This is a genomic window from Burkholderia sp. BCC1208, assembly GCF_902833095.1.
Classification (GTDB): Bacteria; Pseudomonadota; Gammaproteobacteria; order Burkholderiales; family Burkholderiaceae; genus Burkholderia.
This window is the reverse complement of the sequence record NZ_CADFDY010000004.1, coordinates 320,683-376,761: the sequence shown is the minus strand read 5'-3', so window position 1 is coordinate 376,761 and position 56,079 is coordinate 320,683. Positions and strand designations below refer to the sequence as shown.

The 56,079-nt window shown below is 63.4% G+C and carries 57 protein-coding genes, 5 tRNA genes and 3 rRNA genes (2 of these 65 cut by a window edge); 5 read left to right on the top strand and 60 right to left on the bottom strand.

Annotated elements, in window-relative coordinates; translation table 11 throughout:
- Positions 1-4,613: the 5' portion of a glutamate synthase-related protein gene (locus HWX09_RS12040; protein WP_027783330.1), read on the bottom strand. 91 nt of this gene lie to the left of the window's left edge; the window shows 4,613 of its 4,704 coding nt (coding positions 1-4,613); its start codon is at positions 4,611-4,613; the stop codon falls past the left edge of the window.
- A gap of 289 nt (positions 4,614-4,902) precedes the next feature.
- Complete coding sequence (locus tag HWX09_RS12035; protein WP_027783329.1) at positions 4,903-5,616, bottom strand: transposase; 714 nt, start codon at positions 5,614-5,616, stop codon at positions 4,903-4,905.
- Positions 5,617-5,809: 193 nt separating this feature from the next.
- Here HWX09_RS12035 and HWX09_RS12030 point away from each other — a divergent pair, with 193 nt between their 5' ends.
- Positions 5,810-6,541: an OmpW family outer membrane protein gene (locus tag HWX09_RS12030; protein WP_027783328.1), complete on the top strand. Its 732-nt coding sequence runs from the start codon at positions 5,810-5,812 to the stop codon at positions 6,539-6,541.
- A gap of 176 nt (positions 6,542-6,717) precedes the next feature.
- Here HWX09_RS12030 and ugpQ read toward each other — a convergent pair whose 3' ends face one another.
- From ugpQ to HWX09_RS11970, 12 genes are all read right to left on the bottom strand, one after another.
- Positions 6,718-7,488, bottom strand: a complete 771-nt coding sequence (gene ugpQ / locus HWX09_RS12025) for a glycerophosphodiester phosphodiesterase (RefSeq protein ID WP_027783327.1) — start codon at positions 7,486-7,488, stop codon at positions 6,718-6,720.
- Positions 7,489-7,515: 27 nt separating this feature from the next.
- On the bottom strand, positions 7,516-8,601 hold the full coding sequence (locus tag HWX09_RS12020; RefSeq protein WP_027783326.1) for a sn-glycerol-3-phosphate import ATP-binding protein UgpC: 1,086 nt from the start codon (positions 8,599-8,601) through the stop codon (positions 7,516-7,518).
- A gap of 32 nt (positions 8,602-8,633) precedes the next feature.
- The gene (gene ugpE, locus HWX09_RS12015) at positions 8,634-9,479 is read right to left on the bottom strand and encodes a sn-glycerol-3-phosphate ABC transporter permease UgpE (protein ID WP_027783325.1); all 846 of its coding nucleotides are present in this window, start codon (positions 9,477-9,479) and stop codon (positions 8,634-8,636) included.
- Positions 9,476-10,360, bottom strand: coding sequence for a sn-glycerol-3-phosphate ABC transporter permease UgpA (gene ugpA / locus HWX09_RS12010; protein ID WP_027783324.1), 885 nt, complete (start codon positions 10,358-10,360; stop codon positions 9,476-9,478). The genes ugpE and ugpA overlap by 4 nt, the downstream gene beginning before the upstream one ends.
- Positions 10,361-10,457: 97 nt before the next feature.
- Positions 10,458-11,792, bottom strand: coding sequence for a sn-glycerol-3-phosphate ABC transporter substrate-binding protein UgpB (ugpB, locus tag HWX09_RS12005; protein WP_027783323.1), 1,335 nt, complete (start codon positions 11,790-11,792; stop codon positions 10,458-10,460).
- A gap of 88 nt (positions 11,793-11,880) precedes the next feature.
- Positions 11,881-13,065, bottom strand: a complete 1,185-nt coding sequence (locus HWX09_RS12000) for a deoxyguanosinetriphosphate triphosphohydrolase (RefSeq protein WP_230469140.1) — start codon at positions 13,063-13,065, stop codon at positions 11,881-11,883.
- A 65-nt stretch (positions 13,066-13,130) separates the two neighbouring features.
- Positions 13,131-14,210, bottom strand: a complete 1,080-nt coding sequence (aroB, locus tag HWX09_RS11995; RefSeq protein WP_027783321.1) for a 3-dehydroquinate synthase — start codon at positions 14,208-14,210, stop codon at positions 13,131-13,133.
- Positions 14,207-14,761 (bottom strand): shikimate kinase, encoded by a 555-nt coding sequence (locus HWX09_RS11990; protein ID WP_027783320.1) that lies wholly within the window; start codon positions 14,759-14,761, stop codon positions 14,207-14,209. Before HWX09_RS11990 ends, aroB begins: the two co-directional genes overlap by 4 nt.
- 40 nt (positions 14,762-14,801) lie before the next feature.
- The gene (gene pilQ, locus HWX09_RS11985; protein WP_027783319.1) at positions 14,802-16,433 is read right to left on the bottom strand and encodes a type IV pilus secretin PilQ; all 1,632 of its coding nucleotides are present in this window, start codon (positions 16,431-16,433) and stop codon (positions 14,802-14,804) included.
- Positions 16,430-17,305: a hypothetical protein gene (locus HWX09_RS11980; protein ID WP_027783318.1), complete on the bottom strand. Its 876-nt coding sequence runs from the start codon at positions 17,303-17,305 to the stop codon at positions 16,430-16,432. Before HWX09_RS11980 ends, pilQ begins: the two co-directional genes overlap by 4 nt.
- Complete coding sequence (locus HWX09_RS11975; protein WP_027783317.1) at positions 17,302-17,958, bottom strand: hypothetical protein; 657 nt, start codon at positions 17,956-17,958, stop codon at positions 17,302-17,304. The genes HWX09_RS11980 and HWX09_RS11975 overlap by 4 nt, the downstream gene beginning before the upstream one ends.
- The gene (locus HWX09_RS11970; protein ID WP_027783316.1) at positions 17,955-18,878 is read right to left on the bottom strand and encodes a competence protein ComA; all 924 of its coding nucleotides are present in this window, start codon (positions 18,876-18,878) and stop codon (positions 17,955-17,957) included. Before HWX09_RS11970 ends, HWX09_RS11975 begins: the two co-directional genes overlap by 4 nt.
- A 220-nt stretch (positions 18,879-19,098) precedes the next feature.
- Between HWX09_RS11970 and HWX09_RS11965 the strand changes: the two genes are divergently transcribed.
- Positions 19,099-21,492: a penicillin-binding protein 1A gene (locus HWX09_RS11965; protein WP_027783315.1), complete on the top strand. Its 2,394-nt coding sequence runs from the start codon at positions 19,099-19,101 to the stop codon at positions 21,490-21,492.
- Positions 21,493-21,571: 79 nt separating this feature from the next.
- On the opposite strand, the gene cyaY is transcribed toward HWX09_RS11965, so the two are convergent.
- Positions 21,572-21,898: an iron donor protein CyaY gene (gene cyaY, locus HWX09_RS11960; RefSeq protein ID WP_027783314.1), complete on the bottom strand. Its 327-nt coding sequence runs from the start codon at positions 21,896-21,898 to the stop codon at positions 21,572-21,574.
- A gap of 36 nt (positions 21,899-21,934) precedes the next feature.
- On the opposite strand from cyaY, the gene HWX09_RS11955 reads away from it, so the two are divergent.
- On the top strand, positions 21,935-22,213 hold the full coding sequence (locus HWX09_RS11955) for a lipoprotein (protein WP_027783313.1): 279 nt from the start codon (positions 21,935-21,937) through the stop codon (positions 22,211-22,213).
- 81 nt (positions 22,214-22,294) lie between these two features.
- Here HWX09_RS11955 and msrQ read toward each other — a convergent pair whose 3' ends face one another.
- The 5 genes from msrQ to HWX09_RS11930 form a co-directional block, all read right to left on the bottom strand.
- On the bottom strand, positions 22,295-22,981 hold the full coding sequence (gene msrQ / locus HWX09_RS11950; protein WP_027783312.1) for a protein-methionine-sulfoxide reductase heme-binding subunit MsrQ: 687 nt from the start codon (positions 22,979-22,981) through the stop codon (positions 22,295-22,297).
- A 20-nt stretch (positions 22,982-23,001) separates the two neighbouring features.
- Positions 23,002-23,997, bottom strand: coding sequence for a protein-methionine-sulfoxide reductase catalytic subunit MsrP (gene msrP / locus HWX09_RS11945; RefSeq protein WP_027783311.1), 996 nt, complete (start codon positions 23,995-23,997; stop codon positions 23,002-23,004).
- A 159-nt stretch (positions 23,998-24,156) separates the two neighbouring features.
- Positions 24,157-25,347: a c-type cytochrome biogenesis protein CcsB gene (ccsB, locus tag HWX09_RS11940; RefSeq protein WP_027783310.1), complete on the bottom strand. Its 1,191-nt coding sequence runs from the start codon at positions 25,345-25,347 to the stop codon at positions 24,157-24,159.
- A gap of 4 nt (positions 25,348-25,351) precedes the next feature.
- Positions 25,352-27,565, bottom strand: coding sequence for a cytochrome c biogenesis protein ResB (locus tag HWX09_RS11935; RefSeq protein WP_027783309.1), 2,214 nt, complete (start codon positions 27,563-27,565; stop codon positions 25,352-25,354).
- Between the two features lie 218 nt (positions 27,566-27,783).
- Positions 27,784-28,437 carry a c-type cytochrome gene (locus tag HWX09_RS11930; RefSeq protein ID WP_027783308.1) on the bottom strand — a complete coding sequence of 218 codons (654 nt, stop codon included), beginning with the start codon at positions 28,435-28,437 and terminating at the stop codon, positions 27,784-27,786.
- Between the two features lie 214 nt (positions 28,438-28,651).
- On the opposite strand from HWX09_RS11930, the gene yihA reads away from it, so the two are divergent.
- The gene (gene yihA, locus HWX09_RS11925) at positions 28,652-29,311 is read left to right on the top strand and encodes a ribosome biogenesis GTP-binding protein YihA/YsxC (protein ID WP_006477171.1); all 660 of its coding nucleotides are present in this window, start codon (positions 28,652-28,654) and stop codon (positions 29,309-29,311) included.
- A gap of 253 nt (positions 29,312-29,564) precedes the next feature.
- The gene (hemB, locus tag HWX09_RS11920) at positions 29,565-30,563 is read left to right on the top strand and encodes a porphobilinogen synthase (RefSeq protein WP_027783307.1); all 999 of its coding nucleotides are present in this window, start codon (positions 29,565-29,567) and stop codon (positions 30,561-30,563) included.
- 130 nt (positions 30,564-30,693) lie between these two features.
- Here the strand turns inward: hemB and dsbD are convergent, their stop codons facing one another.
- The 40 genes from dsbD to HWX09_RS11720 form a co-directional block, all read right to left on the bottom strand.
- Positions 30,694-32,541 carry a protein-disulfide reductase DsbD gene (dsbD, locus tag HWX09_RS11915; RefSeq protein WP_027783306.1) on the bottom strand — a complete coding sequence of 616 codons (1,848 nt, stop codon included), beginning with the start codon at positions 32,539-32,541 and terminating at the stop codon, positions 30,694-30,696.
- The gene (cutA, locus tag HWX09_RS11910) at positions 32,534-32,860 is read right to left on the bottom strand and encodes a divalent-cation tolerance protein CutA (protein WP_027783305.1); all 327 of its coding nucleotides are present in this window, start codon (positions 32,858-32,860) and stop codon (positions 32,534-32,536) included. Before cutA ends, dsbD begins: the two co-directional genes overlap by 8 nt.
- Before the next feature lie 201 nt (positions 32,861-33,061).
- On the bottom strand, positions 33,062-33,457 hold the full coding sequence (rplQ, locus tag HWX09_RS11905) for a 50S ribosomal protein L17 (RefSeq protein ID WP_006477175.1): 396 nt from the start codon (positions 33,455-33,457) through the stop codon (positions 33,062-33,064).
- Between the two features lie 149 nt (positions 33,458-33,606).
- The gene (rpoA, locus tag HWX09_RS11900; RefSeq protein WP_006477176.1) at positions 33,607-34,584 is read right to left on the bottom strand and encodes a DNA-directed RNA polymerase subunit alpha; all 978 of its coding nucleotides are present in this window, start codon (positions 34,582-34,584) and stop codon (positions 33,607-33,609) included.
- Positions 34,585-34,708: 124 nt separating this feature from the next.
- The gene (rpsD, locus tag HWX09_RS11895; protein ID WP_006477177.1) at positions 34,709-35,332 is read right to left on the bottom strand and encodes a 30S ribosomal protein S4; all 624 of its coding nucleotides are present in this window, start codon (positions 35,330-35,332) and stop codon (positions 34,709-34,711) included.
- Positions 35,333-35,486: 154 nt separating this feature from the next.
- Entirely contained in the window at positions 35,487-35,888 is a 402-nt protein-coding gene (gene rpsK / locus HWX09_RS11890) for a 30S ribosomal protein S11 (RefSeq protein ID WP_004197937.1), read from the bottom strand.
- 28 nt (positions 35,889-35,916) lie between these two features.
- A complete protein-coding gene (gene rpsM, locus HWX09_RS11885) occupies positions 35,917-36,282 on the bottom strand; it encodes a 30S ribosomal protein S13 (protein ID WP_006477178.1) in 366 nt (121 codons plus the stop codon).
- 38 nt (positions 36,283-36,320) lie between these two features.
- Complete coding sequence (gene rpmJ / locus HWX09_RS11880) at positions 36,321-36,437, bottom strand: 50S ribosomal protein L36 (RefSeq protein ID WP_004199844.1); 117 nt, start codon at positions 36,435-36,437, stop codon at positions 36,321-36,323.
- A 20-nt stretch (positions 36,438-36,457) separates the two neighbouring features.
- Positions 36,458-36,676, bottom strand: coding sequence for a translation initiation factor IF-1 (gene infA / locus HWX09_RS11875; RefSeq protein WP_004521905.1), 219 nt, complete (start codon positions 36,674-36,676; stop codon positions 36,458-36,460).
- Between the two features lie 7 nt (positions 36,677-36,683).
- Positions 36,684-38,033: a preprotein translocase subunit SecY gene (gene secY, locus HWX09_RS11870; protein ID WP_011655761.1), complete on the bottom strand. Its 1,350-nt coding sequence runs from the start codon at positions 38,031-38,033 to the stop codon at positions 36,684-36,686.
- Between the two features lie 42 nt (positions 38,034-38,075).
- Positions 38,076-38,510 carry a 50S ribosomal protein L15 gene (gene rplO / locus HWX09_RS11865; RefSeq protein WP_006477180.1) on the bottom strand — a complete coding sequence of 145 codons (435 nt, stop codon included), beginning with the start codon at positions 38,508-38,510 and terminating at the stop codon, positions 38,076-38,078.
- A 26-nt stretch (positions 38,511-38,536) separates the two neighbouring features.
- Positions 38,537-38,719, bottom strand: coding sequence for a 50S ribosomal protein L30 (gene rpmD, locus HWX09_RS11860; RefSeq protein WP_006400644.1), 183 nt, complete (start codon positions 38,717-38,719; stop codon positions 38,537-38,539).
- A 15-nt stretch (positions 38,720-38,734) separates the two neighbouring features.
- Positions 38,735-39,253: a 30S ribosomal protein S5 gene (rpsE, locus tag HWX09_RS11855; protein ID WP_006752931.1), complete on the bottom strand. Its 519-nt coding sequence runs from the start codon at positions 39,251-39,253 to the stop codon at positions 38,735-38,737.
- A 14-nt stretch (positions 39,254-39,267) separates the two neighbouring features.
- Positions 39,268-39,633, bottom strand: coding sequence for a 50S ribosomal protein L18 (gene rplR / locus HWX09_RS11850; protein ID WP_006477183.1), 366 nt, complete (start codon positions 39,631-39,633; stop codon positions 39,268-39,270).
- A 12-nt stretch (positions 39,634-39,645) separates the two neighbouring features.
- Complete coding sequence (gene rplF / locus HWX09_RS11845) at positions 39,646-40,176, bottom strand: 50S ribosomal protein L6 (RefSeq protein ID WP_027783304.1); 531 nt, start codon at positions 40,174-40,176, stop codon at positions 39,646-39,648.
- Between the two features lie 18 nt (positions 40,177-40,194).
- A complete protein-coding gene (gene rpsH, locus HWX09_RS11840) occupies positions 40,195-40,590 on the bottom strand; it encodes a 30S ribosomal protein S8 (protein ID WP_006477185.1) in 396 nt (131 codons plus the stop codon).
- A gap of 14 nt (positions 40,591-40,604) precedes the next feature.
- The gene (rpsN, locus tag HWX09_RS11835; protein ID WP_006482884.1) at positions 40,605-40,910 is read right to left on the bottom strand and encodes a 30S ribosomal protein S14; all 306 of its coding nucleotides are present in this window, start codon (positions 40,908-40,910) and stop codon (positions 40,605-40,607) included.
- A 7-nt stretch (positions 40,911-40,917) separates the two neighbouring features.
- Complete coding sequence (gene rplE, locus HWX09_RS11830; protein WP_006482882.1) at positions 40,918-41,457, bottom strand: 50S ribosomal protein L5; 540 nt, start codon at positions 41,455-41,457, stop codon at positions 40,918-40,920.
- 16 nt (positions 41,458-41,473) lie between these two features.
- Positions 41,474-41,782: a 50S ribosomal protein L24 gene (rplX, locus tag HWX09_RS11825; RefSeq protein WP_006477187.1), complete on the bottom strand. Its 309-nt coding sequence runs from the start codon at positions 41,780-41,782 to the stop codon at positions 41,474-41,476.
- Positions 41,783-41,791: 9 nt separating this feature from the next.
- Positions 41,792-42,160, bottom strand: a complete 369-nt coding sequence (rplN, locus tag HWX09_RS11820; protein ID WP_006482918.1) for a 50S ribosomal protein L14 — start codon at positions 42,158-42,160, stop codon at positions 41,792-41,794.
- Between the two features lie 309 nt (positions 42,161-42,469).
- Positions 42,470-42,742, bottom strand: a complete 273-nt coding sequence (gene rpsQ, locus HWX09_RS11815) for a 30S ribosomal protein S17 (RefSeq protein WP_006477189.1) — start codon at positions 42,740-42,742, stop codon at positions 42,470-42,472.
- Positions 42,739-42,933: a 50S ribosomal protein L29 gene (gene rpmC, locus HWX09_RS11810; protein WP_006400652.1), complete on the bottom strand. Its 195-nt coding sequence runs from the start codon at positions 42,931-42,933 to the stop codon at positions 42,739-42,741. Before rpmC ends, rpsQ begins: the two co-directional genes overlap by 4 nt.
- 9 nt (positions 42,934-42,942) lie before the next feature.
- A complete protein-coding gene (gene rplP, locus HWX09_RS11805; RefSeq protein WP_006482873.1) occupies positions 42,943-43,359 on the bottom strand; it encodes a 50S ribosomal protein L16 in 417 nt (138 codons plus the stop codon).
- 2 nt (positions 43,360-43,361) lie between these two features.
- On the bottom strand, positions 43,362-44,162 hold the full coding sequence (gene rpsC, locus HWX09_RS11800) for a 30S ribosomal protein S3 (RefSeq protein WP_006482899.1): 801 nt from the start codon (positions 44,160-44,162) through the stop codon (positions 43,362-43,364).
- 11 nt (positions 44,163-44,173) lie between these two features.
- Entirely contained in the window at positions 44,174-44,503 is a 330-nt protein-coding gene (gene rplV / locus HWX09_RS11795; RefSeq protein WP_007730533.1) for a 50S ribosomal protein L22, read from the bottom strand.
- A gap of 12 nt (positions 44,504-44,515) precedes the next feature.
- Positions 44,516-44,791, bottom strand: a complete 276-nt coding sequence (rpsS, locus tag HWX09_RS11790) for a 30S ribosomal protein S19 (RefSeq protein ID WP_004199273.1) — start codon at positions 44,789-44,791, stop codon at positions 44,516-44,518.
- 10 nt (positions 44,792-44,801) lie between these two features.
- A complete protein-coding gene (rplB, locus tag HWX09_RS11785) occupies positions 44,802-45,629 on the bottom strand; it encodes a 50S ribosomal protein L2 (protein ID WP_006482900.1) in 828 nt (275 codons plus the stop codon).
- Between the two features lie 2 nt (positions 45,630-45,631).
- Positions 45,632-45,946 carry a 50S ribosomal protein L23 gene (gene rplW, locus HWX09_RS11780; protein ID WP_004199275.1) on the bottom strand — a complete coding sequence of 105 codons (315 nt, stop codon included), beginning with the start codon at positions 45,944-45,946 and terminating at the stop codon, positions 45,632-45,634.
- Positions 45,943-46,563 (bottom strand): 50S ribosomal protein L4, encoded by a 621-nt coding sequence (gene rplD / locus HWX09_RS11775; protein ID WP_006477192.1) that lies wholly within the window; start codon positions 46,561-46,563, stop codon positions 45,943-45,945. Before rplD ends, rplW begins: the two co-directional genes overlap by 4 nt.
- The gene (rplC, locus tag HWX09_RS11770) at positions 46,563-47,213 is read right to left on the bottom strand and encodes a 50S ribosomal protein L3 (protein ID WP_006482922.1); all 651 of its coding nucleotides are present in this window, start codon (positions 47,211-47,213) and stop codon (positions 46,563-46,565) included. Before rplC ends, rplD begins: the two co-directional genes overlap by 1 nt.
- 178 nt (positions 47,214-47,391) lie before the next feature.
- On the bottom strand, positions 47,392-47,703 hold the full coding sequence (rpsJ, locus tag HWX09_RS11765; RefSeq protein WP_004199280.1) for a 30S ribosomal protein S10: 312 nt from the start codon (positions 47,701-47,703) through the stop codon (positions 47,392-47,394).
- Positions 47,704-47,989: 286 nt separating this feature from the next.
- A complete protein-coding gene (gene tuf / locus HWX09_RS11760; RefSeq protein ID WP_011350666.1) occupies positions 47,990-49,180 on the bottom strand; it encodes an elongation factor Tu in 1,191 nt (396 codons plus the stop codon).
- A 66-nt stretch (positions 49,181-49,246) separates the two neighbouring features.
- A tRNA-Thr gene (locus HWX09_RS11755) sits at positions 49,247-49,321 on the bottom strand.
- A gap of 22 nt (positions 49,322-49,343) precedes the next feature.
- Positions 49,344-49,417, bottom strand: a tRNA-Gly gene (locus tag HWX09_RS11750).
- A gap of 43 nt (positions 49,418-49,460) precedes the next feature.
- Positions 49,461-49,546 (bottom strand) — tRNA-Tyr (locus HWX09_RS11745).
- 1,721 nt (positions 49,547-51,267) lie between these two features.
- Positions 51,268-51,380: ribosomal RNA gene (gene rrf, locus HWX09_RS11740) — 5S ribosomal RNA — on the bottom strand.
- Positions 51,381-51,564: 184 nt separating this feature from the next.
- Positions 51,565-54,446: ribosomal RNA gene (locus tag HWX09_RS11735) — 23S ribosomal RNA — on the bottom strand.
- Positions 54,447-54,743: 297 nt separating this feature from the next.
- Positions 54,744-54,819, bottom strand: a tRNA-Ala gene (locus tag HWX09_RS11730).
- Positions 54,820-54,858: 39 nt separating this feature from the next.
- A tRNA-Ile gene (locus HWX09_RS11725) sits at positions 54,859-54,935 on the bottom strand.
- A gap of 64 nt (positions 54,936-54,999) precedes the next feature.
- Positions 55,000-56,079 (bottom strand): 16S ribosomal RNA (locus tag HWX09_RS11720); it runs 462 nt beyond the window's last position.
- The 16S, 23S and 5S rRNA genes sit together here with 2 tRNA genes alongside, the layout of an rRNA operon.

Here is a 56,079-nt window from a genome sequence, read left to right as displayed (position 1 = left end):
CGGCGCGCCGCGTCCCAGTTTTCCAGCAGCGACTTCGCGCGCGGCGAACCCGTGAACTGGAAATGACGCTCGACGAGCCCCTTGAGCAGCGCTTCGTCCGTCGTGCCTTCGTGCCAGAGCGCGCGGTCGACCGTGCGCTCCTGCTCGGCCTGCTGCAGCACCGGATCGAGCGCGACCATCGACTTGTTGCACTTCGCCGCGAACGTGCCTTCCGGATCGTAGATGTACGCGAGACCGCCCGACATGCCGGCCGCGAAGTTGCGCCCGGTCTCGCCGAGCACGACGACCGTGCCGCCCGTCATGTATTCGCAACCGTGGTCGCCCGTGCCTTCGACGACCGCCGTCGCGCCCGAGTTGCGCACGCAGAAGCGCTCGCCCGCCACGCCGCGGAAGAAGGCTTCGCCTTCGATCGCGCCGTACATCACCGTGTTGCCGCAGATGATGTTTTCCTCGGACTTGCCGCGGAAGTCGTTGGTCGGACGGATGATGATCCGGCCGCCCGACAGGCCCTTGCCGACGTAGTCGTTGCCGTCGCCGACGAGGTCGAGCGTCACGCCCTTCGCGAGGAACGCGCCGAAGCTCTGGCCGGCCGTGCCCTTCAGCTGGATGTGCACCGCGTCGTCGGCCAGGCCGTCGTGGCCGTGCTTCTTCGCGATGATGCCTGACAACATCGCGCCGACCGTCCGGTTCACGTTGCGCACCGGCTGGATGAACGACACATGCTCGCCGTTCTCGATCGCGGCCTTCGCCTTTTCGATCAGCACGTGGTCGAGCGCGCGCTCGAGGCCGTGATCCTGCACGTCGACGTGACGCGGCGCGACGTCCTCGCACTCTTCCGGCTGGTAGAACACCCGCGAGAAATCGAGGCCCTTCGCCTTCCAGTGCTCGATGCCCTTGCGCGTATCGAGCAGGTCGGCGCGGCCGATCAGGTCGTCGAACTTCGCGATGCCGAGCTGCGCCATGATCTCGCGCACTTCCTCGGCGACGAAGAAGAAGTAGTTCACGACGTGCTCGGGCTGGCCCTTGAACTTCGCGCGCAGCACCGGATCCTGCGTCGCGACGCCGACCGGGCACGTGTTCAGGTGGCACTTGCGCATCATGATGCAGCCCTCGACGACGAGCGGCGCCGTCGCGAAGCCGAATTCGTCCGCGCCGAGCAGCGCGCCGATCACGACGTCGCGGCCCGTCTTCATCTGGCCGTCGGCCTGCACGCGGATGCGGCCGCGCAGGCGGTTCAGCACCAGCGTCTGCTGCGTTTCGGCGAGGCCGAGTTCCCACGGCGTGCCGGCGTGCTTGACCGACGACAGCGGCGACGCGCCCGTGCCGCCGTCATGACCGGCGATCACGACGTGGTCGGCCTTCGCCTTCGCGACACCGGCCGCGACCGTGCCCACGCCCACTTCCGACACGAGCTTCACGGAGATGCTCGCGCTCGGGTTCACGTTCTTCAGGTCGTGGATCAGCTGCGCCAGATCCTCGATCGAGTAGATGTCGTGGTGCGGCGGCGGCGAGATCAGGCCGACGCCCGGCACCGAGTAACGCAGCTTGCCGATGTACTCGGACACCTTGTGACCCGGCAGCTGGCCGCCTTCGCCCGGCTTCGCGCCCTGCGCCATCTTGATCTGGATCTGGTCGGCCGACGCGAGGTACTCGGCGGTGACGCCGAAGCGGCCCGATGCGACCTGCTTGATCTTCGAGCGCAGCGAGTCGCCATCCTTCAGCGGAATGTCGCTGACGATCTCGTCGCCGATCACCGACTTCATCGTCTCGCCCGACTTGATCGGAATGCCGCGCAGTTCGTTGCGGTAACGCTTCTGGTCCTCGCCGCCTTCGCCGGTGTTCGACTTGCCGCCGATCCGGTTCATCGCGACCGCGAGCGTCGCGTGCGCCTCGGTACTGATCGAACCGAGCGACATCGCGCCCGTCGCGAAGCGCGTGACGATTTCCTTTGCCGGCTCGACGTCGTCGATCGGGATCGCCTTGGTCGGCTCGACCTTGAACTCGAACAGGCCGCGGAACGTCATGTGACGCTTGGTCTGGTCGTTGATCAGGTGCGCGTATTCCTTGTACGTCTGGTACGAGTTGCTGCGCGTCGCGTGCTGCAGCTTCGCGATCGAATCCGGCGTCCACATGTGGTCTTCGCCGCGCACGCGGTACGCGTACTCGCCGCCCGCGTCGAGCATGTCGCGCAGGACCGGGCTGTCGCCGAACGCGTCGCGGTGCAGGCGGATCGCCTCTTCCGCGACTTCGAACAGGCCGATGCCGCCGACCTTCGACGCCGTGCCCTTGAAGTACTTCTCGACGAGGTCGCTCGACAGGCCGAGCGCTTCGAAGATCTGCGCGCCGGTGTACGACATGTACGTCGAGATGCCCATCTTCGACATCACCTTCTGCAGGCCCTTGCCGACCGCCTTCGTGAAGTTGTAGACGGCCTTCTCCGGCGACAGGTCGCCCGGCAGGCCTTCCGCCATCTTCGCGAGCGTTTCCATCGCGAGGTACGGGTGCACGGCTTCCGCGCCATAGCCCGCGAGCAGCGCGAAGTGGTGCGTTTCACGTGCGGAGCCCGTCTCGACGACGAGGCCCGTGCTCGTGCGCAGCCCTTGCTGGACGAGGTGCGTGTGGATCGCCGACGTGGCGAGCAGCGCGGGAATGGCGACATGCTCGGCGTCGGTCTTGCGGTCCGACACGATCAGCATGTTGTAGCCCGACTTCACCGCATCGACGGCTTCCGCGCACAGCGACGCGAGGCGTGCCTCGATGCCTTCCTTGCCCCACGCCACGGGATAGCAGATGTTCAGTTCGTACGCGCTGAACTTGCCGCCCGTGTACTGGTCGATCGCGCGGATCTTCGCGATGTCCTTGAAGTCGAGCACCGGCTGCGACACTTCCAGACGCATCGGCGGGTTGATGTTGTTCGTGTCGAGCAGGTTCGGCTTCGGGCCGACGAACGACACGAGCGACATCACCATGTTCTCGCGGATCGGGTCGATCGGCGGGTTCGTGACCTGCGCGAACAGCTGCTTGAAGTAGTGATAGAGCGTCTTGTTCTTGTTCGACATCACCGCGAGCGGCGAGTCGTTGCCCATCGAGCCGACGGCCTCCTCGCCCTGCTGCGCCATCGGCGCCATCAGGAACTTCAGGTCCTCCTGCGTATAGCCGAACGCCTGCTGGCGGTCGAGCAGCGCGGCGCCCTGCGTGCGGCCGGCCGCGACGTCCTCGGCCTTCGGCTCGATCTCGTCGAGCTTGATGCGCACGGCGTCGATCCAGCTCTTGTACGGCTTCGCGTTCGCGAGGTTGTCCTTCAGCTCCTTGTCGTCGATGATGCGGCCGTGCTCCATGTCGATCAGGAACATCTTGCCCGGCTGCAGGCGCCACTTCTTGACGATCTTCGATTCGGGGATCGGCAGCGTGCCGGCTTCCGACGCCATGATGACGAGGTCGTCGTCGGTCACGATGTAGCGCGCCGGGCGCAGGCCGTTACGGTCGAGCGTCGCGCCGATCTGGCGGCCGTCGGTGAACGCGATCGCGGCCGGGCCGTCCCACGGCTCCATCATCGCGGCGTGGTATTCGTAGAACGCGCGGCGGTTCTCGTCCATCAGCGTGTGCTGTTCCCACGCTTCCGGGATCATCATCATCACCGCGTGCACGAGCGGATAGCCGGCCATCACCAGCAGTTCGAGACAGTTGTCGAACGATGCGGTATCCGACTGGCCCGGGTAGATCAGCGGCCACAGCTTGGGGAGATCGTCGGCGAGCACGTGCGACGCGATCGCGCCGGTACGCGCGTTCAGCCAGTTCACGTTGCCCTTCACGGTGTTGATCTCGCCGTTGTGCGCAATCATCCGATACGGGTGAGCCAGCTCCCACGCCGGGAACGTGTTGGTCGAGAAGCGCTGGTGCACGAGCGCGAGCGCCGACACGACGCGCGGGTCCTGCAGGTCGCGGTAGTACACGCCGACCTGGCCCGCCAGCAGCAGCCCCTTGTAGACGACCGTGCGCGCCGACATCGACGGCACGAAGTATTCCTTGCCGTGCTTGAGCTTCAGCGCCTGGATGCGGTGGCTCGCCGTCTTGCGGATCACGTACAGCTTCCGCTCGAGCGCGTCCGTCACCATGATGTCCTTGCCGCGACCGATGAAGATCTGGCGGATCAGCGGCTCGCTCGCCTTGACCGTGGGCGAGATCGGCATCGCGTGGTCGACCGGCACGTCGCGCCAGCCCAGCACGACCTGGCCTTCGGCCTTCACCGTACGCTCGAGCTCCTGCTCGCACGCGAGACGCGACGCGTTCTCCTTCGGCAGGAAGATCATCCCGACCCCGTATTCGCCGGCCGGCGGCAGGTTCACGTCCTGCTTCGCCATTTCCTCGCGATAGAACGCGTCCGGAATCTGGATCAGGATGCCCGCGCCGTCGCCCATCAGCGGATCGGCGCCGACCGCGCCCCGGTGATCGAGGTTCTCGAGGATCTTCAGACCCTGCTGAATGATCTCGTGGCTCTTCTTGCCCTTGATGTGAGCGACGAAGCCGACGCCGCAGGCGTCGTGTTCGTTTTGCGGGTCGTACAGACCTTGTGCGGCGGGCACCGCGGCGAGCGGCTGCTGGTGGTCGTTCATGGGGACACCGTCGTAAAGGGGGCCTGGAGGCCGTTGAACCGTTTTCTTGTTGCCATCGATCCCGCTCCCGACGGGAGACGGCGCGGCCGACAGTGGTTGGGCAAAGCTTCGCCCGGGCCACCGGAATTCGGAATATACGCGACGAATCAAGGGAATAGCAACAAAAACCGCTTGATCGAACCCCAATTAAACGAATGCCTTGATGTGGTGCCTATTTATTGGGGTCGTATCGTTTTGGTGCAAAAATAAGCGGCGCCCGCAGCGCCGCTTCTGGCCCGCCTTTCCGGCCCTACTGCTGGATCGGCGGCGTGTTCTCGCGCACCTTTCTGGGGCGTCCGCGCGGCAACGGCGAAACGCGCCGGTTCGCGGTGCGCGCCGCCCACTCGCGGTAATTCTCGCCGCCGAGCACCCAGCCCTTCAGCGTCGCCTGCTGCAGCTGGTCGGCCTGCCGCTCGTCGAGCGGCTGCTCGCACAGCTCCTTGTACGCGCGCTGACGGTCGAACGGCGTGTTGCCGAGCGCCCAGTAGAGCGGATGGTCGGTGATCAGGCTGTCGACGGTGAGCCCGACGTGATGCCGGTAGCTCGACCACCGATAGGCCTCGGGCGTCGCGACGAGCTGCGAGCGCACCGGGCTCATCTCGACCACGCGGCTCGCGAGCAGGAAATAGCGCTCGCCTTCGATCACCGTCGCGCGATAGCGGCCTTCCCACAGGGTGCCGCGCCGCGAATAGCGCCGGTTGAAATGCGCGACGTAGCGACGGCCCACGGCCTGCATCGCCTTCGGCAGGCTGGCCTCGTCGCTCGGCGTCACGAGCAGTTGCACCTGGCGCGGCAGCAGCACGTAGGCATGCACCGACAGGTGATGATCGCGTGCCGCGGCCTTCAGGCAATCGATGAAGAGTTCGTAGTCCTGGTCGTCGACGAACGCGGGTTGCTGATCCAGGCCGCGCAGTATCACGTGCTGCGGCTGGTCGGGAACGTAGAGTCGTGCTAACCGTGCCATGCTGAATGTCCGTTTGAACGCGTTAGGAAATACCCGGAGGTCCGAAATTGCGCACCTGCGTAGAATGCCTGTCCCTGCGGCGCGCGTAAGCGTACGGTCGTGCGAATCCTAGGGAGAAAACTCTAACTTACGAGCTTGTTTGGTTTTAAACGCAGTCGTCATAATGAGCACGCCTTTGATCGGAGGAGACACAATGAAACGAAAACTGGCCATTACGGGGGCCGCAGCGCTCGCATTCACGTTCGCGGGCGGTACGGCACATGCACAATCCGCAGGTGATTTCTACGTCAGCACCGGCTGGCTGCACCTTTCGCCGCAGGACAGCAGCGATCCGCTGTTCGTCTACCGCGTAGGCGGCACGCCCATCAATCAATCGATTCCCAACACCGGCGCCGGCATCAACGACGCCGATACGCTGGGGCTCGCAGCGGGTTACTTCGTCACCGACCATATCTCCACCGAACTCGTGATGGGGATCCCGCCGAAGTTCGACATTACCGGCAAGGGTCAGTTCGAAAAGTTCGGCGTACTCGGCCGTGCGTACCAGTGGAGCCCCGCCGTGTTGCTTCGCTACCACTTCAACGACGCCAACGCGAAGTTCCGTCCGTATGTCGGCGTCGGCGCAACGTATATCTGGTTCACCGGCGCGAAGATCACGAACGGCGCGTTCGAGAACGGCGTGCTCGGCGGCCCGACCAGCGCCACGACCAGCAATCAGTGGGCCCCGGTGCTCAATGCCGGCTTCACGTACAACTTCACGAAGCACTGGTTCGCGGGTCTGTCGCTGTCGTACATCCCCGTCAGCGTGACCGCGACCTTCACGACGGCCCGCCGCACGCCGGTCGGTACGCTGACGGAAACGTCGAAGGCCCACATCTCGCTGAACCCGATCGTCACGTACCTGAACGTCGGCTACCGCTTCTAAGCGTAGTCGAATATTTGGGGAATGGTTAATCCTGCTGCAATTTGTAGCGGATTTTTCCTGGCGTAACGTCTCCACGATGCAAAACGCCCCGGCGGGAATCCCGTCGGGGCGTCGTTTTTTCGCGTCAGGCACGCTCCGGGCGAGAGTTTTACCGGACGCCGCGGGAGCCGCGGCCGTCAGACGACGTCGATGTCGTCCAGCGCATCAGGCGCGATCAGGTCGATGCGGTCCGTGCAGACGGCATCGACGCCCCAGCGCGCGAGTTCGCGCGCCCGTTCGAGGTCGTTCACCGTGTAAACCAGGATGCGCAGCCCGGCGGCCTTGATCGCGCGCACGAGCGGTTCGTCGAGCCGGCTGTGGTCTGCATGCAACGATACGCAGTCGAGCGCGTCGACAACCTGCGCATGCCAGTCGGCCGGCACGACTTCGTAGAGCATCCCGCGCGGCAGCGCCGGCACGCTCGCGCGCGCCTGCTGCAGTGCGTCGAACGAGAACGACGACAGCAGCGGCGCCACGGCGGCATCGCGCCAGTACGCGGCTGCGTCGGCCGCCACGCGCTGCCCGGTTTCGCGCTCGCGCCCCGGGCACGGCTTGATCTCGACGTTCGCGGCCAGCCCGTGCGCGATGCAGCGCGCCGCCGCAGCCTCGAGCGTGGGCATCCGTTCGCCCGCGAAGCGCGCATCGCGCCACGCGCCCGCGTCGAGCGCGGCCAGCGCCGCATAACGCATGCCCGCCGCGGCTCCGTGGCCGTTCGACGTCCGGTCGACCGTGTCGTCGTGCAGCAGGAACGTCACGTCGTCGGCCGACAGCTTCGCGTCGAACTCGACCATCCGGTGACCGCGCCGCGCGCCCTCGTCGAGCGCGGCAAGCGTGTTCTCCGGCGCGAGCGTGCCGCCGCCGCGATGGGCGACGACGCGCGGATAGGGCCAGTCGGTGCGGATCGTCATCGTCGGTCTCCCGGCAGTCGGACGGTTTCAGCCGGCGCGCTTGCCGGTTTCGGGATCGAAGAAATGCAGCCGGTGCGCGGGCAGCGCCGCCGCCAGCGCCGTGCCGCGCGCGGGGCGGTCCGCGTGCGGCAGGCGCACCGCAACGTCGTGATTGCCCCAGCGGCCGTGCGCGAGATTGTCCGCGCCGAGCAGCTCGCACGAATCCACCGGTAGCATCGCCTGCGCGACGCCCGGCTGCGGCGTCATGTGTTCAGGGCGTACGCCGAGCACCCAGTCGCGCCCGGCGGCGATTTCGCGGCCGATGCCCGGCGCGCCGGCGACCGGCAGCGCGGGGCCGCCGCCGGCGACCGTGAAGGTCGCGCCGTCTTCCGACAGCCGGCCGTGCATCAGGTTCATCGCCGGCGAGCCGATGAAGCCCGCGACGAACACCGTGGCGGGCTTCTCGTACACGTCGACCGGCGCGCCGATCTGCTCCGCGTAACCGCGGTTCATCACGATCACGCGCTGCGCGAGCGTCATCGCCTCGATCTGGTCGTGCGTCACGTACACGCTCGTCGTCGCGAGCCGCGCGTGCAGCCGCTGGATCTCGAGCCGCATCTGCACGCGCAGCTTCGCGTCGAGGTTCGACAACGGCTCGTCGAACAGGAACACCGCCGGCTCGCGCACGATCGCGCGCCCCATCGCGACGCGCTGCCGCTGGCCGCCCGACAATTCGCGCGGCCGCCGCGCGAGCAGCGGCTCGAGCTCGAGGATCTTCGCAGCCGCGGCCACCCGCGAATCGATCGTCGCGCGCTCGATGCCGCGAATCTTCAGCCCGTAGCCCATGTTCTGCGCGACCGTCATGTGCGGGTACAGCGCATAGTTCTGGAACACCATCGCGATGTCGCGATCCTTCGGCTCCAGCGTGTTGACGACCCGATCGCCGATCGCGATCTCGCCGTCCGTCACGGACTCGAGCCCCGCGATCATCCGCAGCAACGTCGACTTGCCGCAGCCCGACGGGCCGACCAGCACGATGAATTCGCCGTCGGCGATCTCCACGTCGATGCCATGCAGCACGTGCTGCTTGCCGTCGTAGGATTTCCTGACGCCCTTCAAGCTCAGCGCAGCCATACCTGGTCCTTCTCCCGGTTACCGTCGGTCGTTCATTTCTCGGAATCGACGAGGCCGCGCACGAACCAGCGCTGCATCGCCAGCACGACGACGAGCGGCGGGATCATCGCCAGCAGCGTCGCCGCCATCACGTATTGCCATTCGGTCGCGGCGTCGCCGCTCGCGATCATCGTCTTGATGCCGACCACCGCCGTCGACAGCGACGCTTCCGTTGTGATCAGGATCGGCCACAGATACTGGTTCCAGCCGTAGATGAACGTGATCACGAACAGCGCGGCGATGCTCGTCTTCGACAGCGGCAGCACGACGTCCCAGAAGAAGCGCAGCGGCCCTGCGCCGTCGATGCGCGCCGCATCCATCAGCTCGTCGGGCAGCGTCATGAAGAACTGACGGAACAGAAACGTCGCGGTCGCCGATGCGATCAGCGGCATCGTGAGCCCCGCATAGGTATTCGTCAGATGCAGCGTCGACACGACCTGCACGGTCGGGAAGATCCGCACTTCCACCGGCAGCATCAGCGTGACGAAGATCAGCCAGAACGCCGTGTTGCGAAACGGGAAGCGGAAATAGACGATCGCGTACGCGGACAGGATCGACACCGCGATCTTGCCGACCGCGATCCCGAGCGCCATCGCGAAGCTGTTCACGAGCAGGCGGCCGAACGGCGCCGTCGTGCCGCCGCTGCCGTGCCCCCAGATGTACGCGACGTTCTCGAACAGGTGCGTGCTCGGCACGAGCGACAGCGGCACCGTGAACACTTCCTGCGCGTTCATCGTCGCCGCGCAGAACGCGACGTAGACGGGAAACACGATCAGCACGACGCCGGCGATCAGCACCGCGTGGCAGAACAGGTCGAAGCCCTTGCGATTTTCGATCATGCGTATTGCACCCTGCGTTCGACGAAGCGGAACTGGATCACCGTGAGCCCCACGACGATGATCATCAGCACGACCGACTGCGCGCCCGAGCTGCCGATGTCGAGCCCCTGGAAGCCTTCCGCGAAGATCTTGTAGATCAGCGTCTTGGTGCTCTGCGCCGGGCCGCCGCCGGTGGCCGCGTCGATCACCGGGAAGGTATCGAAGAACGCATAGACGAGGTTCACGACCAGCAGGAAGAAACTCGTCGGCGACAGCAGCGGCAGCACGATGTTGAAGAAGCGCCGCACCGGCCCCGCGCCGTCGATCGCCGCCGCCTCGATCAGCGAGCGCGGGATCGCCTGCAGCCCCGCGTAGAAGAACAGGAAGTTGTAGCTCACCTGCTTCCATACCGACGCCAGCACGACGAGAAACATCGCCTGGCCGCCGTTCAGCGCGTGGTTCCACACGATGCCGCCCTTCGCGAGCGCATACGTGATCAGGCCGATGCTCGGATTGAACAGAAATGCCCACAGCACGGCCGCGATCGTCGGCGCGACCGCGTACGGCCAGATCAGCAGCGTGCGGTACACGCGCGCGCCGCGGATCACGCGGTCGGCGCAGGCGGCGAGCAGCAGCGACACGACGAGCCCGCTCACCGTGACGAGCGAACTGAACACGAGCGTCGTGCGGAACGAATCGAGATACAGCGGATCGGCGAACAGGTGCGTGAAGTTCGCGAAGCCGACGAATTCGCTCGACGTGCCGAACGCGTCCTGCATCTGCGTGGACTGCCACAGCGCGACGCCGGCCGGCCACAGGAAGAACACGGCGGTGATCGCGAGCTGCGGCGCGATCAGCAGGTACGGCACCGGGCTCGTACCGAAACGGGAACGGGATTGCATCGCGGGTGTCCGGTCAGGCGAAACGGAAGGGAAGCCGCGCCGCCGGACGGCACGCGCTGACGCGCGGCGCCGCCGGCGGCACGAACGCGATGCGTGCTCAGCCGCCCGACTTCTCGAAGCGGCGCAGCAGTTCGTCGCCGCGCGAGGCGGCCGAATCGAGCGCGTCCTTCGGCGACTTCTTCTGCGCCCAGACCTGTTCGAACTCCTCGTCGACGACCGTGCGGATCTGCGGCATGTTGCCCAGCCGCAGCCCCTTCGTGTACGGCAGCGGCGGCTTGTTCAGCATCTGCTTGATCGCGGTTTCGGCGCTCGGGTTCTTCGCGTAGAAGCCCTGCTGGCGCGTCAGGTCGTACGCGGCGGTCGTGACCGGCAGGTAACCGGTGTCCTGATGCCACTTCGCGGCGACGGCAGGCGTTGCCAGGTACGCGAGGAATTTCGCGACGCCCTTGTAGGTCGCCGGATCCTTGCCGGCCAGCACCCACAGGCTCGCGCCGCCGATGATCGCGTTCTGCGGCGCGCCCTTCACGTTCGCGTCGTACGGCATCATCCCCGTGCCGTAGCTGAACTTCGCGAATTTCTGCACGTTCGCGAGCGCCCCCGACGATGTCGTCAGGATCCCGCAGTCGCCGCTGTAGAACTTCGCCGACGCTTCATCCTTGCGGCCCGCGTACGTGAACGTGCCGTCCTTCGCCATCTCCTGCAGGAACGCGACATGCGCGATCTGCTGCGGCTTGTTGAACTCCAGCACGGCGTCCGTACCGTCGAAGCCGTTGTTGCGGCTCGCGAACGGCAGCCCATGCCACGCGCTGTAGTTTTCCAGCTGGATCCAGCCCTGCCAGCCGGTCGTGAAGCCACAGGCCATCCCCGACTTGCGCAGCTTCTCGGCATCCGCCTTCACGTCGGCCCACGTCTTCGGCGGCTGGTTCGGGTCGAGGCCCGCCTTCTTGAACGCGTCCTTGTTGTAGTACAGCACCGGCGTCGAGCTGTTGAACGGCATCGAGACCAGGTGGCCCGTCTTCGCGTCGCTGTAGTAGCTCGCGATGGTCGGCACGAACGCCTTTTCGTCGAGCGTCACGCCGGCCTGCTTGAACACGTCGTGGACCGGCACGACCGCCTTCTTCGCCTGCATCATCGTCGCCGTGCCGACTTCATACACCTGCAGGATCGCCGGCGCGTTGCCGCTGCGATAGGCCGCGATGCCGGCCGCGAGCGCCTGGTCGTAGGTGCCCTTGAAGACCGGCACGATCTTGTAGTCGCTTTGCGACGCGTTGAACTGATCGGCGATCGCATTGACCCGCTCGCCGAGCGCGGCCTCCATCGCATGCCAGAACTGGATTTCCGTCGCGGCGAGCGCGACGTGCTGCACCCCGAACATCAGCGCGCCACCGAGCGCGATCGACCGGACCAGTGTCCCCGCAGGCTTCTTCTTCATCGACCTCTCCTATGAAAACGTTACCAACAGCGTGTGCAACATCCCCGTCGCCATTGAACCGGCGAAGTCTAGTGATCGTTTGTGACAGTCAGTTGTCGTTGATGACGAACAGGCGCTGGTATTCCTTCAGCGCGAAGCGGTCGGTCATGCCGGCGATGTAGTGCGCGACGAGACGCGGTTGCTGCGCCGTGTCGTCGGACTGGTACGGCGGCGGCAGCAGGCGCGGATCCTCGATGAACGCGTCGAACAACCCCGTGACGACGCGTTGCGCCTTGCTCGCCATGCGCATCACCTTGTAGTGGCGATACAGGTTCTTGAAGAGGAAGCGCTTGAGGGCCGCTGCCTGCGCAGCAACCTCGGGGCTGTGCGACACGAGCGGCGGTGCGTCGCGCACGTCGTCGAGCGAGGCGGGCGCGGCGCGCACGAGATTGCGCGTCGTCTCGTCGATCAGGTCGACGATCAGCGTGTTGATGATCCGGCGCACCGTCTCGTGCACGAGACGGCGGCCTTCGAGGTGCGGAAATTCGGCGAGCGCCGCTTCGTAGTGACGCTGCCACAGCTCGACTTCCGCGAGCTGTTCGATCGTGATCAGGCCGGAGCGCAGGCCGTCGTCGACGTCGTGGTTGTTGTAGGCGATCTCGTCCGCGATGTTCGCGAGCTGCGCTTCGAGCGACGGCTGGCGGCCCTGCAGGAAGCGCTCGCCGAGCGCGCCGAGCTTGCGCGCATTCTCGCGCGAGCAGTGCTTCAGAATGCCTTCGCGCGTCTCGAAGCACAGGTTCAATCCGTTGAACGCGCCGTAGTGCTCCTCGAGCTCGTCGACCACGGCGAGGCTCTGCAGGTTGTGCTCGAAGCCGCCGTGCTCGCGCATGCACGCATTCAGCGCGTCCTGCCCGGCATGGCCGAACGGCGTATGGCCGAGATCGTGCGCGAGCGAGATCGCTTCGACGAGATCCTCGTTCAGGCGCAGGTTGCGCGCGACCGAGCGTGCGATCTGCGCGACTTCGAGGCTGTGCGTGAGGCGTGTGCGGAACAGGTCGCCTTCGTGATTGACGAAGACCTGCGTCTTGTATTCGAGCCGGCGAAACGCGGTCGAATGGACGATGCGGTCGCGATCGCGCTGGAATTCGGTGCGCGCCGCCGGCGGGGTTTCCGGATGGCGGCGGCCGCGCGAGCGCGACGCGTGCGCGGCATACGGAGCGAGATGGGCTTCCAGCGCCGCCAGCGTCGGCGGCTCGGCCACCGGCGCGGTGGATGCGCGGCCGGCTTCGGGCAGTGTGCTGCTGGATGTCTCGCTCACGTCTCCTCCATGTCAGGGGCGCCGGGGCATCCGGGTCGCCGTTAGCGGGTCGTCTGCGCCAGTGTAGCGAATACCGCTTCGTCCGGCGCCTGCGTGATCAGCGTATCGCCGAATCGCTTCAGCAGGATGAACTTGATCGCGCCGGCCTCGGCCTTCTTGTCGACGCGCATCAGATCCATGTAGCGCGCGTCGCCGAGCGCGGGCCCGCGGGTCGGCAGATGCGCGGCCGCGATCACCGCATCGAGGCGCTGCCGCGACGCTTCGTCGAAGAGACCGAGCCGCACCGACAGGTCGCCGGCCATCACCATCCCGCAGCCGACCGCCTCGCCGTGCAGCCATTCGCCGTAGCCGAGCCCGGCCTCGATCGCATGGCCGAACGTGTGGCCGAAATTCAGGATCGCGCGCAGGCCGCCTTCGCGCTCGTCGGCCGCGACGACACTCGCCTTGATCTCGCACGAACGCTTCACCGCATGCGCGAGCGCAGCCGGCTCGCGACGGTTCAGCGCATCGACGTTCGCCTCGATCCAGTCGAAGAATTCGGCATCGGCGATCGCGCCCGTCTTGATGACTTCGGCGACGCCCGCCGCCAGTTCGCGATCGGGCAGCGTCGTCAGCGCGCCGATGTCCGCGATCACGGCCTGCGGCTGGTAGAACGCGCCGATCATGTTCTTGCCGAGCGGGTGATTGATGCCCGTCTTGCCGCCGACCGACGAATCGACCTGCGACAGCAATGTGGTCGGTACCTGGATGAACGGCACGCCGCGCATGTAGCACGCGGCGGCAAAGCCCGTCATGTCGCCGACCACGCCGCCGCCGAGCGCGACGAGCGTCGTCTTGCGATCCGCGTGATCCGTGAGCAGACCGTCGAAGATCAGGTTCAGCGTTTCCCAGTTCTTGTACGCCTCGCCGTCCGGCAGCACCACCGTCGACACGCGCTTGCCAAGCGGTGCGAGCGCCGCGCGCAGCGCGTCGCCGTAGAGCGGATCGACCGTCGTGTTGGTGACGATCGTGACGGACGAACCCTTGATGTGGGGAGCGAACAGCTCGGTGCGGCCAATCAGGCCGGCGCCAATATGAATCGGATAGGCGCGGTCGCCCAGATCGACGTTGACGGTAATCATGCTTGTAGCGGCTTGGCGATGACGCCGGCCAGTTCGAGTTGCATCAGCACCATGTTGACGAGACCGTTGACTGATGGACGGCCGGTCTCGATGACGAAATCCGCGCATTCGCGGTACAACGGGTCGCGCACTTCGTACAGCGCTTCGAGACGCCCCTTCGGATCTTCCGTCTGCAACAGCGGGCGGTTCTTGTCCTTGCGCGTGCGCAGCCACAGATCGTGCGGATTGGCGCGCAGATAGACGACGATGCCGTTGGTTTTCAGGCTGTCGCGATTTTCCGGGCGCAGCACCGCGCCGCCACCCGTTGCGAGTACGATGTTCTCGCGCTGCGCGAGATCGGCGATTACCTGCGTTTCGCGATCGCGAAACCCGGCCTCGCCCTCCAGCTCGAAGATCACCGGAATGCGCGCGCCCGTACGGGCCTCGATTTCGTGATCGGAGTCGAAGAACGTCCTGTCGAGACGACGCGCGACCGCACGGCCCACGGTGGTCTTACCCGCTCCCATAAGGCCGACGAAAAATACGTTTGCATGTGGGTCCCGCGCTTGCAACGGCTTCCTCTGCTTCAATCTTGCTGGTGTGTGGCGCAGCTTACTGGCAAAGCGGCTGCCTTGTCGAGCCTGCGCCGGCGGCTTCCGGCCCCGTTTTCTCGGCGCCTACGTCGCTCGTGTCGGGTGCACTGCAACGCGCATCGACGACGGTCGGCGTGATGAAGACGACCAGTTCGTTGCGCTGGTCGCGCTGCGCGCGGTGCCGGAAAAGCGCGCCCAGAAACGGTATTTTGCCCAAGAGCGGCACGCCCGTCACATCGTTCCGGTTCAGTTGTTCATAGATGCCGCCGATCGCGACCGTCCCGCCATTCTCGACCTCGACGCGCGTCTGCACATGCTTCGTATGGATGGCGGGGCCGGCCGCGGTCGGCTCGCCGACGCTGTCCTTGGTTACGTCCAGATCGAGCACCACGCGCCCGTCCGGCGTGATCTGCGGCTCGACCTCCAGCTTGAGCGTCGCGCGACGGAACTGCACACCGCTCATGCCATTGCCGACCTTCGCCTGGTACGGCAGCTCGGAACCCTGTTCGACGATGGCCTTGACCCGGTCGGCCGTCACCACCCGCGGACGCGAAACGATCTGGCCCCGACCCTGCGCCTCGAGCGCACTCAGCTCGATATCGAGTACGCGGCTGAGCGGCGCGGCGAACAGCGTGAAGCCGGCGGTCGCCGCGTCGAAACCGCCGAGCGGCCGCCCGGCGAGATCCAGCGCGTTGCGCGCGTCCGCCGTGAATGAAGCGCCCTCGGCCGACGACGGCCGCCCCTGCGCACGCAGCGCGACGCGTGCGCCAAGGTTGCGCGAGAAACCCTGCTCCCCCTCGACGATGCGGGCCTCGATGCGGACCTGCCGCGACGGCCGGTCGATCGCGTCGATCAGGCCCGCGATTTGGCTGATGCGCGGCTCGAGATCGGTCACGAACAGCAGGTTCGTGCGCGGATCGGCCGCCGCGGCGCCGCGCTTCGACAGCAGGCGCTGGCCGGTCGCGCCGGCCAGCAGCCGTTGCACGTCCTGCGCGCGCGGATAGTGCAGCGCGAACGTACGGCTCGCGAGCGGCTCCAGATCGGCGGCCCGCGCATGCATTTCGAAGCGCTCGCGTTCGCGTGCAGCCAATTCGGCTGCCGGTGTCACCCAGATCACGTTGCCGCGGCGGGACATCGCGAGCCCGTGCGTGTCGAGCAGCGTGTCGAACGCTTCGCGCCAGCGGACATTGTTCAGACGTAACGTCACCGTGCCGCGTACCTGCTCGCCGACGACGATATTGAGCCCCGTGAACCGCGCGATCGCATCGAACGCCGCCGCGAGCCCGGTGCCGTGCAGATTCAACGAGATCCGCCGCGCGTCGTCTGCATCGCCGGGTTGCCGCGCCGCGGCATCGCTCATCCGGACTGGCGGCGCCAGCGGGATCGGCGGCCCCTCCAGCGTGAGGGCCGGCGCGGCGGTTTCCGTCTGCAGCGCCGCACGCGCCGGCTGATCGAACGGCGATGGGCCGGTGTCCTCCGCTACGGCGCTGTCCACGCCGTCAGCCACGCGCAGCGGCTGCGGCAAACCCGGCGCCGACACATCCGTCGACCCGGCTGGCCAGACCGCCGGCAGCGGCGGCAACGACGCGTTTGCGTCAGCCGCCGTCACGCCGGCCCAGATGATAAACACCCAATAGCCGTGTTTCGTCATGGCCGGCCTCCGTCGTCCAGGACGAGCCGCTGCGAGCCGTCCACCGTCGCGAGCGTCACGGCGGCGCGATCGACGCGCACCACGCGCGCGGCCCCCAGCACCTCGCCAGGTGCAACGGCCGTGAACGCGCCGTCGCCGTCGTCGAACAACGCGAGACCGGTACGCGCATCGCGAATCGTGCCGGCAAGGCGGGCCGCGCGCCCCGCTGCTTCGGTCGGGCCAGCCTCGCCGAACGGATCGGCGTCGGACGCAGCGGCACGAACCGGCGTGTTGGCCGACGCGGCCCCCGCGGCCGTTGTCGCCGGCAGCGCCGGAAACACGTCGACGGACATATCCACCCGCGCCGCCGACATGCCACGCTCGATACGCAGCGCCGACGGTACGGCCAACACCGGGAAGCGCGCCAGCCCGCCGACCATCTGCTCCAGCGCGCGCAAACCGCCATCCGCGACGAGGTGCACGGTGCGCCGGTCATCCGGTACCGCGCCATCGGCGCGCTGCGGCTCGATCGACACGCCGTGCAGCCCGCTCGACGCAGCGAGATCGGCCAGTTCCAGCATCAGCGCTGCCCATTCCGGCGCATGCGGCAAGCGCTCGTCGCGCGCCGACGCACGATGTCCGTCGCGCCGTTGTCCGGCGGAGGCAAGCACGCGTTGCGCGTCGCCCGCACGCGCCTGCGCCGCGGCGAGCAACGCGCGGCTGTGTGCCAGCCCGCTCCAGTCGGCTGCATTCGCCAGATGAATGCCGCCTGCCAGCACGGCAACGAATGCCAGCACGCAACCCGCAGCATGCATGGCCGCCGGCGACACGCGCGGCATGCGGTCCAGCCCCGCGCCTGCGCGCAGTGCCGGCCAATGCACGAGCGCCGTCATGCACCACCTCCCGACACCGTCCGCGACGACATCGCGTCGTGCCAGCGCAACTGCACCGAGAACCGGAACGGCATCCCGGCCGCGGAAGCCGGCGCATCCGAGGCAGGCTTCAACGTCTCGATATCGATCCGCCAGTCGCGCTGCTCGCGCGCCATCGCGGCGAGCCACCGCGCAGCCGCCCGGTAACTCGCGGCGCGCGCATCGAGCGCGGCGCCGGTCGTCGTCATGCGCAACGCGTCGAGCCGGATATGATCGGCGCGCACTTGCTTCAGGGTCGCCAGCAACCCTGCCACGCGCCGGTAAGGCGCGGCCAGCGCAGCCGCCTGTGCGTCGCGCCGCACGATCGCGGCGGCGGCATTGGCGGCGCGCGTCGCAGCAGCCACCTGTGGCTGCAACTGCCGCAGCCGTGCCTCCACGCCGGCGCGCTCTGCGTCCACCCGCCATCGCGACAACACGGCAGCGCCCGTCCACAGGCCGGCGCCGAGCACGCCGAGCAGAATCGCCACACCGCACTGCGCGACCCGGCGACGCCGCAACGCCTGCGCCAATCGCTCGCGATACGGCAGCAGGTTGAAGTCGCCGAATACCGCCCGTACCGCCTCCTCGGCCGCCTCCGCCGCGCCCCCGTTTGCCGCCACGTGACCGGTGATCATTCCCACACCCCGCGCAACGCCAGCCCGAATGCGACCGCAAACGCCGGGCCGCCCGGCATGCCGGCGCGCGCGCACGGCTGGCCGTCCCAGCCCGTGCAGTCGAACGGGACCACCGCCGTGCCGAGCACATCGCCAATCTCGGCGATGGACGTATCGAAGCGCGCGATACATCGCTCGTCCCCGGCGACGAGTACGCAACGCACGGCCCCGAGCACGCGCCGGCGCAATGCATCGGGCAGTGCCTCCGGCAACGTGCCGGACAGTGTGAGCACCGGGACGATCGACGGGCCGTCGATTCGCCAGCCGTGCACGCCCGCGTCGCAGAACCAGAGCACGGCGTAGGCGCCCTGCGCGTCGAGTTCGAACTGCGCGGCATAGCGCAGCGCGCGCAGCACGGCGGCCGACTCGCCGTCGATCACCGTCAGGTCGATACCGGCCTGGGCGGCCACGTCGATCCGCCGCTCGAGCAGCGCCAGCGGCGCCACCGCCACCGCGATCTCGCCGGACCGCGCGCCGCCGTAGTGCCGCCAGTCGAACGCGAGACTGTCCGGCGCCAGCCCCGAGATGCGTTCGGCCGCCTGCCGCGCGGCGTCCGGAATGTCGCCGCGCCCGGCCAGATCGAGCGTCGCGGTACGCATCTCGTCGTCGTGCAGCGCCATCACGCCGCGCGCGTCGCACCGCACATCGGACGCCGACAGCCGCGACACGGCTGCCGCCAGCGACCGCGCGACCGCCGCCCACCTCGCGTCTTCCGGCCCGCCCGCCAAGCCGACCGGTTCCCGCTCGAGCCCCTCGACGCGCACGTCCGCGTCCCTGCCGCGCCGGCTCAGCACGGCCACCCTCACTTCGTGCGCACCGACGTCGATTCCCGTCGACCGGTGCCTGCCCTGTGCAAACCGCGCCACCCATCGTCCTGCCATCCCAGCCTCCCGAGATCGTCGCGGCCCACGCCGCGTTTCCGAGACCTGATTCTGCAAAGCGACGCATGCGGCCGACAGTCGGCCAAACGGCCAGCATCCGCTCGCGACGGCCGTGCACGGACTATGCTGACGGCACGCCGACCCGCGGCTTTCCGACGGGCGGCCCCTGCGTCAGGACCGGTCTTACCGGGCAGCTATAATCGCGGGACTGTTTTCCGGTATGCCTATGCAATCCACGACTCCTACGTCCCCGCCTCCCGCCCCGGAGCCGAAGAAGCGGCCCTGGTGGCAAAAAGTCCTGCTCGGCTTCGCCGCGATGTGCGTGGCCGTCGTCGTGGCCGGCGGCCTCGTGCTCGGCTACGCGCTCGTCGTGGCGTGGCCGAACATGCCGTCGCTCGACGCACTGACCGACTATCGGCCGAAGGTGCCGCTGCGCATCTATACGTCCGATCACGTGCTGATCGGCGAATTCGGCGAGGAGCGCCGCGACGTCGTCCATTTCAAGGACGTACCCGACTCGCTGAAGAAGGCGATCCTCGCGATCGAGGACGCGCGCTTCTACGATCACGGCGGCGTCGACCTCACCGGCATCATCCGCGCGGGCTTCGTCGCGCTGACGAACGGCCACGCGTCGCAGGGCGCGAGCACGATCACGATGCAGGTCGCGCGCAACTTCTTCCTGTCAAGCGAGAAGACCTACACGCGCAAGATCTACGAGATGCTGCTCGCGTACCGGATCGAGCGCGCGCTGACGAAGGATCAGATTCTCGAGGTCTACATGAATCAGATCTATCTCGGCCAGCGCGCGTACGGCTTCGCGAGCGCGGCGCGGGTCTATTTCGGCAAGGACCTGAAGGACATCACGCTCGCGGAAGCCGCGATGCTCGCGGGGCTGCCGAAGGCGCCGTCCGCGTACAACCCGGTCGTGAACCCGAAGCGCGCGAAGGTGCGCCAGGAATACATCCTGCAGCGGATGCTCGAGCTGAACTTCATCACGCGCGAACAGTACGACGAAGCCGCCGCGCAGCCGCTCGTCGTCAAGGGTCCGGGCCGCGATTTCAGCGTGCACGCCGAGTACGTCGCCGAAATGGTCAGACAGATGATGTACGCGCAGTATCGCGAGGAAACCTACACGCGCGGCTTCAACGTCGTCACGACGATCGATTCCGCGGACCAGCAGGTCGCGTACACCGCGCTGCGCAAGGGCATCATGGATTACGAGCGCCGCCACGGCTATCGCGGGCCGGAAGGCTTCATCGAACTGCCGGCCGGCGCCGACGATCGCGAACAGGCGATCGACGACGCACTGCTCGAGCATCCCGACAACGGCGAGCTGATCGCCGCGGTCGTGACGGCCGCGAGCCCACGCCAGATCACGGTTGCGTTCATCGACGGCAGCAATGCGACGATCGAAGGCGACAACCTGCGCTTCGCGTCGGGTGCGCTGTCCGCCAACGCGCAGCCGAACCGCCGCATCCGCCCCGGCGCGATCGTGCGCGTCGTGAAAAACGACGCCGGCAAATGGTCGATCACGCAGTTGCCGCAGGTCGAAGGCGCGTTCCTGTCGATCGTCCCGCAGGATGGAGCGATCCGCTCGCTCGTCGGCGGCTTCGACTACAACAAGAACAAGTTCAACCACGTCACGCAGGCGTGGCGGCAGCCGGGTTCGTCGTTCAAGCCGTTCATCTACTCGGCGTCGCTCGACAAGGGCCTCGGGCCGGCTACCGTGATCAACGACGGCCCGCTGTATTTCAGCGCCGCGGAAACCGGCGGCCAGCCGTGGGAGCCGAAGAACTACGGCGGCGGCTTCGAGGGCCCGATGTCGATGCGCACCGCGCTGCAGCGCTCGCGCAACCTCGTGTCGATCCGGATCCTGAACCACATCGGTACGAAATACGCGCAGCAATACATCACGCGCTTCGGCTTCGATGCCGACCGCCATCCGGCCTACCTGCCGATGGCACTCGGCGCCGGCCAGGTCACGCCGCTGCAGATGGCGGGCGCGTATTCGGTCTTCGCGAACGGCGGCTATCGCGTCAACCCGTACCTGATCGCCGAAGTCACCGATCCGAACGGCGCGATCGTCGCGCGCGCGCAGCCGCTCGTCGCCGAGCAGAACGCGCCGCGCGCGATCGACGCGCGCAACGCCTACGTGATGAACAGCCTGCTGCAAAGCGTTGCACAGCGCGGCACGGGCGCGCGAACCAACGTGCTGAAGCGCACCGATCTCGCGGGCAAGACCGGCACGACGAATGATTCGCACGACGCGTGGTTCGCCGGCTACCAGCACACCCTCGCCGCGATCGCGTGGATCGGCTACGACAATCCGCGCAGCCTCGGCGATCGCGAAACCGGCGGCGGCCTGTCGCTGCCGGTCTGGATCGACTACATGGGCGCCGCGCTGAAGGGCGTGCCGGAGTTCAAGCCGACGGCGCCCGACGGCGTCGAATCGCTCGGCGGCGAACTGTACTTCACCGAGTTCACGCCCGGCCACGGCTTCGTGTCGACGGTCGGCGTGCCGCAGGCGCCGGCCGCGCAGAACGTCGACGAGGCCGTGCCGCACGTCGACGAGCAGGAAAAGCAGGACATCATGAACCTGTTCCGCGGTCACTGACCCGCGGCCCGCCCATGAAAAAAGCGCCCCGCGGGGCGCTTTTTTCATGGGCACGGCGTTCGGGGCGCAGCCCCGGCCGTCACGCGCTGAACGTGATCGGCAGACCGGCCTGCTGGGTCGCATACTCGGTGAGCGCCGAGAAGAACTCGGTGCCCGTGCGCGTATCGCGCCATGCGCCGTCGATGAAACGGTAGTGGAATCCGCCGGCCTTCGCGGCGATCCACACTTCCTTCATCGGCGGCTGCAGGTTGACGATGATTTTCGAGCCGTTCTCGAACGTCAGCGTCAGCACGCTGCCGTTGCGCTCCAGATCGATGTCGTGATCGCCGTCGTTCGCAGCGTCCACGGTACGCTCGACGGCCGCCAGCACGGCCTCTGCACGGGCCAGGTATTCAGTATCGGACATGCTAAACTCTATCGGTTAAATTGTTCAGGAACGATCATGCGAGTCGTTTTCCGGATGAGCGCGATTGTAGCGGCTTTGGCGATTCTTGCCGGCTGCGGTCAAAGCGGCGCGCTCTATCTGCCCACCGTGCCTCCGATGCCCAAGCCGATCCAGCAGCAGGACACGCCGCCGTCGGACGTGAAACCGACCGACGAAAACGCGTCGTCCGACGAGTCGCCCGACACGTCCGGCTCGCCGCTCACGCTGTCGCCCGAGCTGTCGAGCAGTGCATCGACCATGCCCGCCCCGGCGTCGGGCCCGGCCGCCACGAAGTAACGACGCGATGCCGCCCGCGCGGCGCTCGATACAAGGCGATGACTTCCCGGTCATCGCCTTTTGTTTTTCGGGGCCGCCCCGTCACGCGCGCAAGCGCCGCCACCCCCACGCAACCAGCCGCCAACCGAGCAGCGCGGCGACGATCGCCGCGTAGAGCTTCGGCTGCGCGAGATCGTGCTTGCCGGCCCGCATCCACCAGAAGTGCAGCACGCCGAACAGCGCGATCGCGTAGATCGCGCTGTGCAGCGTCGCCCAGTGGCGACCGAGCCTGCGCACCATCGCGCGCGGCGACGTCGCGGCAAGCGGAATCAGCAGCACGAACGCCGCGAAGCCGACCGTGATGAACGGGCGCTTGCCGACGTCCTTCAGGATCGCGACGACGTCGAACCATTTGTCGAACCACAGGTAGGTCGTGAAATGCAGCGTCGCGTAAAAGAACGCGAATAACCCGATCATCCGGCGAAAGCGCAGCAGCGGCGCGAAACCCGTCATGCGCCTCACCGGCGTGACGGCAAGCGTGATGCACAGCAGGACGAGCGTCCACAGGCCCGTCGAGCGCGTGATGAATTCGATCGGGTTCGCGCCGAGCCGGTCGGTGAGCCCGAACAGCACGATGCGCGCGAACGGATAGAGGCCCGCCGCGAACACCAGCACCTTGGCCGGTGCGAGCCAGCGCGGCGCGGCGGGACGAATCGCACCGGCCCGCGCCGCGCGCGCGGCCGGCCCGGCGCCCGCGGCGCGCGCGGGCGTGAGCGTCGAAGGAGGCATGTCGTTTCTCACGGTCACGCTCAGAAATTCTTCTTCAGGTCCATGCCCTGATACATCGATGCGACCAGATCGCCGTAGCCGTTGAACATCAGCGTCTTGCGCTTCGGCGTGAAGAAACCGTCCTCGCCGATGCGCCGCTCGGTCGCCTGGCTCCAGCGCGGATGATCGACGTTCGGGTTCACGTTCGAATAAAAGCCGTATTCGTTCGCGGCGTAGGTGTTCCAGCTCGTCTTCGGCTGCTTATCGACGAAGCGGATCTTCACGAGCGACTTCGCGCTCTTGAAGCCATACTTCCACGGCACGACGATCCGCACCGGTGCTCCATTCTGGTTCGGCAGCACCTGCCCGTAGACGCCCATCGTCAGCAGCGTCAGCGGATTCATCGCTTCGTCCATGCGCAGCCCTTCCGAATACGGCCAGTCGAGCACGGGCGTCGACAGGCCCGGCATCTGCGACGGGTCGGCCAGCGTGACGAACTGCACGTATTTCGCGTTGCCGGTCGGCTGCACGCGCTTGATCAGCTCGGACAACGGCACGCCGACCCACGGAATCACCATCGACCAGCCCTCGACGCAGCGCAGCCGGTATACGCGCTCCTCGAGCGGCGCGAGCTTCAGCAGCTCGTCGAGATCGAACACCTTCGGGTGCTGCACCTCGCCTTCGACACTCATGCGCCACGGGCGCGGCCGCAGCGTGCCGGCGTTCTGCGCCGGGTCGCTCTTGTCGGTGCCGAATTCGTAGAAGTTGTTGTAGGACGTGATGTCCTTGAACGGCGTCACCTTGTCGATGGCGACGAATCTCGAGTTGGTTTTTGCCGCCAGCTTCGCCGCCCGCGGGTCGGGTGACGCATATGCGGCGAGCGCCGCGCCGCTGGTGCCGAACAGGCCGCCCGCGGCCGCGAGGCCGGCCGCCTGCAACATGCGCCGCCGGTTCTCGAATACCGCGCGCGGCGTGATCTCGCTCGGCGCGATATCCGCGCCGGTCAGTACGTTACGCAAAGGGCGTTTGATCCACATCGTGCAGCTCCTCCCGCATGCGCGGCGCGCACGCTTCATGAGCGTTCGACCCGGCCCGTCACGCGCCGTTCGACGCCCGGTTCGCCCGCCCGTTACAAAAGAAAACCGCCGGGCACGCAGTGCACCGGCGGTCATATGGTCGGACGAACGGCGGAAATCTTACAGCTTGCCGTAGCTGTGCAGCCCGGACAGGAACATGTTGACGCCGAGGAACGCGAACGTCGTGACGAGCAGGCCGGTGAGTGCCCACCAGGCAGCCACCGCGCCGCGCAGGCCCTTCATCAGCCGCATGTGCAGCCACGCCGCGTAGTTCAGCCAGACGATCAGGGCCCAGGTTTCCTTCGGGTCCCAGCTCCAGTAGCCGCCCCACGCTTCGGCCGCCCACAGCGCGCCGAGGATCGTCGCGATCGTGAAGAACGCGAAACCGACCGCGATCGACTTGTACATCACGTCGTCGAGTACTTCCAGCGTCGGCAGGCGATCGGCGAGGATCCCGCGCTCCTTCGTCAGGTACGCGACCGACACCATCGCCGACAGCGCGAAGCTGCCGTAGCCGATGAAGTTCGCCGGCACGTGGATCTTCATCCACCAGCTTTGCAGTGCCGGCACGAGCGGCTGGATCTGCTGCGCATCGCGCGCGACCGAGTACCACATCAGGAAGCCGACCGCCGCACTGATGACCAGCAGCACGAACGCGCCGAGCGAACGCGTGCCGTAGTGGCCTTCGTAATACAGATAAAGCAGCGCGGTGATCAGGCTGAACAGCACGAACACTTCATAGAGGTTCGACACGGGGATATGCCCGACGTCCGCCCCGATCAGGTAGGACTCGTACCAGCGCACCATCAACCCCGTGAAGCCCATCAGCACGGCGACCCACGTGAGCTTCTGGCCGATCGCGGCGCCCGTTTCCGAGCGCGCGAGCAGGCCGATCCAGTAGAAGATCGTCGCGAGCACGAACAGCGCGCTCATCCACAGGATCGCCGACTGGCTCGACAGGAAATACTTGAGGAAGAACGCCGAATCGGCGCGGGCGAGATCGCCCTGGTAGATCTGGATCGACAGCAGCGACAGCACGGCGATCGACGCCATCATCAGCCGCGCGGGCTTCCAGCGCCAGCCGAGCGCGACGAGCGCCGGCACGGCGCCGACCATCACCGCCTTGTCGTAGTAATCCATGTGCGCGTTGTAGTGCACGAGCGCGTAGCCCGCGCCTGCCACCAGCGCCAGTGCGAACAGCCAGTCGAACAGCGACAGGCGCGCGAGGAACGGACGCTCGTCGAACAGCGGCGACGATGCCGGCGCCGGGGCCGACGCCGTACGGGAGGAGGAAACTTGCGTGAGATCCATGATGTTACCGGGTGGAATTCTCGGAATCGGAACCGCCGCCGGCAGGCGGGCGGGCCGTCGAAGCCGCACCGGCGGGCGCGGCGTCGCGAGGTGCGGCGCGCAAGGCGGCGCCGGCCGCGTCGCGCGTCTGCATGAATTCTTTCTCGAAATCGAAGGTCTTGCGGGCCGTGGACATTGCCATCACCACATCGACGCCCGAACCGGCGTCCTTCAGCCAGAACCAGAGTCGCCGCTCGCGCACGTAGAACATCGAGAAGATGCCGGCGACCAGCAACAGGCTGCCAAGATACACCAGATTCTTGCCGGGTGCGCGCGTCAACTGAAATACCGAAGCTTGCACCTGCTTGAACGAGTCAAGCTGCAAATAGACCGGCGATCCATACAAAAAGCTGTCGGATAGCGCATTGATCGCGTTCTGCACGAAGCGGATCGTGTCGGTGCCCTGCTGCGCGGCCGGCTCGCCGGCTTGCTCGCGAGCGATCTGCCAGACCTCCCACATCGAGCCCTCGAGCATCCGCAGCAGCAGGCTCGCGGCCTTCTCCTGCTCGCCCTTCGGCACCGAGCGGTCGATGAAGGTCGCCACCGCCTGGAAGCCGCCGACCGGCTGACCGTCCGCTCCGCGGCCGATGCTGTCGTCGCTCGCCGAAAAAAGGGTCAGCACCTTCGACGCGCTGTCCTGCAGGCGGCCGCGCAGCGACGCGTCGCCCGGCAGCGAGCGCTGCGCGAAGCGCGCGGCGGCTTCGGTGCGCACGGCCGGATCCTCGAGCGCGGCGCGCAGGCGCATCCATTCGCCGATCGAATCCTGGCTGTCGGCCGGGATCCGCATGTAGCGGAACGGATCGTTCGGGCTCGCGCGCACGCCGGCGAGGAACACGCGCTCGCCGTTCATGTCGACGGGCAGCATGTAGTTGTTGAATTCGCGCGCCTGGCCGTCCTTGCCGCGGATCTTGTACTGTACCGACGGGCCGATGTTGTGGAGCTGCGTCGGCTTCGACGTCTTCGCGCCCGAGCCGAGCCGCTCGTCGAATACTTCCTTCAGCGAGTTCGTCGTCGCGACGCCGCGCACATCCGGCTTGCCGGTCGCGTCGGCCATGTTCTCGACGTTGATCGCGCGGAAATCGGAGAACTCGATCGTATCGCCGTCGGCGCCCGGGACCTGCAGCGGCGCCGAGCTGCCGATCGTGCCCTTCACGGGTACGGTCGCCGCGTGGCTGCCCGTCATCGGATAGGCCGTCATCTGCATCTGCGAGCCACCGTCCTGGAAGCTCGACTGGTAGATCGACACGCCCTTGTACGTGAACGGCTTGTTGACCTCGACCCGCGCCGGAATCTTCCGGCCGGTCTCGCGATCGATCACGACGATGTCGCTCGCGAACAGCTTCGGCATGCCCGTCGTGTAGTAATCGACGATGAACTTGTCGAGCTGGATCGAGAACGGCAGATCCTGAATCAGCGAGCCGCTCGGCTGGTTCAGGATCGCGGTCGACACGAACTGGCCCTCCGGCACCCACGCATAGCCGCGGAACGTCGGGTTCGACGCGGACAGGCGATGATCGGGCGAGATCTCGCTGATCGTCGCGCTCGTGTTGACCGGGCTCTTGCCGAACATCCACATCTGGAATTTGATCGGCAGGTTGCTGTCGAGCAGGCCGCCGATACAGATCACGACGATGGCCAGGTGCGCGGAAATGTAGCCCCACCGGGTCATCGCGCCGCGCTTCGCGGAGATCAGCGTCGCGCCGCCGGTTTCACGCACGACGTGCTTGTAGCCGGCCTTCGTGACGAACGTGGCGAGCGTCGCAGCGACGGTCGCGCGCGTGCCGGACGCCGTGTACTCGGCCTTGTGGTGGAACGCGCGCAGGCTGCCTTCGCGGACCTTGTCCTTCCAGCTCTTCGCATCGGCGAGCATCTTCGGCGCGTTGCGGATCACGCACAGCGAGATCGACGTGACGAGGAAGATCAGGATCAGCATGAACCACCACGCGCTGTACACGTTGTACAGGCCGAGCGAGCGGAAGATGTCCGCCCAGAACGGCCCGAACTGGTTCACGTAGTTCGGATACGGATCGTCCTGGGTCAGGACCGTGCCGATGATGCTCGCAATCGACAGCACCACCAGCAGCGCGATCGCGAAGCGCATCGAGCTCAGCAGCTCGACCGCGCGTTTCGACGCACCCTGACTCGACTTCGACTGCAACCCCGACGTGGTAACGCTCATTCAAACTCCGACTAAGGGGAAACAGCCCCCACGCTCACTATGTTCGCTTCGGGGGCGCAGCCCCCATCGCCCGCAAGCCTCTCCATCCCGGCTCGGCCCGGCGAGTGCCGACAAAAAAGAAGGGCGAGGCAACCGCGACGACGCGGCGCCCCACCCTTTTCTTGTTCTGACGCCGGCCGCCCTTCGGGCGCCCGGTCATTCCATTCGCGGCTGACCGCTCAACGCAGGCCCGCGATGTAATCCGCGACGGCCTTGATCTCGGTATCCGACAACCGCGACGCGATCTGATGCATCGCCTCGTTGTTGTTGCGCGCACCGGCACCTTGCTGGAACGCGGTCAACTGCGCGACCGTGTAATCGGCCCATTGCCCCGACAGACGCGGGTACTGGACCGGGATCCCCTGCCCCGTCGGCCCGTGGCAGCTCGCGCAGGCGGGGACGCCCTTCTCCGCGATGCCGCCGCGATAGATCTTCTGGCCGATCGGCACGGTCGCCGCGGCGCGTGCGGTACCGAGCTTCGTCGTCTGCGACCCGTAGTACGCGGCGACGTTGCGCATGTCGTCCGCGCTCAACGCGCTCGCGAATCCGACCATCACCGCGTTGTTACGCACCGGCCCCTTCGCGCCCGGCTGCGTCTTGAAGTCGTTCAACTGCTTGACCAGATATTCGGGATGCTGGCCGGCAAGCTTCGGGAAACTGCCCGACGCGCTATTGCCGTCGGCGCCGTGACACGACGCGCAGACCTGCCCGGCAATCGCCTTGCCGCGGTCGAGATCCGGCTTGGCCGCATCTGCCGCGTTTGCCTCCGCTACGAAACCTACGAACCCTGCTGCAACCTGAAGCACCATCAGAGACTTGCACAGTCGATTCATTCGCACACCCTGTTTCGTCTTGTGGGAATTTGAGGTTCTGCAAAAAACGACGGCGTTCAGTCTACCGCAGAAGCCACATAAAAGCGCGAGGCAGGCGCCCGGTGGCCTTCGGTAAAACCGCCGTATTGTACAATATCGTGTTGAAAGCTCCCGCGCCTATCGGGGCTACCCCGCCTCCACCAAGCGGCTCGCGCCGCCCGTCCTTCCGGTTCCCATGGCCTTTCTGCTCCATCAAGCCCGCTTCTACACGACCGTCAACCATCTGCGCGACCTGCCGCCGACGGTCCAGCCGGAAATCGCGTTCGCGGGCCGCTCGAATGCCGGCAAGTCGACGGCGATCAACGTGCTGTGCAATCAGAAGCGGCTGGCCTTCGCGTCGAAGACGCCCGGCCGCACGCAGCATATCAACTACTTCTCCGTCGGCCCGGCCGCCGAGCCCGTCGCGAACCTCGTCGACCTGCCCGGCTACGGCTATGCGGAAGTGCCCGGCGCCGCGAAGGCACACTGGGAAATGCTGCTGTCGTCCTATCTCGCGACGCGCTCGCAGCTCTGCGGCCTGATCCTGATGATGGATTCGCGCCGTCCGCTGACCGATCTCGATCGACGCATGATCGAGTGGTTCGCGCCGACCGGCAAGCCGATCCACACGCTGCTGACCAAGTGCGACAAATTGACGCGCCAGGAAAGCATCAACGCGTTGCGCAATACGCAGAAGGGGCTCGACGCGTATCGCGATCAGGGCGTGAAGGGCAAGCTGACGGTCCAGCTGTTCTCGGCGCTGAAGCGCACGGGGCTCGACGAGGCCCACGAACTGATCGAGAGCTGGCTGCGGCCGTCCGTCGCCGACGAAAAAAGCGAGCCTGTAGCACAATGAGCGGGCAACGCGCGGCTGGGATCGGCTGTGCGCACCTGACGGCACCTGCGGATTCGGCCGGCTCATAAAAAAACCCGCCGTCGAACGGCGGGTCAAACAGCCTAATCGAAAAACGACAGGCACCCGCTCAGGGAGGAGAAGCGGGGAGTTGCACGCAACGCGTGCCGCTCGATCGCTATCATATACCAACGATCTCGAAAATGACCTAAGGGTTCCGTAAGGTCCTTCTTGCCCTGATTTCTGCCAAATCGCCATGAGCTTCCATCCGCTTCATCGTCCGCGCCGGATGCGCCGCGACGACTTCTCCCGCCGCCTGATGCGCGAAAACCGCCTGACCACCGACGATCTGATCTACCCGGTGTTCGTCGTCGAAGGCGCCAACGAACGCCAGCCGGTCCCGTCGATGCCCGGCGTCGAGCGCGTGTCGGTCGATCTGCTGATGCACGTCGCCGAGCAGTGCGTCGAACTCGGCGTGCCCGTGCTGTCGCTGTTCCCGGCCATCGAGCCGTCGCTGAAAACGCCCGACGGCCGCGAAGCGGCCAATCCGGAAGGCCTGATCCCGCGCGCGGTGCGCGAGCTGAAGAAGCGCTTCCCCGAACTGGGCGTGCTGACCGACGTCGCGCTCGATCCGTACACGAGCCACGGCCAGGACGGCGTGCTCGACGAAAACGCCTACGTGATCAACGACGACACGATCGAGATCCTGGTCGAGCAGGCGCGTGCGCAGGCGGAAGCCGGCGTCGACATCGTCGCGCCGTCGGACATGATGGACGGCCGCATCGGCGCGATCCGCGAGATGCTGGAGAGCGACGGCCATATCCATACGCGGATCATGGCCTATTCGGCGAAGTTCGCATCGGCGTTCTACGGCCCGTTCCGCGATGCGGTCGGTTCGGCATCCAACCTGGGCAAGGGCAACAAGATGACCTACCAGATGGATCCGGCGAACAGCGACGAAGCGCTGCGCGAAGTGCGCCTCGACATCGACGAAGGCGCCGACATGGTGATGGTCAAGCCCGGCATGCCGTATCTCGACATCGTGCGCCGCGTGAAGGACGAGTTCCGCTTCCCGACCTACGTGTACCAGGTGAGCGGCGAGTACGCGATGCTGAAGGCGGCCGCAATGAACGGCTGGCTCGACCACGACAAGGTCGTGCTCGAATCGCTGCTCGCGTTCAAGCGTGCGGGCGCTGACGGCGTGCTCACCTACTTCGCGCTCGATGCCGCGCGTCTGCTGAAAGCGCAACGCTGATCGCGCGCCGGCAGGCGCCAGCAAAAACGGCGGGACACCTCGGTGTTCCGCCGTTTTTTGTTTACCGTCGATCGGGACTATCAACCGGCCCCGAGGCTTACATTCGCCGGCTCGCCCTGGCCGGCCACCGTCATACCGTCGGAACGGCCGCCCGATCGAGGCTGCGCAGGAACGTGTCGGCCGCCTGATAGCCGACCACGCGGCCGATCTCGTTGCCGTGGCGATCGAAGAAAATGATGCCCGGCGGCCCGAACAGATTGAAGCGCTTGAGCAGTGCCTGATCGTCCGGATTGTTCGCGGTGACGTCCGCGCGCACGAGGTGAAGCTGCGCGAGCCGCGCCTGCACGCGCGCGTCGGTGAACGTCAGATGCTCCATCTCCTTGCAGCTCACGCACCAGTCGGCGTAGAAGTCGAGCATCACGGGCCGGCCCGACGTCTTCAGCAACGTGTCGAGTTCGCCGCTGGAGCGCACCGGGGCGAACGCGGGGCCGTCCTGCGCGGCAGCCGCACTGGCCGTCGCCGCACCGCCGGACGCCACCGTACGCGCCGCCAGCACGGCCAGCGGCTTGACGGGGTCGGTCGAGCCCGCAGCCAGGCCAACGAGCAGCGTCGCGGCCCAGATCGCGAGCGCGGCGCCCACGCCGCGGCTCAGGCGGCGCCAGATCGACGCAGCGCCGGCATTCGGCGTGAACAGGCCGAGCGCCGCGGCCGCGATCAGCAGCCACAACGCCGCGAGCACCATCTTCAGCCCGCCCGCCAGCACCGGCCACACGATCCACAGCGCAGCCGCGAGCAGTACGATGCCGAAGAACACCTTGACGCCGTCCATCCATGCGCCTGCGCGCGGCAGCACCGTCCCGGCCCCGACGCCGACGACCAGCAACGGCACGCCGAGCCCCAGCCCCATCGCGAACAGCGCCGCCCCGCCGAGCAACGCATTGCCGGTGTGCGCGATGAAAGCGAGCACCGCGAACAGCGGCGCCGTCATGCACGCGCCGACGACCAGCGCCGACAACGCGCCCATCGCCGCGACCGCGACGAAGTGGCCGCCCTGGCGCGCGCTCGATGCCTCGGCCGCGCCGTTCTGCCAGCGCTCCGGCAGCGCGATGTCCTTGCCCGAGATCAGCGCCACCGCGAACGCGGTCAGCAGCACGCCGAACGCGCCGAGTACCCACGGGTTCTGCAACCATGCGCCGAGGCTCTGGCCGACCAGCGCGGCGGCGATGCCGAGTACCGTGTAGACCAGCGCCATGCCGACCACGTAGGTCAGCGACAGCGCGAAGCCGCGTGCATGCGTCGCGCGCGTGCCCTGGCCGATGATGATGGCGGACACGATCGGAATCATCGGGTACGAACACGGCAGGAGGCTCAGCACGACACCCGCGACGAAATAGAGCGCGATGATCGTGAAGAAGCCGTGGCCTTCGAGCAGCGACTGCGCGAAATCCGCGCTCGTGACCTTGTCGAACCAGCTGCCCGCGGCAGCCGTATCGCCGGACGACGATGCGGCGCCGAGCGCGGCGCCGTCGACCTTCATGACGTGCTCGGCCGGCGGATAACAGATCCCTTCGTCCGCACACCCTTGCGACGTCACCGCGAGCTCGAACGGCCCGGCCGCCTGCTTCACCGGCACGTGAACGACGACTTCATCGCGATACGTCTCGACGTTCTTCTGGAACGTCTGGTCGAACTTCACGTGGCCGGCCGGGTATTGCGGCTCGCCGAGCGTCGCCTGGCCGCTCTTCACCGAGAACGCGAACCGCTCGCGGTACATGTAATAGCCGTTGGCGATCTTGAAACGGACGTCCACTTGTCCCGGCGATTCGCTCGCGCTGAACTTGAACGCAACCGACGGATCGAGGAAATCGTCGGCTGCGCGCGCGGCGGACAAGCCACCCAGCACGAGCATGAACGACAACAGGACCATTAGAAACCGCAGCGCGCGCACGCGCACCGAAAGCGCCATACCGTTAAACATGAAATAGACGTTGAGTTTCGCTGGTCACCCATTGGCCGTACGCGGCCGATGCCGTCGTCTGCCACGAGACGATTTCGGGTGTCTCGTAAGGATGATGCGCGAGAATAAATCGCTCCAGTTCGAGCGCCCTTACGGGGCTCGTCTTGAACAGCAACTGGATCTCGTCGGCCGTTTCGACCTTGCCCTGCCAGTGATAGCGCGACTTGATCGTGCCGAGCTCCGACACGCACGCGGCAAGCCGCGCGTCGAGCGCGCCGTCGGCGACCGCCGCGGCCGTCGCCGCATCGGGTACCGTCGTCAGCATCAGCACCACTATCATCCGTGCCCCCTCACTGGTCTGCAGGCTCCTGCCGGCGTCGGTTACCCGCTCGGGGACCGCACCGGTTGCCCCGTATCGTAGCGCAGCCCGCGCAACGCTGCCGGCACCGGCCTGCGACAATCGATCGCAGCCGGCATCTCAAAAACAAAAAGGGCCAAGCAATTGCTCGGCCCCTTTCAGATGCTGCTGCGTACCGGAAGCTTACTCAGCTTCTTGCACGTTTTCCGTTTCGTCGACTTCCGGACGGTCGAGCAGTTCGACCAGTGCCATCGGTGCGTTGTCGCCCACGCGGAAGCCGAACTTCAGCACGCGCAGGTAGCCGCCCGGACGGTTCGCGAAACGCGGACCGAGCACGTCGAACAGCTTCGCCACCGAGTCACGATCGCGCAGGCGGTTGAACGCCAGGCGACGGTTTGCCAGCGACGGCTTCTTGCCGAGCGTGATCAGCGGCTCGACGACTTTACGGAGTTCCTTCGCCTTCGGCAGCGTCGTCTTGATGACTTCGTGCTCGATCAGCGAGTTGGACATGTTACGGAGCATAGCCAGACGGTGGCTGCTCGTGCGGTTCAGTTTCCGCAGACCATGACGATGGCGCATTTCAGTTTCCTTGATTCAAAGTTTTGGTCCAGCTCTTCTATCGCACCTCGGAGGGTGCACGGGCCGGTAACGAAAAAAAGCAAGATGCGGATTTTAAAGGAAAATCCGCATCTTTGCCAACTACAGCTATAGCCGGGCTACGACCGGGCTTACTTGTCGAGACCAGCCGGCGGCCAGTTCTCGAGCTTCATGCCCAGCGTGAGACCGCGCGAAGCGAGCACTTCCTTGATCTCGTTGAGCGACTTGCGACCGAGGTTCGGCGTCTTCAGCAGCTCGTTTTCCGTGCGCTGGATCAGATCGCCGATGTAGTAGATGTTCTCGGCCTTCAGGCAGTTCGCCGAACGAACCGTCAGCTCGAGATCGTCCACCGGACGCAGCAGGATCGGATCGATCTGCGGTGCACGCGACGGCGCTTCGGCTGCCGTTTCCGTCCCTTCCAGCGCCGCGAACACGGACAACTGGTCGACCAGGATGCGGGCCGACTGGCGGATCGCTTCTTCCGGCGTGATCACGCCGCTCGTCTCGATGTTCATCACGAGCTTGTCGAGGTCGGTACGCTGCTCGACACGTGCGCTTTCAACAGCGTAGCTCACGCGGCGAACCGGCGAGAACGATGCGTCGAGGACGATGCGGCCGATGATCTTGGCCGTGTCTTCGCCGTAGCGACGGACGTTGCCGGGCACGTAGCCGCGACCCTTTTCGATCTTGATCTGAACGTCGAGCTTGCCGCCCTTCGACAGGTGCGCAATCACGTGATTCGGGTTGATGACTTCGCAATCGTGAGCCAGCTCGATATCGCCGGCCGTCACGACACCTTCACCTTCCTTGCGCAGCGTCACCGTCACTTCGTCACGGTTGTGCAGCTTGAACACCACGCCCTTCAGGTTCAGCAGCAGGTTGACGACGTCTTCCTGCACGCCATCCAGCGTCGAGTACTCGTGCACCACGCCTGCGATCGTGACTTCGGTCGGCGCGTAGCCCACCATCGACGACAGCAGCACGCGGCGAAGCGCATTGCCCAAGGTGTGGCCGTAACCGCGTTCGAACGGTTCCATGACCACCCTCGCGTGGTTCTCGCCAAGCGATTCCACGGCGATGATCTTGGGTTTCAGCAAACTGGTTTGCATGGGCTTTCCTTTTCAATACCCTCGGCTCGTTACACCGATAAGGCTGACCGGTAACAACCAGAAAATAAACAGCCGAGGCCCCTCCTTGCGCGACGCAATCGGGGTACCTCGGCCGTCAATCGGATTAACGCGAATACAATTCGACGATCAGGCTTTCGTTGATGTCGCCTGCGATTTCAGCGCGTTCCGGCATCTGCTTGAACGTGCCTTCGAACTTCTTCGCATCGACTGCAACCCAGCTCGGCATGCCGCCTTGCTCGGCCAGCGACAGCGCTTCGACGATACGCGCCTGCTTCTTCGCCTTTTCGCGAATCGCGACGACGTCACCCGCCTTCACTTGCTGCGACGGGACGTTTGCGACGACGCCGTTCACGGTGATCGACTTGTGGCTCACCAGCTGACGCGCTTCAGCGCGGGTCGAGCCGAAGCCCATGCGATACACGACGTTGTCGAGGCGCGACTCGAGCAGTTGCAGCAGGTTTTCACCCGTGTTGCCCTTGCGGCGATCGGCTTCAGCGAAGTAGCGACGGAACTGACGCTCCAGCACGCCGTAGATACGCTTGACCTTCTGCTTTTCGCGCAGCTGCGTACCGTAGTCGGACGTACGTGCGCCCGAGGTACGGCCGTGCTGACCCGGCTTGCTGTCGAGCTTGCACTTGTCGGCGAGCGAGCGGCGTGCGCTCTTCAGGAACAGGTCGGTGCCTTCACGGCGGGACAGCTTGGCTTTGGGGCCGATATAACGTGCCACTTTGCATTCCTTTATCAATCAGTCACGCGGATCGAAATCCGCGCTAGTCCGCTCCCTTTGGGGCGAACGGTGGGCTTAGTCAATCAAAAAAGCAACGCCCGTCGACGCTGAGCGGCGACAGGCAATGCGCTAGCACGAACGTGCCAGCACATCCTTAGATACGACGACGCTTCGGCGGGCGGCAGCCGTTGTGCGGAATCGGGGTGACGTCCGAAATCGCGGTGATCTTGATGCCGAGGCCGTGCAGTGCGCGCACTGCCGACTCACGACCCGGGCCCGGGCCCTTGATCCGCACTTCCAGATTCTTCACGCCGTATTCCATCGCGACGCGGCCAGCCGACTCGGCTGCGACCTGAGCAGCGAACGGCGTCGATTTGCGCGAGCCCTTGAAGCCCTGACCGCCCGACGTCGCCCATGCCAGTGCGTTGCCTTGGCGATCGGTGATCGTGATGATCGTGTTGTTGAACGACGCGTGAACGTGAACCACGCCTTCAGCGACGTTCTTCTTAACCTTCTTGCGAACGCGTTGCGCCGCGGTGTTCGAAGCCTTAGCCATTACGTTTTCCTGTAACTGTCAGTTCCGCTTACTTCTTCAGCGCTTGCGCTGCACGACGCGGACCCTTGCGGGTACGTGCGTTCGTACGCGTACGCTGACCGCGCATCGGCAGGCCCTTGCGATGACGGACGCCACGGTAGCAACCGAGGTCCATCAGGCGCTTGATGTTCATCGTCACTTCACGGCGCAGATCGCCTTCGACGACAAACTTGCCTACTTCTTCACGCAGCTTTTCCAGGTCTGCGTCGGTCAGATCCTTGACCTTCTTCGAAAAATCGACGCCAGCTGCCACGCAGATGCTGCGCGAACGGGTGCGGCCGACACCAAAGATAGCCGTCAGGCCGATCTCGGTGTGCTGGTGATTCGGGATGTTAACCCCTGCGATACGAGCCATTGTTTTTCCTCAAACAAAAAGCGCAAACAAACGCGCGGTCAGCCTTGGCGCTGCTTGTGGCGCGGATCCGAGCTGCAGATCACGCGAACGACGCCTTTGCGCTTGATGATCTTGCAATTGCGGCAAATGCGCTTAACCGATGCCATCACTTTCATGATAATACCCTTTTTTCAAATCACTTCGCCCGGAACACGATCCGTGCACGAGACAGATCGTAAGGCGTCAATTCAACCGTCACCTTGTCGCCAGGCAGAATGCGGATGTAGTGCATCCGCATCTTCCCGGAAATATGCCCCAATACGACATGGCCGTTTTCCAGCTTCACACGGAAGGTCGCATTCGGGAGGTTTTCAATCACCTCACCCTGCATCTGGATTACATCGTCTTTGGCCATAGTCCTTTCAACGCATCGGGATGTTGCCGCCCTTGAAGTTGGCCTTCTTGAGCAGCGACTCATACTGTTGCGACATAACGTACGACTGCACCTGCGCCATAAAGTCCATCGTGACGACGACAATGATCAGCAGCGACGTTCCACCAAAATAAAACGGCACGTTCCAGCGCAGCACCAGGAATTCCGGCAGCAGACACACGAAGACGATGTAGATCGCACCGGCCAGCGTCAGACGCGTGAGGATGCGGTCGATATATCGCGCGGTCTGATCGCCCGGACGGATGCCCGGAACAAACGCGCCGCTCTTCTTCAGGTTGTCCGCGGTCTCCCTGCTGTTAAACACCAGTGCGGTGTAGAAGAAGCAGAAAAACACGATTGCCAGCGTGTACAGCAGCACGTAAACCGGCTGGCCCGGCTTCAGCGCTTCCGCAACGTTATGCAACGTATTGGAAATCCAGCTTCCCGTCGGCTGACCGGTACTGAACCAGCCGAGAATCGTTGCCGGGAACAGAATGATCGACGATGCAAAGATCGGCGGAATCACGCCCGACATGTTCAGCTTCAGCGGCAGATGCGACGACTGCCCACCGTAGATCTTGTTGCCGACCTGACGCTTCGCGTAGTTCACGAGGATCTTGCGCTGACCGCGTTCGATGAACACGACCAGGTAAGTCACCGCGGCGATCAGAACGACGATGATGATCGCCGAAATGATGCTCATCGAACCCGTACGCACCAGCTCGAACAACCCACCCACGGCATTCGGGAACCCTGCTGCGATCCCGCCGAAGATGATGATCGAGATACCGTTGCCCAGACCACGCTCGGTAATCTGCTCGCCGAGCCACATCAGGAACATCGTGCCCGTAACCAGCGTCACGACCGTCGTCAGACGGAACAGCATGCCGGGATCGATGACGAGGCCCGGCTGGTTTTCCAGCGCGGCCGCGATACCGAATGCCTGGAAGGTCGCGAGCACCACGGTGAAATACCGCGTGTACTGCGTGATCTTCCGTTGCCCTGCCTGCCCTTCCTTCTTCAGCGCCTCGAGCTGCGGCGAAACGATCGCCAGCAACTGCATGATGATCGACGCCGAGATGTACGGCATGATCCCCAGCGCAAAGATCGTGAAGCGGGATAGCGCGCCACCCGAGAACATGTTGAACATGCCCAGGATGCCGCCCGCCTGGCTCTGGAACAGCTTAGCCAGTTGATCCGGATCGATGCCCGGCACGGGAATGTGCGCGCCGATGCGATAGACGATCAGCGCCAGGAGCAGGAACATCGCTCGCCGGCGCAGATCGCCGAATTTCGCCGTGCTTCGACCGGGTTTTGCAAGACTCGGGCTGTTAGCCAAGTACCTTCTCCGATGAATGCAAGTGACGACGCGCTACGCGTGTCACTCGGCGAACGAACCGCCAGCCGCTTCGATCGCAGCGCGCGCACCCTTGGTGGCACCGAGACCCTTCACGACGATCTTGCGCTTCAGTTCGCCCGTCGCGATGATCTTTGCGCTCTTCGTCAGCTCGCCGACCAGGCCGGCTTGCTTCAGTGCGAGCAGATCGATCTCGTCGACCGGCAGCTTCTCGAGGTCGCTCAGGCGCACTTCACCGACGAATTCCTTCGTCAGCGACGTGAAGCCGCGCTTCGGCAGACGACGTTGCAGCGGCATCTGACCGCCTTCGAAACCGACTTTGTGGAAGCCGCCCGAACGCGATTTCTGACCCTTGTGACCACGGCCAGCCGTCTTGCCGAGGCCCGAACCGATGCCACGACCGACGCGACGCTTGGCGTGCTTGGCGCCAGCGGCCGGCTTCAGGTTATTCAATTCCATATCAACTCCTTGATCCGTAGGGCCGCTTACGCGATGACCTTAACGAGGTACGAGACCTTGTTGATCATGCCGCGGACCGCCGGCGTGTCCTGCAGCTCGCTAACCGAGTTGAGTCGGCGCAGGCCCAGGCCACGCACGGTCGCGCGGTGCGATTCGCGGGTCCCGATCAGGCTCTTGACGAGCTGAACCTTGACAGTTTTTTCAGACATGGTGACCACCCGGGCTTAGCCCAAAATATCTTCGACGGACTTGCCGCGCTTCGCCGCGATGTCTGCCGGGGTCGACTGCTTGCGCAGACCGTCCAGCGTGGCGCGAACGAGGTTGTACGGGTTCGTCGAACCGTGGCTCTTCGCCACGACGTTCTGAACGCCCATCACGTCGAACACTGCGCGCATCGGGCCGCCGGCGATCACACCCGTACCTGCCTTCGCCGGAGCGAGGAGGACAGCGGATGCGCCATGCTTGCCGTGCACTTCGTGTTGCAGCGTGCCGTTCTTGAGCGGCACCTTGAACATGTTGCGGCGAGCTTGTTCCATTGCCTTCTGGACAGCGACCGGCACTTCCTTCGCCTTGCCCTTGCCCATACCGATGCGGCCATCACCATCGCCAACCACGGTCAGTGCGGCGAAGCCGAGAATACGGCCACCCTTCACGACCTTGGTCACGCGATTGACCGAAATCATCTTTTCGCGAAGGCCGTCGTCGCGCTCGTCAGCCTGAACTTTCGCTTGCATCTTTGCCATGACGAATTCCTTCCTTAGAACTTGAGCCCAGCTTCGCGAGCTGCCTCAGCCAGCGCCTTGACGCGGCCGTGGTAGCGGAAGCCCGAGCGGTCGAAGGCGACGGATTCGATGCCGGCAGCCTTTGCCTTCTCGGCAATACGCTTGCCGATCAGCGTCGCGGCATTCACGTTGCCGCCCTTGCCCGACTTGTCGGCCAGTTCGGCGCGCACTTCCGCCTCGAGCGTCGACGCACTGGCGAGCACCTTGGTGCCGCAGGGCGAGAACACTTGAGCGTAGATGTGCGTGTTCGTGCGATGCACGGCGAGACGCGCGACCTGCAGCTCAGCGATCTTGATACGCGTCTGGCGAGCGCGGCGCAGGCGAGATTGAGTCTTATCCATGATTGCGCACCCTTACTTCTTCTTCGTTTCTTTGAGGATCACAACCTCGTCGGCATAACGCACGCCCTTGCCCTTGTAGGGCTCCGGCGGACGGTAACCGCGAACTTCCGCAGCTACTTGACCGACTTGTTGCTTGTTGATCCCCTTGATCACGATTTCGGTTTGCGTCGGGGTTTCAGCCTTGACGCCTTCCGGCATCTGGTGCACCACCGGGTGCGAGAAACCCAGCGACAGGTTCAGCTTGTCGCCTTGCGCTTGCGCACGGTAACCGACGCCAACCAGCGTCAGCTTGCGCTCGAAACCCTTGGTCACGCCGTGCACGGCATTCGCGATGATCGCGCGCATCGTGCCCGACAGTGCATTTGCTTCGCGGCTTTCGTCGACCGGCGCCAGATTCAGCGTGCCGTCGTTGTTCGCCACGTTCACGAGCGGATTGATCGCTTGCGTGATGGTGCCCAGCGGGCCCTTGACGGTGATAGCACCGTCGGCCAGCTTGACTTCCGCGCCTTGCAGCGCGATCGGGCTTTTACCTACTCGAGACATGTTTCTCTCTCCTCGGCTTTAAGCGACGTAGCAGATGACTTCGCCGCCGACGCCGGTAGCGCGCGCCTTGCGGTCGGTCATCACGCCCTTCGGCGTCGACACGATTGCCACACCGAGGCCGTTCATGACCTGCGGAATGTCGTTACGGCCGCGGTACACGCGCAGACCAGGCTTCGACACGCGCTCGAGGCGTTCGATGACCGGGCGACCTGCGTAGTACTTCAGCGCGATATTCAGTTCGGACTTCGCACCTTCCGCCTTCACGGCGAAATCGTCGATATAGCCTTCGTCCTTCAGGACTTGCGCGATTGCAACCTTGACCTTCGACGAGGGCATCGCGACCGATACCTTCTCGACCATCTGCGCGTTGCGGATGCGAGTCAGCATATCGGCGATAGGATCACTCATGCTCATTTACGTTTCTCCTATTACCAGCTCGCCTTGGTCAGGCCAGGAATCTCGCCACGGAATGCGATTTCACGAATCTTGTTACGCGCGAGGCCGAATTTACGGAACGTGCCACGCGGACGGCCCGTGATCGCGCAGCGGTTACGCTGGCGGGTCGGGTTTGCGTTGCGGGGCAGTTGCTGCAGCTCCAGGCGTGCTTCGTAGCGCTCTTCTTCCGACTTGCTTTGGTCTTCGACGATCGCCTTCAGCGCTTCGCGCTTTGCTGCGAACTTCGCGACCAGGCGGGCGCGCTTCTTTTCACGTTCGATCAGTGCCAGTTTAGCCACGGTAACCTCAGTTTCTGAACGGGAACTTGAAGCTGGCGAGCAGAGCCTTTGCTTCGTCGTCGGTCTTCGCAGTCGTCGTGATGCTGATGTTCAGCCCACGCAGTGCGTCGATCTTGTCGTAGTCGATTTCGGGGAAAATGATCTGCTCTTTCACACCGATGTTGTAGTTGCCACGGCCATCGAAAGCACGACCCGACACACCGCGGAAGTCACGCACGCGGGGCAGGGCGACCGTCACGAAACGGTCGAGGAATTCGTACATCGCGCGGCCACGCAGCGTCACCATCGCGCCGATGGGGTAACCCTGGCGGATCTTGAAGCCTGCGATTGCCTTGCGGGCCTTCGTGACGACCGGCTTCTGGCCGGCGATCTTCGTGAGGTCGCCAACGGCGTTCTCGATGATCTTCTTGTCAGCGATCGCTTCGCCAAGACCCATATTCAGCGTGATCTTGGTGATGCGCGGCACTTCCATGACCGACTTGTAACCGAACTTCTCGATCAGGCCGGGCACAACCTTTTCTTTGTAAAACTCTTGAAAACGAGCCATTTTTTACTCCGCTGCGTCAGGCGCTCAGTACGGCACCGGTCGTCTTCAGGAAGCGAACCTTCTTGCCTTCCTCGACCTTGATGCCAACACGCGACGCCTTGCCATTCGCGTCGACCAGTGCGACGTTCGAAATATGCAGGGGCATCGTCTTCGCTTCCACGCCGCCCGTCGTACCCTTCATCGGGTTCGGCTTCACATGCTTCTTGACGAGGTTGATACCCTCGACCGTCACATGTTCAGCACCGACAGCCAGCACGACGCCGCGCTTGCCCTTGTCCTTACCAGTGACGACGATGACTTCGTCACCTTTGCGAATCTTGTTCATCGCGACTCCTTACAGCACTTCCGGCGCCAGCGAAACGATCTTCATGAATCGTTCGCTACGCAGCTCACGCGTCACCGGCCCGAAGATACGGGTGCCGATCGGCTCGAGCTTGTTATTCAAAAGCACAGCGGCGTTGCCGTCGAACTTGATCAGCGAGCCGTCTTGACGGCGCACGCCCTTGGCGGTGCGGACCACCACGGCGTTGTAAATTTCGCCTTTCTTCACGCGCCCGCGCGGCGTTGCCTCTTTGACGCTCACCTTGATGATGTCGCCAATGCCGGCATAACGACGCTTCGAGCCGCCGAGCACCTTGATGCACAGGACTTCACGTGCACCCGTGTTGTCGGCTACTTCGAGCCGAGATTCGGTCTGGATCATGGTTTGTCTTTCCCAACTTAATCCGGATGCACCACCATGATGCATTCGGTCAGTCTTGGTCCCGTCAGCCAATCGGCTGCTTGGGTTGGAACAGCAGCGACGGCAAACGAAACCCGCCATCGCAATTCGGTGAATCTTTCGGACAGGCTGGCGCCAGTCCGCTTCCCCCACCAACTTCGCCCGCGACGGGGCTCCCATAAAGAGGGAAGACCAGGATTATAACAAATAATCCTGGTCCCGCAAGCAAAAACTTTGCGATTTCAAGCACTTCGTGAAGAAGTGCCTGTTACTGCCTACTACGCTGCCCGCTTAGATGACGCGAGCGGCTTCGACGAGGCGCGACACCGTCCAGGCCTTCGTCTTCGAAACAGGACGCGTTTCCTGGATTTCGACGAGATCGCCTTCGTTGTAGGTGTTCGCTTCATCGTGCGCGTGGTACTTCTTCGAACGCACGACATACTTGCCGTAGATCGGATGCTTGACGCGGTGCTCGATCAGCACGGTGACGGTCTTGTCCATCTTGTTGCTGACGACCCGACCGACCAGCGTCCGCTTCAGCGAGGTTTTCACGCTATCGTTCATTTCTGGTTCGCCTTCTGAGTCATGACGGTCCGCACACGTGCGATGTCGCGACGAACCTTCTTCAGCTGGCTCGTGTTCGTGAGCTGCTGGGTCGCGAGTTGCATGCGCAGGCCGAATTGCGCCTTCAGCAGGTCCGCCAGCTCCTTGTTGAGCGCGGCCTGGTCTTTCTGGAGAAGTTCGGAAGCCTTCATGTTTTCTCCTTAGGCGCCGAGCTGGCGCACGATGAATGCCGTCTTGAGCGGCAGCTTGGCTGCAGCCAGACGGAACGCTTCGCGTGCCAGTTCTTCGGTTACGCCGTCCATTTCATAGAGCATCTTGCCCGGCTGAATCTCGGCGACGTAGTACTCCGGGTTACCCTTACCGTTACCCATACGCACTTCGGCCGGCTTCTGCGAAATCGGCTTGTCCGGGAAGATCCGGATCCAGATGCGGCCGCCACGCTTGATGTGACGCGTCATTGCACGACGCGCCGCTTCAATCTGACGTGCGGTCAAACGACCGCGACCGATCGCCTTCAGGCCGAATTCACCGAACGACACTGCGTTGCCGCGCGTCGCCTTGCCGGTGTTACGACCCTTCTGCTCTTTACGATACTTTCTGCGTTTCGGTTGCAGCATCGTTATTCTCCAGTCTTGCCGTCTTCGGGCTTGCCGGCGCCGCGGCGCGGTGCGCCACGACGAGCACCCGGAGCGCCGCCTTCGCCGTCACGGCGCGGACGACGGTCGCCCGGACGCGCATTGCGACGCGGACGCTTGTCTTCGGCTACTTCTTCCACCACCGGTGCGTCGTTGCGGCCGAGCGTATCGCCCTTGTAGACCCACACCTTGACGCCGATGATCCCGTAAGTCGTCTTCGCTTCCGAAGTCGCGTAGTCGATATCAGCACGCAGCGTGTGAAGCGGCACGCGACCTTCGCGATACCACTCCGTACGAGCGATTTCGATACCGTTCAGACGGCCTGCGCTCATGATCTTGATGCCTTGGGCACCCAGACGCATCGCGTTCTGCATCGCACGCTTCATCGCGCGACGGAACATGATCCGGCGCTCGAGCTGTTGCGTGATCGAGTCAGCGATCAGCTGAGCATCGGTTTCCGGCTTGCGGATTTCCTCGATGTTGACGTGAACCGGCACGCCCATGCGGCGTTGCAGTTCCGTCTTCAGCTGTTCGATATCCTCGCCCTTCTTGCCGATGACCACGCCCGGACGCGAGCTGTAAATCGTGATGCGCGCGTTCTTGGCCGGACGCTCGATGACGACCCGACCGACCGAAGCGTTCTTCAGCTTCTTCTTCAGGTATTCACGAACACCGATGTCTTCCTGCAGCATCGCCGCGAAATTGTTGTTGTTCGCGTACCAACGCGAAGCCCAATTGCGGCTGACAGCCAGGCGGAAGCCAGTCGGATGAATTTTCTGTCCCATCGTATGGCTCCTTAATTCCCGACCGTCACAGTGATGTGACAGGATTGCTTCTCGATGCGGTTACCGCGGCCCTTGGCGCGCGCGGTGAAACGCTTGAGCGATGCAGCCTTGTCGACGTAGATGCTCGTGATCTTGAGCTCGTCGATATCAGCGCCTTCGTTGTGCTCCGCATTCGCGATTGCCGACAGCACAACCTTCTTCACGATGCCAGCCGCCTTCTTCGGCGAGAACGTCAGAACGTTCAGCGCCTTGTCGACCGGCAAACCGCGGATCTGGTCAGCCACAAGGCGCGTTTTCTGCGCCGAGATGCGGGCACCGCGATGAATTGCTTTCACTTCCATCTTGATTGCCCCTTATTTCTTGGCCTTCTTGTCGGCTGCGTGACCCTTGAACGTACGGGTCAGTGCGAACTCGCCAAGCTTGTGGCCGACCATGTTTTCCGAGATGTACACCGGAACGTGTTGACGGCCGTTGTGAACAGCGATCGTCAGGCCGATGAAATCCGGCAGAATCGTCGAGCGACGCGACCAGGTCTTGATCGGCTTTTTGTCGCGCGAAGCTGCAGCCGCCTCAACTTTCTTCAGCAAATGGGCGTCGCAGAACGGACCTTTTTTAACAGAACGTGCCATTGCCTACTCCTTAACGCTTGTGACGGCGCTGGACGATCATCGTCGTCGTGCGCTTGTTGCTGCGGGTGCGGTAACCCTTAGCCGGCGTACCCCACGGGCTCACCGGGTCGCGACCTGCAGCCGTCTTGCCCTCACCACCACCGTGCGGGTGATCGACCGGGTTCATCGCAACGCCACGCACCGTCGGGCGGATACCGCGCCAGCGGTTCGCGCCAGCCTTGCCGATCTGGCGCAGGCTATGCTCTTCGTTGCCGACTTCACCGATCGTTGCACGGCACTCGATGTGCACGCGGCGGATTTCGCCCGAACGCAGACGAACCTGCGCGTAGACGCCTTCACGCGCCAGCAGCATGGCCGACGTGCCAGCCGAACGCGCCATTTGCGCGCCCTTGCCCGGCAGCATCTCGATGCAGTGGATCGTCGTACCGACCGGAATGTTGCGGATCGGCAGCGTGTTGCCTGCACGGATCGGCGCTTCCGAACCCGACATCAGCTGTTGGCCGACGGTCAGGCCCTTCGGGGCGATGATGTAGCGACGTTCGCCGTCTGCGTAGAGCACCAGCGCGATGTTCGCGCTGCGGTTCGGGTCGTACTCGAGACGCTCGACCTTTGCCGGGATGCCATCCTTCGTGCGACGGAAATCGACGATACGATAGTGCTGCTTGTGACCACCACCCTTGTGACGCGTGGTGATACGACCGTTGTTGTTACGGCCGGCGGTCGAGCTCTGCGAGTCGAGCAGTGCCGCGAACGGCTTGCCCTGGTGCAGGTTCTTGTTGACAACCTTGACCATCGCGCGGCGACCCGGCGATGTCGGCTTAACTTTAACGATTGCCATGATTACTTGGCCTCCGCTTCAAAGTTGATTTCCTGGCCGGGCTTCAGGCAAACGTACGCCTTCTTCACGTCCTTGCGGCGGCCCATCGAACGGCCGAAGCGCTTTTGCTTGCCCTTCTGAACCAGCACGTTGACCGAATCAACTTCAACCTTGAACAGCAGCTCGACAGCCGCCTTCACTTCCTGCTTCGTGGCATCCGGTGCGACTTCGAACACGACTTGCTCGTTCTTGTCGGCAACCAGCGTCGCCTTTTCCGAGATCACCGGTGCGAGCAGGACCTGCATCAAACGATGATCGTTCTTGCGAATCTCGCTCATGACAGCAACTCCTCGATCTGGGCGACCGCAGCCTTCGTGACCAGCACTTTCTTGAAGTAGATCAGCGACAGCGGGTCAGCGTAGCGCGGCTCGACAATTGCCACGTGCGGCAGGTTGCGCGATGCCAGGTACAGGTTTTCGTCAACCGTGTCGGTGATGATCAGCACGGAGTCGAGACCCATGGTCTTGAATTTGTCGGCCAGCAGCTTGGTCTTCGGCGCTTCGAGGATGATGTCCTCGACGACCGACAGACGGCCTTCACGGGCCAGCTGCGAGAAGATCGAGCAGAGACCTGCGCGATGCATCTTCTTGTTGACCTTGTGCGAGAAGTTTTCTTCCGGCGAATTCGGGAAGATACGACCACCGCCACGCCACAACGGGCTCGACGACATACCGGCACGAGCGCGGCCCGTACCCTTCTGGCGCCACGGCTTCTTGGTCGTGTGCTTGACTTGCTCACGATCCTTCTGTGCGCGGTTACCCTGGCGAGCATTCGCCTGGTAAGCGACGACGACCTGGTGGATCAGCGCTTCGTTGTAGTCACGACCGAACACGACGTCCGATGCGTTGACCACTGCACCTTCCTGACCATTTTCGTTCAGGAGCTTGAGTTCCATTATTTCGCCCCCTTGGTCTTGACGGCCGGCGTCACGAAGACCTTGCCGCCCTTCGCGCCCGGAATCGCACCCTTCACGAGCAGCAGCTTGCGCTCTGCGTCGATACGAGCGATTTCGAGGTTCTGCACCGTCACCGTCACGTCACCCATGTGACCCGTCATGCGTTTACCCGGGAAAACACGACCCGGATCCTGCGCCATACCGATCGAGCCCGGCACGTTGTGCGAGCGCGAGTTACCGTGCGTGGCACGGCCGGAGGAGAAGTTGTAACGCTTGATCGTACCGGCGTAGCCCTTACCGATCGACACGCCTTGCACGTCGACCTTCTGGCCCACTTCGAAAAGATCTGCACCGACCACGGCGCCATTCGACAGCTCGGCTGCCTTGGCCGCGTCAATGCGGAATTCCTTGAGGATTTCACCGGCTTCGACACCGGCTTTGGCGAGATGACCTGCCAGCGGCTTCGTCACGCGCGATGCGCGGCGGGAGCCGAATGCAACCTGCACGGCCGTGTAGCCGTCGGTTTCAACAGTCTTGATCTGCGTCACGCGGTTGTCCGACACGTCCAGCACGGTGACGGGAATCGAATCCCCTTCAGCCGTGAAGATACGGGTCATGCCAACCTTGCGACCTACGAGTCCAAGGCTCATCATTTTCTCCATTCCCGACTGCGATTGGTCGGGGCTGATTTACAAAATGCCGGGCACGCAAGGCCCAACTTTTTTACGCGAATACGCGAAAAGCCAAGCAGTATAGCCCGACTTCTCGATTTCCGCAAGCAATACAAAGACTTAGCACCACCCAGCAAGCAGGACGGCGCCGGAAGCCTTACTGCAGCTTGATTTCCACGTCGACGCCAGCCGGCAGATCGAGCTTCATCAGCGCGTCAACGGTCTTGTCCGTCGGGTCGACGATGTCCATCAGGCGCTGGTGGGTGCGGATTTCGAGCTGATCGCGCGACGTCTTGTTGACGTGCGGCGAACGCAGGATGTCAAAACGCTGAATGCGCGTCGGCAGCGGCACCGGGCCACGAACGATTGCGCCAGTCCGCTTCGCGGTATCGACGATTTCGGCAGCCGATTGATCGATCAGACGATAGTCGAATGCCTTCAGGCGAATGCGGATTTTCTGTTGCTGCATGACAATTCCTTGAAAGAGCGAGGCGATGTTGCATCGCCGGACACTAAAAGAACGTGAAACATGACGCCAGCGGGGAGCGAAGCATCAGGTTCCGGACGGTACTTCCACTGCTAAGCCCGCGATTCTACACGAAATTTCGAAGCCGTGTTGCGTGTTTGTCGACGCGCGCAACGCGCCGCCGGAAAAACAAAACCGGGCGCCAGCGCAAGCTGGACACCCGGTTTCGACGGTACAACCGCGTACCGCGGGAATCGCGGACCCCGTCGGGATCCGCGGATCGTCGATATTACTCGATGATCTTGGCGACGACGCCGGCGCCGACGGTACGGCCGCCTTCGCGAATCGCGAAGCGCAGACCTTCTTCCATCGCGATCGGAGCGATCAGCTTCACCGTGATCGACACGTTGTCGCCCGGCATCACCATTTCCTTGTCCTTCGGCAGCTCGATCGAGCCCGTCACGTCCGTCGTACGGAAGTAGAACTGCGGACGGTAGTTGTTGAAGAACGGCGTGTGACGGCCGCCTTCGTCCTTGCTCAGCACGTACACTTCAGCCGTGAAGTGCGTGTGCGGCGTGATCGAACCCGGCTTCGCCAGAACCTGGCCGCGCTCCACGTCTTCACGCTTCGTGCCGCGCAGCAGGATACCGACGTTGTCGCCTGCCTGCCCTTGGTCCAGCAGCTTGCGGAACATTTCAACGCCCGTGCAGGTCGTCTTCACCGTCGGCTTGATACCGACGATTTCGATTTCCTCGCCGACCTTCACGATGCCGCGCTCGACACGACCCGTCACCACCGTACCACGGCCCGAGATCGAGAACACGTCTTCCACCGGCATCAGGAACGCGCCGTCAACTGCACGCTCCGGCGTCGGGATGTACGTGTCCAGCGCGTCGGCCAGGCTCATGATCGCCACTTCGCCCAGCTCGCCCGTGTCGCCTTCCAGCGCCAGCTTCGCCGAACCCTTCACGATCGGCGTGTCGTCGCCCGGGAAGTCGTACTTCGACAGGAGCTCGCGAACTTCCATCTCGACCAGCTCGAGCAGTTCCGCGTCGTCCACCATGTCGCACTTGTTCAGGAACACGATGATGTACGGAACGCCAACCTGACGGGCCAGCAGGATGTGCTCGCGCGTTTGCGGCATCGGGCCGTCTGCTGCCGAGCAAACCAGGATCGCGCCGTCCATCTGCGCTGCGCCCGTGATCATGTTCTTCACATAGTCAGCGTGGCCCGGGCAGTCGACGTGAGCGTAGTGGCGGTTAGCCGTTTCGTACTCGACGTGTGCCGTGTTGATCGTGATGCCGCGCGCCTTTTCTTCCGGTGCCGCGTCGATCTGGTCGTATGCCTTCGCTTCGCCGCCGAACTTCTTCGTCAGAACCGTCGTGATCGCTGCCGTCAGCGTCGTCTTGCCGTGGTCAACGTGACCAATCGTACCAACGTTCACGTGCGGCTTGGTCCGCTCAAATTTACCCTTGGCCATTTTCGACTCCCAAAAGGAATTTCACAGGTTGCGCCGCGCGCAAACAAGACACTGACTTTTAACTGCTGGTGCCCATGGGCAGGATCGAACTGCCGACCTCTCCCTTACCAAGGGAGTGCTCTACCACTGAGCCACATGGGCGCTACGCTTCAACTTAGCGATCTGGAGCGGGTGAAGGGAATCGAACCCTCGTCGTAAGCTTGGAAGGCTTCTGCTCTACCATTGAGCTACACCCGCACGGGCCACTAACGATTCCTTGCCGCTCACTGCGCTGATATCTTGGTGGAGGAGGTTGGATTCGAACCAACGTAGGCGTAAGCCAACAGATTTACAGTCTGCCCCCTTTAGCCACTCGGGCACCCCTCCGTAGAGAACTGACGATTATGGGGGTGCATCGCACTCCTGTCAAGCACATCCGGAAGATTATTTTCATTCTCTTCCCGACTTCCGCTTCCCGCCGATCCCCGCCCTCGCCCGGCTAAGGCAAGCGCGAGATGTTGCCGATCGGCGCCACATCTTCGTCAGACTCCGCCTTCAACGCCGATCTGCATCTGCGCTGAAAACGAAAGACCGCCATCATACGACCTCTTTCGCACAATGCCAAGCGGATAGGCACAAATTTTCCGCAACTTTCGTGCCGGGCCGGTTTGGCGAGCTGGCTGGCGGTTGCTCGCAGGAGGTTCGGTGGTGCTTCCGGCGCGAAACGAAGGCCCTACAGAGGCGCTGCAGGCGGTACCGCAGCTCGATCCGGGCGCCGCGTGCGGGCAAGGCTTTCGCCCTCCCTGGCAATTGCGGTGGGCGGAGCTCCATCAACGAATTTGATCACTGCTGCGTTCAACGGCTTCCCCGGTAGGCACGATAAGCAGTTGGGATCCGGGGGTACGCCAAGGATTCGCTGCGATAAGCCGACCAGAATACCGACATTGGGCAGCTTGCACGACGGAACGAAGCGGCGCCGAGCCGCAGAAGACTCGAAGCGGCGGCAGCAAGGTTATGGAGAGCCTGGCCTGGCTGCACGTCGCCGCCAAGTAACGACTCCAAACACATCGAGGCATGCGGAAGCGCCGGATTCATCCTGCGGGACGTCGGCAGGCCATCGCGACGATTCTTCGGTTGGACCGCTTGCCAGCCTACGTGCGCCCGCCCCACGCATCCAGGCAACGAGCGTTGGCTTCAACAGTTGATATGCCACAAGCGCTGAGCATGCCTCTTACGATCCGCGGTGACGCGTCAGCCAAGGCTTGCTGTCGGACCTTCCAATCGACGTCGAACGGCGCGCTACCGGAGCGGTGGCATGTGCAGCCTCAACCCCGAAGAACGTCGTTACGGAGCAAGCGGGCGCATGGAGGTTTGTAGCGGGGCAAGGAGGGCGACTCGAGACGGCGCTCCCTTCGTCCAGCTGATACGAATGTCCGCCGGATTCGCCCTTCGCTCGGGTCGCTTCTTGCCGCGACTCAAGCGTGGGCGTGTTGCTAGACTCTTTCAAGGCAAGTACGGCGAGTTGGATCGAAAACGGCGCTTGATAGCAATATCGCGCCTCTCTAGCGCAGTTCGGTCGCGCGAATTCATGCGACGAGGAACCAGAAGCGGCGACATCCTTTCCGCCCTTGCCAACAACGCGGGGAAGACAGCAGATCGAGCGCAAGGCCCATTCCGCTGCCACACGACATATATCGATCTTCGCAGAAAATAGGCTCAATACACCGGTGATCAGCACATGTTGATCGATTATCGGCTGACGAGGGCTAGCCGCGCCTGCCCGCGGTCGGCGTCGAGCAAGGCTGGACGGATGGTTGTCCTAGGGAAGTCGCCAAGGCGATTTCCCATGGCGGATCTGATGGCCCTACGGGAGCGAACAAGAGACAGGAGGAGGGCGACTTCAGCAACACCGGCTACGGGCATGCGGACATGCGGACACCCCGATAAGCGGGGTGCATGTTGCGCCAATCTCGTGGACGCGTTCTGGCTCGAGTCAACGTCTTCGACACCCGGCTCGTGCCAAACAGCGCTTCGCCGGGCCAAGTGCATTTCCGCCGCGCCAATGCAAAAACCCCCGCCTTTTTGGGCGGGGGTTTCTGGCTTAGGGAGCCTGACGATTACCTACTTTCACACGGGAATCCGCACTATCATCGGCGTAGAGTCGTTTCACGGTCCTGTTCGGGATGGGAAGGGGTGGGACCGACTCGCTATGGTCATCAGGCAAAGAGGGTTGTTCTGCTGGCGCGGCCAACAGAACCAATCTGGGAAGAAGCAGTAATTTTGAGTTGTGAGCTGTATCTCACACGTACGCGGTACTTCAACCGTCGTACGTCGAGTGCCTTGCACTCGACGCTCGATGTCCGTAAGCGCTAAAGCGCTAACGGGCATCGAGACAGACTTGTTATAGGATCAAGCCTTACGGGCAATTAGTATCAGTTAGCTGAACGCATTACTGCGCTTACACACCTGACCTATCAACGTCCTGGTCTCGAACGACCCTTCAAGGGGATCTAGTCCCCAGGGATATCTCATCTTAAGGCGAGTTTCCCGCTTAGATGCTTTCAGCGGTTATCTCTTCCGAACATAGCTACCCGGCGATGCCACTGGCGTGACAACCGGTACACCAGAGGTTCGTCCACTCCGGTCCTCTCGTACTAGGAGCAGCCCCCTTCAAATATCCAACGCCCACGGCAGATAGGGACCAAACTGTCTCACGACGTTTTAAACCCAGCTCACGTACCTCTTTAAATGGCGAACAGCCATACCCTTGGGACCGGCTACAGCCCCAGGATGAGATGAGCCGACATCGAGGTGCCAAACACCGCCGTCGATATGAACTCTTGGGCGGTATCAGCCTGTTATCCCCAGAGTACCTTTTATCCGTTGAGCGATGGCCCTTCCATACAGAACCACCGGATCACTATGACCTGCTTTCGCACCTGCTCGACTTGTCGGTCTCGCAGTTAAGCACGCTTATGCCATTGCACTATCAGCACGATTTCCGACCGTACCTAGCGTACCTTCGTACTCCTCCGTTACGCTTTGGGAGGAGACCGCCCCAGTCAAACTGCCTACCATGCACTGTCCCCGACCCGGATCACGGGCCAAGGTTAGAACCTCAAACAAACCAGGGTGGTATTTCAAGGACGGCTCCACCGAAACTAGCGTTCCGGTTTCATAGCCTCCCACCTATCCTACACAGATCGGTTCAAAGTCCAATGCAAAGCTACAGTAAAGGTTCATGGGGTCTTTCCGTCTAGCCGCGGGTAGATTGCATCATCACAAACACTTCAACTTCGCTGAGTCTCGGGAGGAGACAGTGTGGCCATCGTTACGCCATTCGTGCAGGTCGGAACTTACCCGACAAGGAATTTCGCTACCTTAGGACCGTTATAGTTACGGCCGCCGTTTACCGGGACTTCAATCAAGAGCTTGCACCCCATCATTTAATCTTCCGGCACCGGGCAGGCGTCACACCCTATACGTCCACTTTCGTGTTTGCAGAGTGCTGTGTTTTTATTAAACAGTCGCAGCCACCAGTTTATTGCAACCCCTTCACCCTCTGCCCGCAGGGGCATCAAGCTACAAGGGCGTACCTTATCCCGAAGTTACGGTACCAATTTGCCGAGTTCCTTCTCCCGAGTTCTCTCAAGCGCCTTAGAATACTCATCTCGCCCACCTGTGTCGGTTTGCGGTACGGTCATCGTTAGACTGAAGCTTAGAGGCTTTTCTTGGAACCACTTCCAATTGCTTCGCTCCCGAAGGAGCTCGCGCCACACCCTTGAATTACGCGCCCGGATTTGCCTAAGCGCCTTCTCCAATGCAGCGACCGGGACTTCCAACACCCGGACAACCTTCCGCGATCCGTCCCCCCATCGCATCTAACAATGGTGCAGGAATATTGACCTGCTTCCCATCAGCTACGCATTTCTGCCTCGCCTTAGGGGCCGACTCACCCTACGCCGATGAACGTTGCGTAGGAAACCTTGGGCTTACGGCGAGGGGGCCTTTCACCCCCTTTATCGCTACTCATGTCAGCATTCGCACTTCCGATACCTCCAGCACCCTTTACAAGGCACCTTCGCAGGCTTACGGAACGCTCTCCTACCATGCGTGCAAAGCACGCATCCGCAGCTTCGGTATATAGCTTAGCCCCGTTACATCTTCCGCGCAGGACGACTCGATCAGTGAGCTATTACGCTTTCTTTAAAGGGTGGCTGCTTCTAAGCCAACCTCCTGACTGTTTTAGCCTTCCCACTTCGTTTCCCACTTAGCTATATTTGGGGACCTTAGCTGGCGGTCTGGGTTGTTTCCCTCTTGACACCGGACGTTAGCACCCGATGTCTGTCTCCCGTGATTGCACTCTTCGGTATTCGGAGTTTGCTATGGCGGGGTAATCTGCAATAGACCCCCCAACCATGACAGTGCTCTACCCCCGAAGGTGAGACACGAGGCACTACCTAAATAGTTTTCGGAGAGAACCAGCTATTTCCAGGTTTGTTTAGCCTTTCACCCCTATCCACAGCTCATCCCCTAACTTTTCAACGTTAGTGGGTTCGGACCTCCAGTACGTGTTACCGCACCTTCATCCTGGCCATGGATAGATCACCTGGTTTCGGGTCTACGCCCAGCAACTGAACGCCCTATTCGGACTCGCTTTCGCTACGCCTGCCCTATACGGTTAAGCTTGCTACTGAACGTAAGTCGCTGACCCATTATACAAAAGGTACGCCGTCACCCCTTACGAGGCTCCGACTGTTTGTATGCATGCGGTTTCAGGATCTATTTCACTCCCCTCCCGGGGTTCTTTTCACCTTTCCCTCACGGTACTGGTTCACTATCGGTCGATCACGAGTATTTAGCCTTGGAGGATGGTCCCCCCATCTTCAGACAGGATTTCACGTGTCCCGCCCTACTTGTCGCACACCTAGTTCTTTCATACTGTTTTCGCCTACAGGGCTATCACCTGCTATGGCCGCACTTTCCAGAGCGTTCGGCTAACAATACAAATAAAGAGTGCAAGGCTCATCCCATTTCGCTCGCCACTACTTTGGGAATCTCGGTTGATTTCTTTTCCTGCGGTTACTTAGATGTTTCAGTTCACCGCGTTCGCTTCACTGGACCTATGTATTCAGTCCAGGATGACCCAAAAGGGCCGGGTTTCCCCATTCGGACATCTACGGATCAAAGCTCGTTTGCCAGCTCCCCGTAGCTTTTCGCAGGCTACCGCGTCCTTCATCGCCTGTGATCGCCAAGGCATCCACCACATGCACTTGTTCGCTTGACCCTATAACGAGTCTGTCTCATCTTTCGACGCTACAGTCGCTACAGGTTGAGTTCTCGCGTTGTGCCGTATTCCAATTGAGTCAAACTTAGAGTTCGAATCATCTTGAGATACATCGATACAATCACAACCCGGATAACTTCCACGTCCATCTCAAGACGCTTCCGCTATCCAAATTACTTACTTCTTCCAGATTGTTAAAGAACGACAGCCGATATCGTTTGATATCCTCTGACTGGCTCAATCGCCAATGCAAAATTCTCGGTTCAGTCTCTGAACCAAGCCCTTAGCGTTGGTGATTGGTGGAGGCAGACGGGATCGAACCGACGACCCCCTGCTTGCAAAGCAGGTGCTCTCCCAGCTGAGCTATGCCCCCATTGAGTACAGATGCCTCAGGTGTGTTACCGCCAGACAATGGTGGGTCTGGTTGGATTCGAACCAACGACCCCCGCCTTATCAAGACGGTGCTCTAACCGACTGAGCTACAGACCCCTGAGTCTGTCTTTAATTTACAGCCGATAAGCGTGAGCGCTCAACTTNCGCGAGATAGCTCTGGAAAGGAGGTGATCCAGCCGCACCTTCCGATACGGCTACCTTGTTACGACTTCACCCCAGTCATGAATCCTACCGTGGTGACCGTCCTCCTTGCGGTTAGACTAGCCACTTCTGGTAAAACCCACTCCCATGGTGTGACGGGCGGTGTGTACAAGACCCGGGAACGTATTCACCGCGGCATGCTGATCCGCGATTACTAGCGATTCCAGCTTCATGCACTCGAGTTGCAGAGTGCAATCCGGACTACGATCGGTTTTCTGGGATTAGCTCCCCCTCGCGGGTTGGCAACCCTCTGTTCCGACCATTGTATGACGTGTGAAGCCCTACCCATAAGGGCCATGAGGACTTGACGTCATCCCCACCTTCCTCCGGTTTGTCACCGGCAGTCTCCTTAGAGTGCTCTTGCGTAGCAACTAAGGACAAGGGTTGCGCTCGTTGCGGGACTTAACCCAACATCTCACGACACGAGCTGACGACAGCCATGCAGCACCTGTGCGCCGGTTCTCTTTCGAGCACTCCCGCCTCTCAGCAGGATTCCGACCATGTCAAGGGTAGGTAAGGTTTTTCGCGTTGCATCGAATTAATCCACATCATCCACCGCTTGTGCGGGTCCCCGTCAATTCCTTTGAGTTTTAATCTTGCGACCGTACTCCCCAGGCGGTCAACTTCACGCGTTAGCTACGTTACTAAGGAAATGAATCCCCAACAACTAGTTGACATCGTTTAGGGCGTGGACTACCAGGGTATCTAATCCTGTTTGCTCCCCACGCTTTCGTGCATGAGCGTCAGTATTGGCCCAGGGGGCTGCCTTCGCCATCGGTATTCCTCCACATCTCTACGCATTTCACTGCTACACGTGGAATTCTACCCCCCTCTGCCATACTCTAGCCTGCCAGTCACCAATGCAGTTCCCAGGTTGAGCCCGGGGATTTCACATCGGTCTTAGCAAACCGCCTGCGCACGCTTTACGCCCAGTAATTCCGATTAACGCTCGCACCCTACGTATTACCGCGGCTGCTGGCACGTAGTTAGCCGGTGCTTATTCTTCCGGTACCGTCATCCCCCGGCTATATTAGAACCA

Bases quoted from the DNA above. Each gene is read 5' to 3' on its own strand.
- rplX (WP_006477187.1), bottom strand. From the start codon at position 41,782: ATGAACAAGATTCGCAAAGGTGACGAAGTCATCGTCGTCACTGGTAAG.
- rpsQ (WP_006477189.1), bottom strand. From the start codon at position 42,742: ATGAACGATAGCGTGAAAACCTCGCTGAAGCGGACGCTGGTCGGTCGG.
- ugpA (WP_027783324.1), bottom strand. From the start codon at position 10,360: ATGCAATCCCGTTCCCGTTTCGGTACGAGCCCGGTGCCGTACCTGCTG.
- rpmJ (WP_004199844.1), bottom strand. From the start codon at position 36,437: ATGAAAGTGATGGCATCGGTTAAGCGCATTTGCCGCAATTGCAAGATC.
- yihA (WP_006477171.1), top strand. From the start codon at position 28,652: ATGGCCTTTCTGCTCCATCAAGCCCGCTTCTACACGACCGTCAACCAT.
- rpmC (WP_006400652.1), bottom strand. From the start codon at position 42,933: ATGAAGGCTTCCGAACTTCTCCAGAAAGACCAGGCCGCGCTCAACAAG.
- cyaY (WP_027783314.1), bottom strand. From the start codon at position 21,898: ATGTCCGATACTGAATACCTGGCCCGTGCAGAGGCCGTGCTGGCGGCC.
- rplV (WP_007730533.1), bottom strand. From the start codon at position 44,503: ATGGAAGTGAAAGCAATTCATCGCGGTGCCCGCATCTCGGCGCAGAAA.
- pilQ (WP_027783319.1), bottom strand. From the start codon at position 16,433: ATGACGAAACACGGCTATTGGGTGTTTATCATCTGGGCCGGCGTGACG.
- hemB (WP_027783307.1), top strand. From the start codon at position 29,565: ATGAGCTTCCATCCGCTTCATCGTCCGCGCCGGATGCGCCGCGACGAC.
- tuf (WP_011350666.1), bottom strand. From the start codon at position 49,180: ATGGCCAAGGGTAAATTTGAGCGGACCAAGCCGCACGTGAACGTTGGT.
- rplE (WP_006482882.1), bottom strand. From the start codon at position 41,457: ATGGCTCGTTTTCAAGAGTTTTACAAAGAAAAGGTTGTGCCCGGCCTG.
- rplB (WP_006482900.1), bottom strand. From the start codon at position 45,629: ATGGCAATCGTTAAAGTTAAGCCGACATCGCCGGGTCGCCGCGCGATG.
- HWX09_RS11935 (WP_027783309.1), bottom strand. From the start codon at position 27,565: ATGAGCGTTACCACGTCGGGGTTGCAGTCGAAGTCGAGTCAGGGTGCG.
- msrQ (WP_027783312.1), bottom strand. From the start codon at position 22,981: ATGCCTCCTTCGACGCTCACGCCCGCGCGCGCCGCGGGCGCCGGGCCG.
- cutA (WP_027783305.1), bottom strand. From the start codon at position 32,860: ATGATAGTGGTGCTGATGCTGACGACGGTACCCGATGCGGCGACGGCC.
- HWX09_RS11970 (WP_027783316.1), bottom strand. From the start codon at position 18,878: ATGGCAGGACGATGGGTGGCGCGGTTTGCACAGGGCAGGCACCGGTCG.
- rpsS (WP_004199273.1), bottom strand. From the start codon at position 44,791: ATGGCACGTTCTGTTAAAAAAGGTCCGTTCTGCGACGCCCATTTGCTG.
- rplP (WP_006482873.1), bottom strand. From the start codon at position 43,359: ATGCTGCAACCGAAACGCAGAAAGTATCGTAAAGAGCAGAAGGGTCGT.
- rpsK (WP_004197937.1), bottom strand. From the start codon at position 35,888: ATGGCTAAGGCTTCGAACACCGCGGCGCAACGCGTTCGCAAGAAGGTT.
- rplC (WP_006482922.1), bottom strand. From the start codon at position 47,213: ATGAGCCTTGGACTCGTAGGTCGCAAGGTTGGCATGACCCGTATCTTC.
- ccsB (WP_027783310.1), bottom strand. From the start codon at position 25,347: ATGGATCTCACGCAAGTTTCCTCCTCCCGTACGGCGTCGGCCCCGGCG.
- rpsJ (WP_004199280.1), bottom strand. From the start codon at position 47,703: ATGCAGCAACAGAAAATCCGCATTCGCCTGAAGGCATTCGACTATCGT.
- rplN (WP_006482918.1), bottom strand. From the start codon at position 42,160: ATGATCCAGACCGAATCTCGGCTCGAAGTAGCCGACAACACGGGTGCA.
- rpsE (WP_006752931.1), bottom strand. From the start codon at position 39,253: ATGGCAAAGATGCAAGCGAAAGTTCAGGCTGACGAGCGCGACGACGGC.
- rplR (WP_006477183.1), bottom strand. From the start codon at position 39,633: ATGGATAAGACTCAATCTCGCCTGCGCCGCGCTCGCCAGACGCGTATC.
- ugpB (WP_027783323.1), bottom strand. From the start codon at position 11,792: ATGAAGAAGAAGCCTGCGGGGACACTGGTCCGGTCGATCGCGCTCGGT.
- rplW (WP_004199275.1), bottom strand. From the start codon at position 45,946: ATGAGCGAGATTCGCAAGAACGATCATCGTTTGATGCAGGTCCTGCTC.
- aroB (WP_027783321.1), bottom strand. From the start codon at position 14,210: ATGATTACCGTCAACGTCGATCTGGGCGACCGCGCCTATCCGATTCAT.
- HWX09_RS12030 (WP_027783328.1), top strand. From the start codon at position 5,810: ATGAAACGAAAACTGGCCATTACGGGGGCCGCAGCGCTCGCATTCACG.
- HWX09_RS11975 (WP_027783317.1), bottom strand. From the start codon at position 17,958: ATGATCACCGGTCACGTGGCGGCAAACGGGGGCGCGGCGGAGGCGGCC.
- rpsH (WP_006477185.1), bottom strand. From the start codon at position 40,590: ATGAGCATGAGTGATCCTATCGCCGATATGCTGACTCGCATCCGCAAC.
- msrP (WP_027783311.1), bottom strand. From the start codon at position 23,997: ATGTGGATCAAACGCCCTTTGCGTAACGTACTGACCGGCGCGGATATC.
- rplO (WP_006477180.1), bottom strand. From the start codon at position 38,510: ATGGAATTGAATAACCTGAAGCCGGCCGCTGGCGCCAAGCACGCCAAG.
- rplD (WP_006477192.1), bottom strand. From the start codon at position 46,563: ATGGAACTCAAGCTCCTGAACGAAAATGGTCAGGAAGGTGCAGTGGTC.
- HWX09_RS11965 (WP_027783315.1), top strand. From the start codon at position 19,099: ATGCCTATGCAATCCACGACTCCTACGTCCCCGCCTCCCGCCCCGGAG.
- rpsC (WP_006482899.1), bottom strand. From the start codon at position 44,162: ATGGGACAGAAAATTCATCCGACTGGCTTCCGCCTGGCTGTCAGCCGC.
- ugpE (WP_027783325.1), bottom strand. From the start codon at position 9,479: ATGATCGAAAATCGCAAGGGCTTCGACCTGTTCTGCCACGCGGTGCTG.
- HWX09_RS12035 (WP_027783329.1), bottom strand. From the start codon at position 5,616: ATGGCACGGTTAGCACGACTCTACGTTCCCGACCAGCCGCAGCACGTG.
- dsbD (WP_027783306.1), bottom strand. From the start codon at position 32,541: ATGTTTAACGGTATGGCGCTTTCGGTGCGCGTGCGCGCGCTGCGGTTT.
- rplQ (WP_006477175.1), bottom strand. From the start codon at position 33,457: ATGCGCCATCGTCATGGTCTGCGGAAACTGAACCGCACGAGCAGCCAC.
- HWX09_RS11980 (WP_027783318.1), bottom strand. From the start codon at position 17,305: ATGACGGCGCTCGTGCATTGGCCGGCACTGCGCGCAGGCGCGGGGCTG.
- rplF (WP_027783304.1), bottom strand. From the start codon at position 40,176: ATGTCTCGAGTAGGTAAAAGCCCGATCGCGCTGCAAGGCGCGGAAGTC.
- rpsM (WP_006477178.1), bottom strand. From the start codon at position 36,282: ATGGCTCGTATCGCAGGGGTTAACATCCCGAATCACCAGCACACCGAG.
- ugpQ (WP_027783327.1), bottom strand. From the start codon at position 7,488: ATGACGATCCGCACCGACTGGCCCTATCCGCGCGTCGTCGCCCATCGC.
- infA (WP_004521905.1), bottom strand. From the start codon at position 36,676: ATGGCCAAAGACGATGTAATCCAGATGCAGGGTGAGGTGATTGAAAAC.
- HWX09_RS12020 (WP_027783326.1), bottom strand. From the start codon at position 8,601: ATGGCTGCGCTGAGCTTGAAGGGCGTCAGGAAATCCTACGACGGCAAG.
- HWX09_RS11930 (WP_027783308.1), bottom strand. From the start codon at position 28,437: ATGAATCGACTGTGCAAGTCTCTGATGGTGCTTCAGGTTGCAGCAGGG.
- HWX09_RS11955 (WP_027783313.1), top strand. From the start codon at position 21,935: ATGCGAGTCGTTTTCCGGATGAGCGCGATTGTAGCGGCTTTGGCGATT.
- rpoA (WP_006477176.1), bottom strand. From the start codon at position 34,584: ATGCAAACCAGTTTGCTGAAACCCAAGATCATCGCCGTGGAATCGCTT.
- rpmD (WP_006400644.1), bottom strand. From the start codon at position 38,719: ATGTCTGAAAAAACTGTCAAGGTTCAGCTCGTCAAGAGCCTGATCGGG.